The 53,292-nt window shown below is 71.5% G+C and carries 59 protein-coding genes and 1 pseudogene; 34 read left to right on the top strand and 26 right to left on the bottom strand.

The genetic code is table 11. The features are described from left to right. The first annotated feature begins 45 nt into the window (after positions 1 to 45). Positions 46 to 996, top strand: coding sequence for a DMT family transporter (locus ACFYX0_RS21865; RefSeq protein WP_388972424.1), 951 nt, complete (start codon positions 46 to 48; stop codon positions 994 to 996). 56 nt (positions 997 to 1,052) lie between these two features. Here ACFYX0_RS21865 and ACFYX0_RS21860 read toward each other — a convergent pair whose 3' ends face one another. Both ACFYX0_RS21860 and ACFYX0_RS21855 read right to left on the bottom strand, forming a co-directional pair. Further along, positions 1,053 to 1,685, bottom strand: a complete 633-nt coding sequence (locus ACFYX0_RS21860; RefSeq protein ID WP_388972422.1) for an FMN-binding negative transcriptional regulator — start codon at positions 1,683 to 1,685, stop codon at positions 1,053 to 1,055. Continuing rightward, entirely contained in the window at positions 1,685 to 2,368 is a 684-nt protein-coding gene (locus ACFYX0_RS21855) for a pyridoxamine 5'-phosphate oxidase family protein (protein WP_355918448.1), read from the bottom strand. The genes ACFYX0_RS21860 and ACFYX0_RS21855 overlap by 1 nt, the downstream gene beginning before the upstream one ends. Positions 2,369 to 2,404: 36 nt before the next feature. Between ACFYX0_RS21855 and ACFYX0_RS21850 the strand changes: the two genes are divergently transcribed. Next, complete coding sequence (locus ACFYX0_RS21850) at positions 2,405 to 3,736, top strand: aminotransferase class I/II-fold pyridoxal phosphate-dependent enzyme (RefSeq protein WP_388972420.1); 1,332 nt, start codon at positions 2,405 to 2,407, stop codon at positions 3,734 to 3,736. A gap of 169 nt (positions 3,737 to 3,905) precedes the next feature. Here ACFYX0_RS21850 and ACFYX0_RS21845 read toward each other — a convergent pair. Next, a pseudogene (locus ACFYX0_RS21845) lies at positions 3,906 to 4,114 on the bottom strand (LysR family transcriptional regulator); the annotation flags it as partial. Positions 4,115 to 4,239: 125 nt separating this feature from the next. Between ACFYX0_RS21845 and ACFYX0_RS21840 the strand changes: the two are divergent. Beyond that, on the top strand, positions 4,240 to 5,499 hold the full coding sequence (locus ACFYX0_RS21840; protein WP_388972418.1) for an MFS transporter: 1,260 nt from the start codon (positions 4,240 to 4,242) through the stop codon (positions 5,497 to 5,499). Between the two features lie 43 nt (positions 5,500 to 5,542). Here ACFYX0_RS21840 and ACFYX0_RS21835 read toward each other — a convergent pair whose 3' ends face one another. Further along, a complete protein-coding gene (locus ACFYX0_RS21835; RefSeq protein WP_388972415.1) occupies positions 5,543 to 6,496 on the bottom strand; it encodes a DMT family transporter in 954 nt (317 codons plus the stop codon). Between the two features lie 74 nt (positions 6,497 to 6,570). On the opposite strand from ACFYX0_RS21835, the gene ACFYX0_RS21830 reads away from it, so the two are divergent. Beyond that, the gene (locus ACFYX0_RS21830; protein WP_388972413.1) at positions 6,571 to 7,479 is read left to right on the top strand and encodes a LysR family transcriptional regulator; all 909 of its coding nucleotides are present in this window, start codon (positions 6,571 to 6,573) and stop codon (positions 7,477 to 7,479) included. Positions 7,480 to 7,500: 21 nt separating this feature from the next. Here ACFYX0_RS21830 and ACFYX0_RS21825 read toward each other — a convergent pair whose 3' ends face one another. Beyond that, positions 7,501 to 7,962 (bottom strand): pyridoxamine 5'-phosphate oxidase family protein, encoded by a 462-nt coding sequence (locus ACFYX0_RS21825; RefSeq protein ID WP_311699631.1) that lies wholly within the window; start codon positions 7,960 to 7,962, stop codon positions 7,501 to 7,503. Between the two features lie 262 nt (positions 7,963 to 8,224). On the opposite strand from ACFYX0_RS21825, the gene ACFYX0_RS21820 reads away from it, so the two are divergent. Further along, entirely contained in the window at positions 8,225 to 8,875 is a 651-nt protein-coding gene (locus ACFYX0_RS21820) for a cysteine hydrolase (protein ID WP_388972411.1), read from the top strand. A gap of 10 nt (positions 8,876 to 8,885) precedes the next feature. Here ACFYX0_RS21820 and ACFYX0_RS21815 read toward each other — a convergent pair whose 3' ends face one another. From ACFYX0_RS21815 to ACFYX0_RS21805, 3 genes are all read right to left on the bottom strand, one after another. Then, on the bottom strand, positions 8,886 to 9,392 hold the full coding sequence (locus ACFYX0_RS21815) for a Rieske (2Fe-2S) protein (RefSeq protein ID WP_355918423.1): 507 nt from the start codon (positions 9,390 to 9,392) through the stop codon (positions 8,886 to 8,888). Between the two features lie 238 nt (positions 9,393 to 9,630). Next, a complete protein-coding gene (locus ACFYX0_RS21810; RefSeq protein ID WP_355918420.1) occupies positions 9,631 to 10,239 on the bottom strand; it encodes a flavin reductase family protein in 609 nt (202 codons plus the stop codon). 112 nt (positions 10,240 to 10,351) lie between these two features. Further along, positions 10,352 to 10,975 (bottom strand): TetR/AcrR family transcriptional regulator, encoded by a 624-nt coding sequence (locus tag ACFYX0_RS21805; protein ID WP_388972407.1) that lies wholly within the window; start codon positions 10,973 to 10,975, stop codon positions 10,352 to 10,354. A gap of 132 nt (positions 10,976 to 11,107) precedes the next feature. Here ACFYX0_RS21805 and ACFYX0_RS21800 point away from each other — a divergent pair, with 132 nt between their 5' ends. From ACFYX0_RS21800 to ACFYX0_RS21765, 8 genes are all read left to right on the top strand, one after another. Beyond that, positions 11,108 to 12,544, top strand: a complete 1,437-nt coding sequence (locus ACFYX0_RS21800) for a carboxypeptidase regulatory-like domain-containing protein (RefSeq protein WP_388972405.1) — start codon at positions 11,108 to 11,110, stop codon at positions 12,542 to 12,544. Positions 12,545 to 12,845: 301 nt separating this feature from the next. Continuing rightward, on the top strand, positions 12,846 to 13,610 hold the full coding sequence (locus ACFYX0_RS21795) for a HipA family kinase (protein ID WP_355918412.1): 765 nt from the start codon (positions 12,846 to 12,848) through the stop codon (positions 13,608 to 13,610). Continuing rightward, entirely contained in the window at positions 13,607 to 14,020 is a 414-nt protein-coding gene (locus tag ACFYX0_RS21790) for a DUF3037 domain-containing protein (RefSeq protein ID WP_388972403.1), read from the top strand. The genes ACFYX0_RS21795 and ACFYX0_RS21790 overlap by 4 nt, the downstream gene beginning before the upstream one ends. Before the next feature lie 161 nt (positions 14,021 to 14,181). Next, the gene (fabG, locus tag ACFYX0_RS21785) at positions 14,182 to 14,943 is read left to right on the top strand and encodes a 3-oxoacyl-ACP reductase FabG (RefSeq protein WP_388972400.1); all 762 of its coding nucleotides are present in this window, start codon (positions 14,182 to 14,184) and stop codon (positions 14,941 to 14,943) included. A 19-nt stretch (positions 14,944 to 14,962) separates the two neighbouring features. Next, positions 14,963 to 15,721, top strand: a complete 759-nt coding sequence (locus tag ACFYX0_RS21780; RefSeq protein WP_355918405.1) for an SDR family oxidoreductase — start codon at positions 14,963 to 14,965, stop codon at positions 15,719 to 15,721. Between the two features lie 194 nt (positions 15,722 to 15,915). After that, positions 15,916 to 17,496, top strand: a complete 1,581-nt coding sequence (locus tag ACFYX0_RS21775) for an ABC transporter substrate-binding protein (RefSeq protein ID WP_355918402.1) — start codon at positions 15,916 to 15,918, stop codon at positions 17,494 to 17,496. A gap of 91 nt (positions 17,497 to 17,587) precedes the next feature. Continuing rightward, positions 17,588 to 18,271, top strand: coding sequence for a uracil-DNA glycosylase (ung, locus tag ACFYX0_RS21770; protein ID WP_311699642.1), 684 nt, complete (start codon positions 17,588 to 17,590; stop codon positions 18,269 to 18,271). A gap of 159 nt (positions 18,272 to 18,430) precedes the next feature. After that, complete coding sequence (locus ACFYX0_RS21765) at positions 18,431 to 18,985, top strand: hypothetical protein (RefSeq protein WP_388972396.1); 555 nt, start codon at positions 18,431 to 18,433, stop codon at positions 18,983 to 18,985. Between the two features lie 590 nt (positions 18,986 to 19,575). Here the strand turns inward: ACFYX0_RS21765 and ACFYX0_RS21760 are convergent. Next, positions 19,576 to 20,088, bottom strand: a complete 513-nt coding sequence (locus tag ACFYX0_RS21760; protein ID WP_355918393.1) for a DinB family protein — start codon at positions 20,086 to 20,088, stop codon at positions 19,576 to 19,578. Positions 20,089 to 20,221: 133 nt separating this feature from the next. Between ACFYX0_RS21760 and ACFYX0_RS21755 the strand changes: the two genes are divergently transcribed. Next, a complete protein-coding gene (locus ACFYX0_RS21755) occupies positions 20,222 to 21,133 on the top strand; it encodes a Gfo/Idh/MocA family protein (RefSeq protein WP_388972393.1) in 912 nt (303 codons plus the stop codon). Here ACFYX0_RS21755 and lnt read toward each other — a convergent pair. From lnt to ACFYX0_RS21735, 4 genes are all read right to left on the bottom strand, one after another. Further along, a complete protein-coding gene (gene lnt, locus ACFYX0_RS21750; RefSeq protein WP_388972389.1) occupies positions 21,051 to 22,649 on the bottom strand; it encodes an apolipoprotein N-acyltransferase in 1,599 nt (532 codons plus the stop codon). The two genes, ACFYX0_RS21755 and lnt, sit on opposite strands and share 83 nt — an antisense overlap. A gap of 66 nt (positions 22,650 to 22,715) precedes the next feature. After that, positions 22,716 to 23,225 (bottom strand): nuclear transport factor 2 family protein, encoded by a 510-nt coding sequence (locus ACFYX0_RS21745; RefSeq protein WP_388972386.1) that lies wholly within the window; start codon positions 23,223 to 23,225, stop codon positions 22,716 to 22,718. A 102-nt stretch (positions 23,226 to 23,327) separates the two neighbouring features. After that, positions 23,328 to 23,969 (bottom strand): hypothetical protein, encoded by a 642-nt coding sequence (locus tag ACFYX0_RS21740; protein ID WP_388972383.1) that lies wholly within the window; start codon positions 23,967 to 23,969, stop codon positions 23,328 to 23,330. Positions 23,970 to 24,437: 468 nt separating this feature from the next. Then, the gene (locus tag ACFYX0_RS21735; RefSeq protein ID WP_355918381.1) at positions 24,438 to 24,617 is read right to left on the bottom strand and encodes a hypothetical protein; all 180 of its coding nucleotides are present in this window, start codon (positions 24,615 to 24,617) and stop codon (positions 24,438 to 24,440) included. A gap of 233 nt (positions 24,618 to 24,850) precedes the next feature. On the opposite strand from ACFYX0_RS21735, the gene ACFYX0_RS21730 reads away from it, so the two are divergent. Next, on the top strand, positions 24,851 to 25,648 hold the full coding sequence (locus ACFYX0_RS21730; protein WP_388972380.1) for an SAM-dependent methyltransferase: 798 nt from the start codon (positions 24,851 to 24,853) through the stop codon (positions 25,646 to 25,648). A 104-nt stretch (positions 25,649 to 25,752) separates the two neighbouring features. Here the strand turns inward: ACFYX0_RS21730 and ACFYX0_RS21725 are convergent, their stop codons facing one another. Continuing rightward, entirely contained in the window at positions 25,753 to 26,628 is an 876-nt protein-coding gene (locus tag ACFYX0_RS21725) for an undecaprenyl-diphosphate phosphatase (RefSeq protein ID WP_388972377.1), read from the bottom strand. A gap of 329 nt (positions 26,629 to 26,957) precedes the next feature. On the opposite strand from ACFYX0_RS21725, the gene ACFYX0_RS21720 reads away from it, so the two are divergent. The 3 genes from ACFYX0_RS21720 to ACFYX0_RS21710 are packed head-to-tail and all read left to right on the top strand — an operon-like array spanning position 26,958 to position 29,940. Next, entirely contained in the window at positions 26,958 to 28,298 is a 1,341-nt protein-coding gene (locus ACFYX0_RS21720) for a Gfo/Idh/MocA family protein (RefSeq protein WP_388972374.1), read from the top strand. Further along, positions 28,295 to 29,224: a PmoA family protein gene (locus ACFYX0_RS21715; protein WP_388972371.1), complete on the top strand. Its 930-nt coding sequence runs from the start codon at positions 28,295 to 28,297 to the stop codon at positions 29,222 to 29,224. Before ACFYX0_RS21720 ends, ACFYX0_RS21715 begins: the two co-directional genes overlap by 4 nt. After that, positions 29,176 to 29,940, top strand: a complete 765-nt coding sequence (locus tag ACFYX0_RS21710; protein ID WP_388972368.1) for a cupin domain-containing protein — start codon at positions 29,176 to 29,178, stop codon at positions 29,938 to 29,940. The genes ACFYX0_RS21715 and ACFYX0_RS21710 overlap by 49 nt, the downstream gene beginning before the upstream one ends. A gap of 7 nt (positions 29,941 to 29,947) precedes the next feature. On the opposite strand, the gene ACFYX0_RS21705 is transcribed toward ACFYX0_RS21710, so the two are convergent. Then, positions 29,948 to 30,418, bottom strand: a complete 471-nt coding sequence (locus tag ACFYX0_RS21705; RefSeq protein WP_355922485.1) for a helix-turn-helix domain-containing protein — start codon at positions 30,416 to 30,418, stop codon at positions 29,948 to 29,950. Positions 30,419 to 30,531: 113 nt separating this feature from the next. Here ACFYX0_RS21705 and ACFYX0_RS21700 point away from each other — a divergent pair, with 113 nt between their 5' ends. After that, on the top strand, positions 30,532 to 31,701 hold the full coding sequence (locus tag ACFYX0_RS21700) for a thiolase family protein (RefSeq protein ID WP_388972365.1): 1,170 nt from the start codon (positions 30,532 to 30,534) through the stop codon (positions 31,699 to 31,701). Here ACFYX0_RS21700 and ACFYX0_RS21695 read toward each other — a convergent pair. After that, positions 31,698 to 32,534, bottom strand: coding sequence for a TVP38/TMEM64 family protein (locus tag ACFYX0_RS21695; RefSeq protein WP_388972363.1), 837 nt, complete (start codon positions 32,532 to 32,534; stop codon positions 31,698 to 31,700). The genes ACFYX0_RS21700 and ACFYX0_RS21695 overlap by 4 nt on opposite strands. A 49-nt stretch (positions 32,535 to 32,583) precedes the next feature. Between ACFYX0_RS21695 and ACFYX0_RS21690 the strand changes: the two genes are divergently transcribed. The 4 genes from ACFYX0_RS21690 to ACFYX0_RS21675 all read left to right on the top strand — a co-directional run bounded on the left by ACFYX0_RS21690 (position 32,584) and on the right by ACFYX0_RS21675 (position 36,287). Beyond that, positions 32,584 to 33,312, top strand: coding sequence for a DNA alkylation repair protein (locus ACFYX0_RS21690; protein WP_388972360.1), 729 nt, complete (start codon positions 32,584 to 32,586; stop codon positions 33,310 to 33,312). A 324-nt stretch (positions 33,313 to 33,636) separates the two neighbouring features. Next, the gene (gene tuf / locus ACFYX0_RS21685) at positions 33,637 to 34,806 is read left to right on the top strand and encodes an elongation factor Tu (RefSeq protein WP_355922473.1); all 1,170 of its coding nucleotides are present in this window, start codon (positions 33,637 to 33,639) and stop codon (positions 34,804 to 34,806) included. A gap of 129 nt (positions 34,807 to 34,935) precedes the next feature. Beyond that, the gene (locus ACFYX0_RS21680) at positions 34,936 to 35,781 is read left to right on the top strand and encodes a spermidine synthase (RefSeq protein WP_388972358.1); all 846 of its coding nucleotides are present in this window, start codon (positions 34,936 to 34,938) and stop codon (positions 35,779 to 35,781) included. 68 nt (positions 35,782 to 35,849) lie between these two features. Beyond that, a complete protein-coding gene (locus ACFYX0_RS21675; RefSeq protein WP_355922488.1) occupies positions 35,850 to 36,287 on the top strand; it encodes a DUF4442 domain-containing protein in 438 nt (145 codons plus the stop codon). A 74-nt stretch (positions 36,288 to 36,361) separates the two neighbouring features. Here the strand turns inward: ACFYX0_RS21675 and ACFYX0_RS21670 are convergent, their stop codons facing one another. Further along, positions 36,362 to 37,969 carry a cation acetate symporter gene (locus tag ACFYX0_RS21670; RefSeq protein WP_388972357.1) on the bottom strand — a complete coding sequence of 536 codons (1,608 nt, stop codon included), beginning with the start codon at positions 37,967 to 37,969 and terminating at the stop codon, positions 36,362 to 36,364. Further along, entirely contained in the window at positions 37,963 to 38,373 is a 411-nt protein-coding gene (locus ACFYX0_RS21665) for a DUF485 domain-containing protein (RefSeq protein WP_388972355.1), read from the bottom strand. The genes ACFYX0_RS21670 and ACFYX0_RS21665 overlap by 7 nt, the downstream gene beginning before the upstream one ends. Before the next feature lie 605 nt (positions 38,374 to 38,978). On the opposite strand from ACFYX0_RS21665, the gene ACFYX0_RS21660 reads away from it, so the two are divergent. Beyond that, entirely contained in the window at positions 38,979 to 39,635 is a 657-nt protein-coding gene (locus ACFYX0_RS21660) for a DedA family protein (protein ID WP_355922462.1), read from the top strand. Between the two features lie 20 nt (positions 39,636 to 39,655). Here the strand turns inward: ACFYX0_RS21660 and ACFYX0_RS21655 are convergent, their stop codons facing one another. Next, positions 39,656 to 40,189 (bottom strand): gamma carbonic anhydrase family protein, encoded by a 534-nt coding sequence (locus ACFYX0_RS21655; RefSeq protein WP_355922459.1) that lies wholly within the window; start codon positions 40,187 to 40,189, stop codon positions 39,656 to 39,658. Positions 40,190 to 40,295: 106 nt separating this feature from the next. On the opposite strand from ACFYX0_RS21655, the gene ACFYX0_RS21650 reads away from it, so the two are divergent. Next, positions 40,296 to 41,060: an acyltransferase gene (locus ACFYX0_RS21650; protein WP_388972353.1), complete on the top strand. Its 765-nt coding sequence runs from the start codon at positions 40,296 to 40,298 to the stop codon at positions 41,058 to 41,060. Between the two features lie 13 nt (positions 41,061 to 41,073). On the opposite strand, the gene ACFYX0_RS21645 is transcribed toward ACFYX0_RS21650, so the two are convergent. Further along, positions 41,074 to 41,931 (bottom strand): DMT family transporter, encoded by an 858-nt coding sequence (locus tag ACFYX0_RS21645; RefSeq protein WP_388972350.1) that lies wholly within the window; start codon positions 41,929 to 41,931, stop codon positions 41,074 to 41,076. 93 nt (positions 41,932 to 42,024) lie between these two features. On the opposite strand from ACFYX0_RS21645, the gene ACFYX0_RS21640 reads away from it, so the two are divergent. Next, positions 42,025 to 42,597, top strand: a complete 573-nt coding sequence (locus tag ACFYX0_RS21640; protein ID WP_311691251.1) for an XRE family transcriptional regulator — start codon at positions 42,025 to 42,027, stop codon at positions 42,595 to 42,597. Positions 42,598 to 42,640: 43 nt separating this feature from the next. Further along, the gene (locus ACFYX0_RS21635; RefSeq protein ID WP_388972346.1) at positions 42,641 to 43,195 is read left to right on the top strand and encodes a YbaK/EbsC family protein; all 555 of its coding nucleotides are present in this window, start codon (positions 42,641 to 42,643) and stop codon (positions 43,193 to 43,195) included. Between the two features lie 81 nt (positions 43,196 to 43,276). On the opposite strand, the gene ACFYX0_RS21630 is transcribed toward ACFYX0_RS21635, so the two are convergent. After that, the gene (locus ACFYX0_RS21630; protein ID WP_388972342.1) at positions 43,277 to 44,452 is read right to left on the bottom strand and encodes a cation diffusion facilitator family transporter; all 1,176 of its coding nucleotides are present in this window, start codon (positions 44,450 to 44,452) and stop codon (positions 43,277 to 43,279) included. A 61-nt stretch (positions 44,453 to 44,513) separates the two neighbouring features. Between ACFYX0_RS21630 and ACFYX0_RS21625 the strand changes: the two genes are divergently transcribed. Next, positions 44,514 to 44,903, top strand: coding sequence for a metalloregulator ArsR/SmtB family transcription factor (locus ACFYX0_RS21625; protein WP_355922441.1), 390 nt, complete (start codon positions 44,514 to 44,516; stop codon positions 44,901 to 44,903). A gap of 128 nt (positions 44,904 to 45,031) precedes the next feature. Here the strand turns inward: ACFYX0_RS21625 and ppk2 are convergent, their stop codons facing one another. The 4 genes from ppk2 to ACFYX0_RS21605 all read right to left on the bottom strand — a co-directional run bounded on the left by ppk2 (position 45,032) and on the right by ACFYX0_RS21605 (position 48,157). Continuing rightward, positions 45,032 to 45,919: a polyphosphate kinase 2 gene (gene ppk2, locus ACFYX0_RS21620; RefSeq protein ID WP_388972339.1), complete on the bottom strand. Its 888-nt coding sequence runs from the start codon at positions 45,917 to 45,919 to the stop codon at positions 45,032 to 45,034. Between the two features lie 21 nt (positions 45,920 to 45,940). Further along, on the bottom strand, positions 45,941 to 46,174 hold the full coding sequence (locus tag ACFYX0_RS21615) for a hypothetical protein (RefSeq protein ID WP_388972334.1): 234 nt from the start codon (positions 46,172 to 46,174) through the stop codon (positions 45,941 to 45,943). Between the two features lie 19 nt (positions 46,175 to 46,193). Further along, entirely contained in the window at positions 46,194 to 47,348 is a 1,155-nt protein-coding gene (locus ACFYX0_RS21610) for an anion permease (protein WP_388972331.1), read from the bottom strand. Between the two features lie 254 nt (positions 47,349 to 47,602). Beyond that, entirely contained in the window at positions 47,603 to 48,157 is a 555-nt protein-coding gene (locus ACFYX0_RS21605) for an NAD(P)H-dependent oxidoreductase (RefSeq protein WP_388972327.1), read from the bottom strand. A gap of 152 nt (positions 48,158 to 48,309) precedes the next feature. Between ACFYX0_RS21605 and ACFYX0_RS21600 the strand changes: the two genes are divergently transcribed. The 6 genes from ACFYX0_RS21600 to ACFYX0_RS21575 all read left to right on the top strand — a co-directional run bounded on the left by ACFYX0_RS21600 (position 48,310) and on the right by ACFYX0_RS21575 (position 53,047). Next, positions 48,310 to 48,984 carry a TetR/AcrR family transcriptional regulator gene (locus ACFYX0_RS21600; RefSeq protein WP_388972325.1) on the top strand — a complete coding sequence of 225 codons (675 nt, stop codon included), beginning with the start codon at positions 48,310 to 48,312 and terminating at the stop codon, positions 48,982 to 48,984. A gap of 20 nt (positions 48,985 to 49,004) precedes the next feature. Beyond that, positions 49,005 to 49,556 carry a DinB family protein gene (locus ACFYX0_RS21595; RefSeq protein ID WP_355922426.1) on the top strand — a complete coding sequence of 184 codons (552 nt, stop codon included), beginning with the start codon at positions 49,005 to 49,007 and terminating at the stop codon, positions 49,554 to 49,556. Between the two features lie 230 nt (positions 49,557 to 49,786). Further along, on the top strand, positions 49,787 to 50,797 hold the full coding sequence (locus ACFYX0_RS21590) for a cation diffusion facilitator family transporter (RefSeq protein WP_388972322.1): 1,011 nt from the start codon (positions 49,787 to 49,789) through the stop codon (positions 50,795 to 50,797). A 123-nt stretch (positions 50,798 to 50,920) separates the two neighbouring features. Next, positions 50,921 to 51,376 carry a MarR family winged helix-turn-helix transcriptional regulator gene (locus ACFYX0_RS21585; RefSeq protein ID WP_388972319.1) on the top strand — a complete coding sequence of 152 codons (456 nt, stop codon included), beginning with the start codon at positions 50,921 to 50,923 and terminating at the stop codon, positions 51,374 to 51,376. Beyond that, a complete protein-coding gene (locus tag ACFYX0_RS21580) occupies positions 51,373 to 52,227 on the top strand; it encodes an ABC transporter ATP-binding protein (protein ID WP_388972315.1) in 855 nt (284 codons plus the stop codon). Before ACFYX0_RS21585 ends, ACFYX0_RS21580 begins: the two co-directional genes overlap by 4 nt. Next, positions 52,187 to 53,047: an ABC transporter permease gene (locus tag ACFYX0_RS21575; RefSeq protein ID WP_388972313.1), complete on the top strand. Its 861-nt coding sequence runs from the start codon at positions 52,187 to 52,189 to the stop codon at positions 53,045 to 53,047. Before ACFYX0_RS21580 ends, ACFYX0_RS21575 begins: the two co-directional genes overlap by 41 nt. Before the next feature lie 57 nt (positions 53,048 to 53,104). Here ACFYX0_RS21575 and ACFYX0_RS21570 read toward each other — a convergent pair whose 3' ends face one another. Continuing rightward, the gene (locus ACFYX0_RS21570) at positions 53,105 to 53,287 is read right to left on the bottom strand and encodes a hypothetical protein (RefSeq protein WP_311691280.1); all 183 of its coding nucleotides are present in this window, start codon (positions 53,285 to 53,287) and stop codon (positions 53,105 to 53,107) included. Positions 53,288 to 53,292: the final 5 nt, after the last annotated feature.

The raw sequence follows: 53,292 nt of genomic DNA, 5'->3' as shown, positions 1-53,292 counted from the left end.
TCGCGGGCCCTTTCCGAACTTCTGCGTATCTGCGGAGACCACAACATGCCGAATGCTGTCGCCGGCCTGCCCGTCGGGCGAGGCCTGCTCTATCTGATCGTCGCCGGTGTCGCCTGGGGCACCGCGGGCGCGGCCGCCTCCCTGGTCTACCGGACCAGTGACATGGGGCCCGTCGCCCTCTCCTTCTGGCGCTGCGCGGCCGGGCTCGTCCTGCTGCTCGCCGCCCGTATGCTGCGCCCGCGCGCCCGCACCACCGTGCGGGAACCACTGGGGTGCAGGGCGCTGCGGGCGGGGGCGACCGGCCTCGGTCTCGCCGTGTTCCAGACCGCCTACTTCGCGGCGGTCTCGGCCACCGGACTCGCCGTGGCGACCGTCGTCACCCTCGGCGCCGGCCCCGTGCTCATCGCGCTCGGCGCCCGCCTCACGCTGGGGGAGCACCTCAGCCGGGGCGGGGCGACCGCCGTCGTCGGAGCACTCGCCGGGCTCGGGGTGCTCGTCCTCGGCAACGGGGGCGCGACCGTGCGCCCGTGGGGCGTGCTGCTCGCCGTGGTGTCGGCGGCCGGGTACTCGGTCATGACCCTGCTCACCCGCAGGTGGGGTCGCGACGGCGCGGGCGACGGATCCGGCACCACTGTGCCGACGTTCGCGGTCACCACCCTGATCCTGCTGCCGTTCGCCCTGGCCGAGGGGCTGTTGCCGCACACCGCCGAACCGCTGCGCCTCGGGTGGACGGTGGCGTACATCGCCGCGGTGCCCACGGCCCTGGCCTATGCCCTCTACTTCGCGGGCGCGGCCGTCGTGCGGTCCGCCACCGTGTCCGTCGTGATGCTGATCGAACCGGTCAGCGCGGCGGTGCTCGCCGTCGCCCTGCTGGGCGAGCGGCTCACGGCGGCGAGCGTCGTCGGCACCGCGCTGATGCTCGGCTCGGTCGCGGGCCTCGCCGTGACCGAGGCACGTGGGGCGCGGGTGCCGAGGGAGGAGCCGGTCCTCGTGTGACGGAACCGGTCGGCGTGCGGGTGCGGGTGCCGGTGACGGCCCCGTACCCGGGCCCCTCACGCCCGCCGTCTGCGCAGCAGGTGCTGGCGGGCCGCCGCGTCCCCGGGGCCGCCCCGCTCCGCCAGTCGGGCCTCGATCCGGTCCCGCACCTGGTCCGCCTTGTTCCCGGCGTACTTGAACTTGGCCCGGACGTCGGTCACTTCGAGCAGCAGGCCGCGGATGCCGGGCAGCATTCGGCCGTACGGGGCCTCGCCCGCCGCCGGGCGCGCCGAACCGCCCTCCGGCTGGAAGTGGCCGAGCTGACGGTGCAGCAGCTCGGCCTTCTCGGCCGGGTCGTCGATGATGTGGGCCGTGCAGCGGAGCTGGACCGCCGCGTAGAAGCTGGTGGGCACGCCGTGTTCGGACGGCGCCCCGGGGGCCGCCTGCCAGGGGCCCGGAACGTACACATAGTCGTCGACCACGCTGAGCAGCACGTCGGGGTTCGCCTCCAGGGCCGCCCAGAGCCGGTTCGGCCGCGCCAGGTGGCCCACGGCCTCGCCGCGCTCGGCGTCGTAGGCGAAGTGGAGCGGCTGGACGTACGGCGGCTCGCCCGGCAGTCCGTTGACGGCGAGCTGCCCGAAGTCGTGCTCGGCCAGCCAGTGGTGCCACTCGGCGTCGTCATGGGGCGCGTCCCAGGGATGGATCAGCATCACAGGCTCCCGAGGTAGTCCGGCAGCGCGATGCCGGGCGCCAGGTCGGCGTCGGCCTGCGGGGCGCCGTACTCCTTGCGGACCGGGATCACGCCTGCCCAGTGGGGGAGGGCGAGGTCCTCGGGCTCGTCGCTCACCCCGCCGGTGCGCACCTTGGCGGAGACCTCGTCCAGGTCGAGGCGGATCACGGCCGTGGCGGCCAGCTCCTTCTTGTCGGCGGGACGGGAGTCGCGCGAGCGGCCCGGCACCACCTGGTCGACCAGTGCGTCCAGGGCGGTCTGCCGCTCCGCCGGGTCGGTGACCTGGTGGGCGATGCCGTGCACCACCACGGACCGGTAGTTGATCGAGTGGTGGAAGGCCGAGCGCGCCAGGACCAGACCGTCCACGTGCGTCACCGTGAGACAGACCGCGAGCCCGGGGTCGGACGCGTCGGACATCCGCATAGGACGTGAACCCGTCGAGCCATGGACGTAGAGCCGCTCACCGATCCGGCCGTACAGCGTGGGCAGGACGACCGGCGCGCCGTCGCGGACGAAGCCGAGATGGCAGACATAGCCCTCGTCGAGTATCGCGTGCACCAGGTCCTTGTCGTACGACGCCCGTTGCGGGGAGCGCGTGGGCACGGTGCGGTCGGTCGGCGTGTAGGCGGCGGGTGGCGACGTCGGCTGCTGGGTCCCTCGCATTTGTGCTCCCGATTGAACTAGTTCATAATCTGCTTTGTGCTAGGAGAGTATCGGATCGAAGGGCGAGGCGCAGCAGAGATTGCGGCGAGCGTCGAGCGTGCGGTGGGTTCCGGAGACCTGGAGCCGGGGCAACTGCTGCCCCCGCTCAGGGAGTTGGCGGTCGAGCTGGGGGTGAACCCCAACACCGTCGCCGCCGCGTATCGCGTGCTGCGGGAACGCGGGGTCATCGAGACGGCCGGGCGGCGGGGCAGCCGGGTGCGCTCGGCGCCGGCCACGACGGGCCGGGACCACATCCGTGTGGACGTGCCCGAGGGGGTGCGCGACGTGTCGAGCGGCAATCCGGACCCCGCGCTGCTGCCCCCGCTGGCGCAGGCGTTCGCGGCCGCGGCGGCCGAGAGCGACCGCGCCCCGGTGCTGTACGGCGATGTCGCGGTGGAACCGGAACTGGCCGGCCTCGCCCGGGCCGCCCTGGACGCCGACGGGGTGCCGGACGGGCCGCTCGCCGTGGTCTCCGGATCGCTGGACGCCGTCGAACGGGTCCTCGCGGCCCATCTGAGGCCGGGGGACACGGTCGCGGTCGAGGATCCGGGCTGGGGCAGGACCCTCGACCTCGTTCCGGCGCTCGGGCTGCGCACGGCCCCGGTCCCCGTCGACGACGAAGGGCCCCTCCCGGACGGCCTGCGCGAGGCCCTGGCCGCCGGGGCGCGGGCACTGATCGTCACGGACCGGGCGCAGAACCCGACCGGTGCCGCGATCAGCGCCGCACGCGCGCGTGCCCTGCGATCGGTACTGCGCGACCACCCGGGCACCCTGCTGATCGAGGACGACCACGGTCACGGGATCGTCGACGTGCCCCTGCATCCGCTGGCCGGGGTCACCCGGCACTGGGCCTTCGTGCGCTCGGCCGCCAAGGCGTACGGCCCCGATCTGCGGCTCGCCGTGCTCACCGGCGACAGCGTCACCGTGGACCGGGTCCGGGGGCGGCAGCGGCTGGGGCCCGGATGGGTGAGCCGGATCCTGCAGCGGGCCCTGGTGCGGCTGTGGGCCGACGGCGCGGTGGACGCGCGGGCGGTGGCGGCCGCGTACGGAAGGCGTCGCGACGGACTCGTCGACGCGCTGGCGGCACGCGGTGTCGCGGCCCACGGGGTCAGCGGGATGAACGTGTGGGTTCCGGTGCCGGACGAGACCGGTGCGGTCGCGCGGCTGCTGCACGCGGGCTGGGCCGTCGCGCCCGGCGCCCGCTTCCGGATGAGCGCGCCGCCCGGCATCCGGATCAGTGTCTCGGCGCTGGCCGAGGACGAGACCGGACCGCTGGCGGACGCGGTCGCCGCCGCCCTCGGCCCGGGGCCCGTCCGCAGTTACGTCTAGTCAGGGAGCGCCGCATCACCCTGGATGCCGTCGGCCGTCGTGGTGGTCCCGATCACTGGACCCAGGTCGGTGTCCAGGTCTCGGCGGCGGAGTGCGCGAACCGCCCGGGGCCCAGATGGTCGCGGAGCGCGGTGAGGGCCGGGTGCGGGTTGTCCCGGTGCCACAGCAGCGAGTGCGGGTGGACCGGTTCCGGGTCACGCAGCGCGATCCGGCGGAGGTCGTGGTCGAACAGCCGCACACCGAGGGCCTTCTCCAGGCCGGCGACGCGTTTGGAGACGGCCTGCTGCGTGATCGACAACTCGGCTGCGGCGTCCTGGAACGGCCCGCGTCGGCGGCGGCCACGAAGGTGCGCACAGCGTCGAGATCCGCGCCGAGCATGGCAACGACACAACTGATGGTTGTGATGTCCCGGCCCATCGGTTGTTTGATCCGGCCGTCCGTCACTCGCTTTGATACCGGTGGTCAGGGTGCGGTCGTCGGGGTCGGTTGCGGGGTGCGTGGGTATGACGGGCGGGCGGGCGCTGGGCCGGCGGTTCGGCTGGCTGTGGGCGGCGTACGCGGTCAGCGCGTACGGCACCGGGCTCGGATTCGGAGCGTTTCCCCTGATCGCGGTCCTCGTGCTGCACTGCGGGCCGACCCAGGTGGCGGCGCTGGCCGCCGCGGGGCGGGCCGTGGGAGCCGTACTCGCGGTGCCGCTGGGTCCGTGGGCGGAGTTCCGCCGCAAGCGGCCGGTCATGATGACGATGGACCTCGCCCGGTTCGCGGCGCTGGCCAGCGTCCCCGTCGCGTATGCGCTCGGCGGGCTCGGCTTCGCACAACTCCTCGTCGTCTCCGTCCTCGTCGCCTCGGCGGACATCGCCTTCAAGGCGGCCAGCGGCGCGTACCTGAAGACGCTCGTACCGCCGGAGCACCTGCTCGTCGCGAACAGCCGGTTCGAGTCCACGACATGGACCGCGACGGTGCTCGGACCACCCCTCGGCGGCGCCGCGATCGGGATGTTCGGCCCGGTGGTCACCGTGCTGGCCGACGCGGTCAGCTATCTGCTCTCGGCCCTGGGCATCCGTGCGGTCGGCGGCAGCGAGCCGCGCCCCGCGCGCACCGGTGCGGCGCGCATGCGGGCGGCCGACCTGCTGGAGGGATGGCGCCACATTCTCACCCACCCCGGGCTGCGCCCGCTGTTCTTCAACACGATCGTGGTCAACGGCCTGATCATGGCCTCCGAGCCGTTGCTCGCCGTCCTGCTGCTGGGCCGCCTCGGGTTCGCGCCCTGGCAGTACACCCTCGCGTTCGCGGCCCCCTGTGTCGGCGGCCTCGTCGGCTCACGCCTCGCGCGGCCCCTCGCGGCGCGGTTCGGGCGGCATCAGCTGCTGTTCGCCAGCGGAGTGCTGCGTGCCTGCTGGTCGCTCGGACTGGCCTTCGTCCGGCCCGGTGTCCCCGGGATCGTGCTCGTCATCGTCGTCCAACTGGGCCTGGTGACCTGCTGCGGCGTGTACAACCCCCTGCTGGCCACCTACCGGCTCGACCACACCGCCCCTGACCGGGTCGCCCGCACCCTGTCCGCGTGGTCGGTCAGCAGCAGCACCTCCATCGCGGCCCTGACCGCCCTGTGGGGCCTGCTCGCCGCCCTCACCAGCCCCCGTACCGCGCTCGCGGCCGCCGGCGTCCTCCTCCTGGCCACCCCGCTGCTGCTCCCGCGCCGCGAGAACGCGCCCCGGGGCGAGCCCGCGGACGCCGGAGTCCGGGAAGCCGTCGATCGGGCTTGAGACCGAGGCCCCGGTCGCTACCTCCGGTCGCTACCTCCGGTCGCTACCTCCGGTCGCGGGCGCCGGGCCTGGTCCGGGACTGGGTCAGTGCCGCGCCCGCCAGCACGATCACCGCTCCGACCGGGGTGGACCAGGTCAGCGACTCGCCCAGGATCGCCACTCCCGCGGCGGTGGCGATGACGGGGATGAAGTACGTGACCATCTGGGCCGTGGTGGGTCCGACCTCCGCGACCAGACCGTACTGGAGCAGCACGGCGAGTCCGGTGCCCAGCGCGCCGAGGGACGCGACCGCGAGCAGCGGGAGCAGCGGGAAGCGGCTCGGCAGGGTCGTGAACAGCGGCGTGACCACGGCCAGTTGGACGGTGGCGAGGAACAGCTGGGCGCCGGTCAGGGACAGATGGGAGTGGCTGGTGCCGGCCAGGGTGCGGCGCACATAGATCCAGCCGATGGGGTAGCTGAGCGAGGCGAGCAGGGCCATGGCCATGCCCGTCATGTCCAGGCCGTGGAAGCCCTGCCAGGCGCCGAGGACTGTGAGCACACCCAGGAAGCCGAGGCCGAGCCCCGCGACCCGGCGCCGCGTCGGCCGGTCCTCCGAGAGCGCGACCAGCGACAGGACCATGCCCCACAAAGGTGACGTGGCGTTGCAGATCCCGGCGAGCGTGGACGGGACCGTCAGCTCCGAGTACGCGAAGAGCGAGAACGGCAGCGCGTTGAGCAGGAACGCCGCGACGGTGAGATGGCCCCAGGTGCGGAGGCCGCGCGGCAGGCGTTCGCGCTTGACGGCCATCGCGGCGGCGAGCACCGCCGTCCCGAACACCAGACGGCCGAGGGTGACCTGGAACGGCGCGTACGCGTGTGTGCCGACCTTGATGAAGAGGAAGCTGAAGCCCCAGATCAGCGACAGGACGCCGAAACGGAGCCGCCAGTCCAGGGCGGTCCGGCGGCGGGGGGCGACGGTGGTGTCGGCGGTGGCTCGTTGGGCGGCGACTGTGCTCATGACCTTAACCATGGCGCAGTCAACCTCTTAGCACAATCGAGATTTCAAACGGGATATCTCGTAGGATCACTTACATGTTGAACCTCGAGCGCCTTCGTACCTTCGACGCCCTCGCCCGGCACGGCTCGGTCAGCGGCGCGGCCGAGGGACTGCATGTGACGACTTCGGCCGTCTCCCAGCAGATGGCCAAGCTGGAGCGCGAGGTGGGCCAGCAGCTCCTGGCCAAGAACGGCCGGGGCGTGCGGCTCACGGACGCGGGCCGGCTCCTCGCCGACCACGCGGCGCGCATCCTGTCACAGGTGGAGCTGGCCCAGGCCGATCTGGAGGCACAGCGCGGGCAGGTGGCCGGCGAGCTGCGCCTGTCGGCCTTCCCCACCGCGGCGCGCGGGCTCTTCCCGACGGCGCTCGCCGCACTCCGGTCGGACCACCCCGCTCTGCGTCTGCGCTCGTGCGAGCTGGAGCCGGAGGCCGGGGTCGCCGGTGTGGTGCGCGGCGATCTCGACCTCGCGGTCGTCCTCGACTGGTACAACAAGCCGATGCCCCTGCCCGACGGGCTCGTCAAGGCGGCGATCCTGGACGATCCGGCCGATGTGGCGGTGCCCGTGGGACACCGGCTCGCCGACCGGCCGGATGCCGATCTCGGGGAGTTCGCCGACGACGAGTGGATCACCTGGGGCGAGGGCGAGTTCTGCCATGAGTGGCTCGTCTTCACCCTGCGGTCCAAGGGCGTCGAACCCCGCATCGGCCACCGGGCCGCCGAGACCCACACCCAGCTGGGCCTGGTGGCCGCCGGGCTCGGCGTGTGCATCGCCCCCCTGCTGGGGCGCGATCCGATGCCGGCCGGAGTGGCGACCGTGCCGCTGCGGCAGCAGGTGCGTCGGCACGTCTACGTGGTCTGGCGCGCCGACGCCGACCGCCGCCCGTCGATCCGGGCGGCGGTGGAGGCGCTCCGGGCGGCGGGGCAGGCCGTGGCGGCCGGCTGACGGGCCGCCGACGGACCGTATCTAGCCCAGCTTGCGGAAGTCCCAGGAGACGATCTTCGTCGGGGTCAGTCGCAGCCAGGCGTGGCGGCCGTCGTACGGCATCTCGTCCAGGCCGAAGTTCTTGCGCGCGAACAACGTCTCCGGCAGGTCGAGTTCGGCGCACAGCTCCCCGGTGCGGGGACTCTCGCCCACGAACTCGATTGTGCCGGACAGCTCTGCGCCGCGCAGTTGCTCGTACTCCTCGCCCGTGTCCACGACGATGGCGACCCGCGGATCGCGGCGCAGATCGGCCCAGCGCTTGCTGCGCACCACGGAGTACAGCCACAGCGAGGTGCCGTCCCAGGCGAACCACAGGGCGCTCACATGCGGGGAGCCGTCGGCCGAGACGGTCGCGACCCGGCAGGTGCGCTGGGTGGCGAGGAACGCGTCCAGCTCGACGGGCGACATCATGATCTTCCGGCCTCGGCGCTGAGTCTCCGCCATCCGGTTCCCCCTCTTCTTCTCCCACGTCGTGTCAGAGAGATCCTCTGACATCACGTCAGAAAAGAATGGAGCGTTCTGCGCCCGCCCGCAACGGTCGTCCTGCGCCGTCCGCCGTTGTGGTACGGCTGCCCGTGTCCGTCGTATGTCCGCCCTCGCCCGTCGTACGTCCGCGCCTCTCCGTCGTACGTCTGCCCGTCAGCCTTCCACCCGTCCGCGGCAGTCGCTACGCTCGCCCGTCCGGCCATCGACGACAAGGGGAGCCATGCCGTCGCACGAACAGCTCAGCGAACTCCTCGAGCCGCGCACCACCGTGCTGATGACCGTCGAGTGCCAGCAGGGTGTGGTGGGCCCGGACAGCGCGCTGCCCGAACTCGCCCGGCAGGCACGCTCCTCGGGCGCGCTCGGCAACGTGGCCCGGCTGGTGGCGGCCGCTCACCAGGGCGGGGTCCAGGTGATCCACGCGATCGCCGAGCGCCGTCCCGACGGCCGGGGCGCCAACCGCAACGCGCGCCTCTTCCACGCGGCCGAGCGGCTTCCGGTGCAGCAGTTGTCCGGCTCCACGGCGGTCCGCGTCGCGGCACCCATCGAGGTGACGGAGGAGGACTTCGTCGTACGGCGGCTGCACGGCCTGTCGCCCCTCGCGGGCACCGAGGTCGACGCGCTGCTGCGCAACCTGGGCTGCCGCACCCTGATCGTCACCGGAGTCTCCGCCAACGTGGCGATCCCCAACACCGTCTTCGACGCCGTCAATCACGGCTACACCGCGGTCGTGCCCGCGGACGCCATCGCGGGAGTGCCCCCCGACTACACTCCCGCGATGATCCGCAACACCCTCGCGTTGGTCGCCACGGTCGCGACCACGGACGAGGTACTGGCCTGTCTTGCGCCACGGCACCGGGCCCCACGGCCCTGAGCGGGTACGTTCAGGCGAGCGTGATCTCGTCCCCGGACACCGAGATCTTCGCGGCGGGCAGCGGCTCGGTCGCCGGACCCTTCTTGACGCTGCCGTCGGTCGCGGAGAACTGGCTGTTGTGACAGGGGCAGGTGATCACGCCGTTGGCGATGTCCTTCACCGCGCAGCCCTGGTGGGTGCACTTGGACGAGAACGCCTTGAACGTGCCCGCGGACGGCTGGGTGACCACCACACCCTGGTCGGCGAAGACCTTGCCGCCGCCCTCGGGGATGTCGGCGGTCTTGGCGAGCACCTTCCCGCCGGAGCCGCTCACGGCGCCACCGCCGCCCGTGCTGCCGCCGCCCGCCGTGCTGGTGCTGCCGGCCGTGCTGTCGTTCTGCGAGCCGGTGGAGCTGGAGGAGTTGTCGTTGGAGCCCCCGCACGCGGTCAGCGCGACGGCGAGTCCCGTCGCGCCGACCGCCGCAACGACCGTGCGGCGGGCCGGTGCCGAGACGGGCTGGAGCGATTCGCTGGTCATGCTGACGTTCCCTTCCACGGATGTTCCCTTGTTCGTCGGGTGGTACGGCCTGGGGTCAGTCGCTGTTCAGATGGTGCCGAGATCTTGACCGCTCCGAGATCAGGCGGGCGTAAGACACGGCTGTCGTTCCGCTGTCAGAGGGACGCGACGTGCGAGAGACCGCCCTCACCCGGGGCGCTGTGCGGCGGGTCCGGTCGTGGGGTGGGTCGGCTTTCGGTGCGGGTCCGGAGGCGCCCGATCAGTGGGCGCCGGGCTCCTCGTAGGGGATGCGGTTCAGGTGCAGGACCTCGCCCAGGGTGCCCCACTCGTCGCCGCCGAGCTTGGTGAGCGGCCGCAGCCGCTCACTGTTGGGCCGGCCGTCGACGATGCAGTCCTCGTCCACCACGGCATGGAGCACTCGCCCGAAGACCAGGGTGGAGTTGCCCATGCGCAGTGTGGTGTGCGAACGGCACTCCAGAGCCACATGAGAGTTGGCCACTCTTGGCGGCCGCACACATCTGCTGGCCTCACGCTGGATGCCCGCGGTGTCGAATTCGCTGACCGACCGGGGAAAGTCGATGGCGGTGGCGTTGATCAGGTGCAGAAGCGGTTCGGACGAGAAGTTGACGACGAACTCCCCGGTGTCCTCGACGTTTCGGAGGGAGTCCTTGCGGCCGATCGAGGTGAACTGGACGATCGGGGGAGCGGTGCTGGCGATGCTGAAGAAGGAGTGCGGGGCCAGATTCTCGGTACTTCCGTCCGGTGTGACGGTCGAGACCCAGGCGATCGGCCGTGGAATGACGACCGACGTCAAAATCCTGTAGAAGTCCGCGCTGCTCATCGCCTCAGGGTCGTATTCGACGCGCATGCGCTCAGTATCGAATCCGGTACGGCCGAGCCTGGCGCAGGACCGGGAGCGCGTGTCGCGCCGAGGCCGAGGTCGGGACGTTCGGCCACCGCGCCGAGAGCAGCTCGGCCGGTCAGCTGTTCCGTGGAGGAGTCGGCAGCCCTCGGCTCAGCATCTCCACGGCCTCGGTCACCAGGGTGACCACCTCCGGCCCGGAGTCCGGCTGCCAGCAGCTGATGGCGGCCTGCAGGGCCGCGAAGACCGTCGCCCCGGTGGTCCGCACATAGAGGTGGTGCTCCGGCAGGCCGGTGCGTGTCGCCACCGCCCTGGTCACCGCGTCCTCCACAGTGCGGTTGGTCAGGAGGATCCGTGGCAGCAGCTCCGGACGCTCGCGCAGCAGAAGCATGCGGTCCAGCCAGATCTTGCCGGTGGCGAGCTCGCTCAGCCGCGCCACGAAGACGGCCCGGACCGCCTCCAACGGGGTCTCCTCCGCGGGGCGGGCGGTGATCCGTTCCTCGATCAGCTCGGGCGTTCCCTCCTCCAGCATGAAGGCGGCCTCGTCCTTCGAGGCGAAGTAGTTGAAAAAGGTACGAGGGGAGACTCCGGCGGCGGCGCAGATGCTCTCCACCGTGACCGCTTCCGGGCCGTGGCGACGGAAGAGGTCCACCGCGGAACTCTGCAGCGCTCGGCGCGTCGCTCGCTTCTTGCGGTCGCGCAGCCCGTCGGGGCGGCTGCCCTCCATGTGCCTGTCTCCCATGATCCAGTGGTCCGATGATCGCTACAGTACTGCAAAAATGCAGTACTGCAAGTATCCATTACGATGGCTGCTCTGCGTCATGGACCGGATCGCACCTGCTCCGGTCGTCCGCGGTGGAAATAAGGAGTTCCCGTGGCGGAACGGATAGAACGAACCAAGGGCCAGTCCGTGGCCGTGACCCTGGCCGAAGCCCTCTGGTTCCCGGTGTGCCTCTTCCTGGGCATGCTGTTCTTCTTCGCACCCGCGCTGCACGCACCGCAGCCGCATCACGTGAAGGTGGCGGTCGCCGACCGCCTGGTGGCCGAGCGGGTCGACAGCGCGCTGAGCGCCAGGCAGCCCGGCGGGTTCGACGTCACCGCGGTCGGCGACGACCAGGCGGCACGGCAGTCGGTGCTGGACCGGGACACGGTGGCGGGATTCGCGGGAGACCGGCGCCACCCGGTGCTGTACGTGGCCAAGGCCAACGGTGCCTCGCTCGAGCAGACCCTGACCAAGGTGTTCACCCAGGTCGCCGCCGGGAGCCACCGGCATCTCACCGTCACCGACGTCGCTCCCACCGAGGCCAAGGACGAGCTGGGCACCACCCTGCTGTACTTCGCGCTGGCCTGGAGCATTCCGGCCTACGTGCTGGCGACCACGCTGCTGCGCGCGGTGACCTTCAACCGGCGCAAGAAGCTCCTCACCATCGCCGGCGTGGCCGCCGTGTACAGCGTCATCGGCTACTACGCCGGCGTGGGGCTCGGCTACATACCCGACAAGCCCGTGGCGATGGCAGTCTCCTTCACGCTCACCATGGCGGTGGCGACGGCCGCCTCCGGGCTTGCCCCGTTCGTCCGGCAGTTCTTCCCGGCCGTGGCCATGGGCCTGTTCATCGTGATGAGCATCCCGACCAGTGGCGGCGCCGTCGCCGTGTCGATGCTGCCGACGTTCTTCCAGCACGTCTCCCAGGTGATGCCGCTGGCCAACGCGATCGACGCGCTGCGGGGGGTCTTCTACTTCGACGGGGCCGGGGTGCTCAAGCCGGTCCTGGTGCTGTGTGCCTGGTTCGTGGCCGGCGTCGTCCTGCTGGGCCTCGACTACTGGCTGCGCAAGCGCAAGGCCATGGCGCTGGCCGTCGAGGACGACGAGACGGACGAGACCGACGGGTTCGACGAGTTCGACGAGGAAACGGAGATCGTGGAGGAGCCTCCGGTCGAGGACCCGACGCTCGAAGCGCCCGTACCGGCAGCACTCCCGGTGCACGCGCATCACTTCGGCCGGCCGGTGCCGGTCCTCAGCGGCCGGGTCCAGGACCCCGAGGGACATCCCGTCCGTGGCGCCGCGGTGACCGTCGTCGACGCACGGGGACGCCAACTGGTGCGCAGTGTGACCAACGAGGCCGGCGAGTACGCCGCGACCGGCCTCCCCGAGGGGTACCTCAGCATCGTGGTCTCGGCGTACGGCCGGCACCCGATGGTGCACCAGACGCTGCTGCAGACCGGGGTGACGGCCCGGGCGGACTTCGTCCTCCACGGCAGGCCGCAGGGGCGCCACGCCAGGCCGGAGCACGCGGCCGGCACGCTGTCGTGACCATGCGCGCGCCGCGGTGGCCGTAGCGGATGTCGGCGCGGGCCTCCGGGCGCGGCGCCGACGTGGAACGGCCACAGCTGTCCGTATCAGAACCCGGCCGGCCGTGCGGGGCCCTTGGGCAGCCGAGAACGGGTTCCCTCCTCGGCAGCGCGCGCTGGGAGCACCTGGCCGGCACCTCGCCGACTGTCACGCTCGGTTACTATGCTCACTTCATGCCGGAGGCCGGACGTAAGGGGCGCGCTTGTGTCCCTTGGGAGTTGACCGTGGAACGTAAGACGAACGAGCTGCAGGGCCCCGGAAGATGCTGAGGGGGGTCACCGCAACTCGCTACATCACGCCCCTGCGTGAGGGCGGCTCGCTGCCGGGGCTCGTCGAGGGCGACGACCGCGGGATCTACGTCATGAAGTTCAGCGGCGCGGGCCAGGGCCGTAAGACCCTGGTCGCCGAGGTCGTCTGCGGCGAACTCGCCCGCCGGCTGGGCTTCCGGGTGCCCCCGCTGGTGACGGTCGATCTCGATCCCGTCCTGGGGCTCGGCGAGCCCGACCAGCAAGTGCAGGAACTCCTCAAGGCGAGTGGCGGACTCAACCTCGGGATGGACTTCCTCAGCGGCGCGATCGGCTACGACCCGCTCGCGTTCGGGATCGGTCCCGAGGAGGCCGGGCGGATCGTCTGGTTCGATGCGCTGGTGGGCAATGTCGACCGCTCCTGGCGCAACCCCAACCTGCTGATGTGGCACGGCGACCTGTGGCTCATCGACCACGGTGCCACCATGATCTGGCACCACAACTGGCCTGGCGCCGAGACCTCCGCCGCGCGGCCCTACGACGCCTCCGACCACGCCCTGCTCCCCTTCGCACCCGACGTCGCGGGCGCGGCCGCCGCCCTCGCGCCCCTGGTCACCGAAGAGCTGCTGGCCGAGGTGACCGCCGAGATCCCGGACGCGTGGCTGACCGGCGAGCCCGGCTTCGACACCCCGGACGCGCTGCGCCGCGCGTACGCCCGGCCGCTGCTCGCCCGCGCCGCCGTCGTCCACGAACGCATCAACGGAATCGAGGAGGCGCGGTGACCGAGCGCCACATCGTCAGCAGCCGGGTGAGCGACCGGGAGGTCTTCGAGTACGCCCTGCTCCGGGTCGTGCCGCGGGTGGAGCGCGGGGAGTGCATCAACGCGGGCGTGCTCGTCTACTGCCGCGCCAAGGCCTACGTCGGCGCCCGCACCCACCTCGACGAGGCCCGGCTGCTGGCCCTCGACCCCGAGGCGAACGTGGCGGGCGTGCGGGCCGCGCTGAGCGCCGTCGAGAACGTGTGCGCGGGGGGCGCGTCGGCCGGGCAGGCGGCGGGCGACGACGCCGGACGGCGCTTCCGCTGGCTGATCGCGCCCCGCTCGACGGTCGTCCAGCCCGGACCGGTGCACACCGGACTGACCACCGACCCGGCGGCCGAGACCGAGCGGTTGCTCGACCTCCTGGTGAGGTAATGGATCACATGCACCCGGTGTGCCGTTGACACCGGGTGCCAGGGCTTCTAGCGTCACGTCTGCTGAAGGTACTAAGCGGTCGCTCACCCATCGGGCGTACCGCGGGAGCCGCAGACGTTCCGAAGGTGTTTAGGGCTTTCCAAGGGCGAGGAGAACCAGCAATGTCCACCACTGAGCAGCGGGTCGCCGTCGTGACCGGCGGCGCGCGCGGCATCGGCGCGGCCACCGCCGTACGGCTGGCGGCCGAGGGCCGTGCGGTCGCGGTGATCGACCTCGACGAGGCCGCGTGCAAGGACACCGTCGAGAAGATCACCGCCACGGACGGCAAGGCCATCGCCGTCGGCTGCGACGTCTCGGACGAGGCGCAGGTCGAGGCGGCCGTGGCCCGCATCGCCGAGGAGCTGGGCGCGCCGACGATCCTCGTCAACAACGCGGGTGTGCTCCGCGACAACCTGCTGTTCAAGATGAGCGTCTCGGACTGGGACACCGTCATGAACGTGCACCTGCGCGGCGCCTTCCTGATGTCGCGGGCCTGCCAGAAGCACATGGTCGACGCGAACTTCGGCCGGATCGTGAACCTCTCCTCGTCCTCCGCGCTCGGCAACCGCGGACAGGTGAACTACTCCGCCGCCAAGGCCGGTCTGCAGGGCTTCACCAAGACCCTGGCCAAGGAGCTGGGCAAGTTCGGCATCACCGCCAACGCCGTCGCCCCCGGCTTCATCGCCACCGAGATGACCAAGGCCACCGCCGACCGGGTCGGCATGGGCTTCGACGACTTCAAGGCCGTGGCCGCCACCCAGATCCCCGTGCAGCGCGTCGGCGAGCCCGACGACATCGCCAACGCGATCGCCTTCTTCACGGGCGAGGCGGCCGGATTCGTCTCCGGCCAGGTGCTGTACGTGGCCGGCGGGCCGCTCGACTAGGGCCGAGGAGAACACGAAAATGACGGAACTGCCCGAACTCTCCGGCAAGGTCGCCCTCGTCACGGGCGCCAGCCGCGGCATCGGCTACGGCGTCGCCGAGGCGCTGGTCGCCCGCGGCGACCGGGTCTGCATCACCGGCCGCAACGAGGACGCCCTCAAGGAGGCCGTCGAGAAGCTCGGCGCCGACCGCGTCATCGGTGTCGCCGGCAAGGCCCACGACGAAGGCCACCAGGCCGCGGCCGTGGACCGCACCATGGAGGCCTTCGGCCGGGTCGACTTCCTGGTCAACAACGCCGGGACGAACCCGGTCTTCGGCCCGATCGCCGACCTGGACCTCAACGTGGCGCGCAAGGTGTTCGAGACCAACGTCGTCTCGGCGCTCGGCTTCGCCCAGCGGACCTGGCACGCCTGGCAGAAGGAGAACGGCGGCGCGATCGTCAACATCGCCTCGGTGGCCGGCCTTTCCGCCTCGCCGTTCATAGGCGCCTATGGCATCAGCAAGGCCGCCATGATCAACCTGACCATGCAGCTCGCGCACGAGTACGCGCCCCTGGTGCGGGTCAACGCCATCGCCCCGGCCGTGGTGAAGACGAAGTTCGCGCAGGCCCTGTACGAGGGCCGGGAGGAGGAGGCCGCCGCGGCCTATCCGCTCCGCCGGCTCGGTGTGCCCTCGGACATCGGTGGCACCGCCGCGTTCCTGACGTCGGACCAGTCCGACTGGATCACCGGTCAGACGCTCGTCGTCGACGGCGGCATGTTCCTGAACGCCGGAGTCTGATGAGGTGAGTCGCCGACACGGGCGCCCGTGGACAGAAAGGGCGCCCGTGTCGACGTGTACGAGACACACAGACGGATGACAACGTCGTCATATACGCGCTGATCACAACCACTTCGCGAACTCGGTCCGGGCGGCCGGAGGCTGCGGTAGGGTCTGCCGCCAACCCCTGGAACGGCTGATCGAGGAGTGTGCGCGTGTTCAACCCGAACCGTTGTCTGCGTCCGCTGGCGGCGATCGCGTCCATATCCCTGGTGGCCGGCTGCGGCGCGCTCTCCTCGGGTTCCTCCGACGACAAGGCGCCGATCGTCGTCGGCACCACCAGCGCCCCCAGCACACTCGACCCCGCCGCGTCCTGGGACGGCTCCTGGGAACTGTTCCGCAACATCTACCAGACCCTGCTGAGCTACCCGACCGGTGCGTCGGTGCCCCAGCCCGACGCAGCGGACTTCTGCGCCTTCACCGACGCCACGAACCGCGTCTACCACTGTGTGCTGCACAAGGGCATGACCTTCTCCGACGGAAGAGCGCTGGACGCGCGCGCCGTGAAGTACTCCATCGACCGGATCCGCACGATCAACGTGGCGGGCGGCCCCGCGGGCCTGCTGGGCAGCCTCGACAACATCACCACGCGCGGCGACCGGGAGATCGTCTTCCACCTCAACAAGCCCGACGCCACGTTCCCCTTCGTGCTGGCCACCCCCGCCATGTCGATCGTCGATCCCGACGCCTACCCGGCCGGCTCGCTGCGCAAGGACGGCAAGGTCCTCGGCTCCGGCCCCTACAGCCTCAAGGCGTACCAGGAGGGCAAGCAGGCCGAGCTCGTCCGCAACACCCACTACAAGGGGTACGCCGAGCTCCACAACGACGCGGTCACCATCCGCTACTTCCAGGACTCGGGCGCGATGGTCTCCGCGCTGCGCAAGAAGCAGATCGACGTCACCTACCGGGGGCTCGCCGCCCCCGACATCGTCGCCCTGCAGAACCAGGCCTCCAAGGAGTCGCTCCAGCTCATCGAGGGCGCGGGCACCGAGATCAGCTACCTCGTGTTCAACCCCAAGGACCCCTGGGCGGGGAAACTCGCCGTGCGCCGCGCCGTCGCCCAGATCGTCGACCGCCCGGCGATCGCCCACAAGGTGTACAAGGACACCGTCGACCCGCTGTACTCGATGGTCCCCAAGGGGCTCACCGGGCACACCGCGGGCTTCTTCGACGACTACGGGGACCCCAGTGTCCCCAAGGCGCGCAAGATCCTGTCGGACGCGCACATCACCGGCAAGGTCCCGCTCACCCTCTGGTACACCACCGACCGCTACGGCTCCGAGACCGGCCCGGAGTTCCAGGAGCTCAAGAGCCAGCTCGAAGGCTCCGGTCTGTTCACCGTCACCCTCGAGAGCCGCCCCTGGAAGACCTACGAGGAGGGCTACCGCAAGGGCGAGTACCCGGTGTTCGGGCGCGGCTGGTTCCCCGACTTCCCCGACGCCGAGAACTTCATCGCCCCCTTCGTGGGCCAGCAGAACGCGCTCGGTACGCCCTACCCGGCGCCGAAGATCACCGGGGTGCTGCTGCCCGAGTCCCGGCGCGAGAGCGACCGTGCGAAGGTGGTCGAGGAGTTCCAGCAGGCCCAGCAGATCCTCGTCGACGACGCCCGGCTGCTGCCGCTGTGGCAGGGCAAGCAGTTCGTCGCGGCCAACGAGGACATCTCCGGCGGGGAGCAGGCCCTGGACCCGTCGACGATCATGCTGATGTGGGAGCTGTCCCGCAAGACCAGCTGGTAGACCGGGCCCCGGGCGGGGTTCGGGCACCGGTTGTCAGTGGTCGCCTGTAGGTTCTTGACCTGGAAGTGACCGCACATCGGAGGAAGTTGACGTGACCGACATCGCCATGCTGCCGGAGTCCTGGCGGGGCGTTCTGGGCGACGAACTGCAGCAGCCCTACTTCAAGGAGCTGACGGAGTTCGTCGAGGAGGAGCGCGCCAAGGGTCCCGTCTACCCTCCTCGCGAAGAGGTCTTCGCCGCGCTCGACGCCACGCCCTACGACAAGGTGAAGGTGCTCGTCCTCGGTCAGGACCCGTACCACGGCGAGGGCCAGGGACACGGCCTCTGCTTCTCCGTGCGTCCCGGGGTGAAGACCCCGCCCTCGCTGCGGAACATCTACAAGGAGATGCAGCAGGAACTGGGCACGCCGATCCCGGACAACGGCTATCTGATGCCGTGGGCCGAGCAGGGCGTGCTGCTGCTGAACGCGGTGCTCACGGTGCGTGCCGGTGAGGCGAACTCGCACAAGGGCCGAGGCTGGGAGAAGTTCACGGACGCGGTGATCCGCGCCGTGGCCGGCCGACCCGATCCGGCGGTGTTCGTGCTGTGGGGCAACTACGCGCAGAAGAAGCTTCCCCTCATCGACGAGACCCGGCATGTCGTCGTCAAGGGTGCGCACCCCTCGCCGCTGTCGGCGAAGAAGTTCTTCGGATCGCGCCCCTTCACGCAGATCGACGAGGCGGTGGCCCGGCAGGGACACGAGCCGATCGACTGGACGATCCCCAACCTGAAGTGAGCGGCGCGGGGCGGCCCGGATCCCGGTCCGGACCCGCCCGGCCACCGGTCGTCCCGTGTCGTCACCGGCTTGGCCCAGCGTCCTGCGGAGCCGCCTGAGCGTGATTGTCGGCGGGGGCGGCTAGCGTCGTGGTGACGGGCGACGAGCGTGGAGGACGCGGTGGCGGAGCGACAGGGGCAGGCGGCGCGGGACGCCGTGATGGGCCGGATCGGTCAGGTCGTCATGCTGCACCACGGCGGCGACCGCGAGGAGGCCCGGGACCGCTTCCTGGGCCTGTGGGCCGAGATCGGCGAGGACGGCGACCCGCTGCACCGCTGCACGGTGGCGCACTACATGGCGGACACCCAGGACGACCCGACGGACGAGCTGGCCTGGGACCTCAGAGCGCTGTCGGCCGCCGAGGAACTCAGCGACGAGCGCCTCGCCGGAGACGACGGGGCGCTCGCCGTCCGCGCGTTCTTCCCCTCCCTGCATCTGAACCTGGCCGCGGACTATGTGAAGCTGGGCCGCTCCGAGGCCGCGCGCTCCCATCTCAGCCGGGCGCGCGGCACGGCCGACTCGCTCGGCGACGACGGCTACGGCGACGGCATCAGAACGGCGATCGCCCGCCTGGAGCGGCGGCTCGCGGAGACCCCGATGAACAGCCCACCCGAGCCGGGCCCCCCGGAGGGCCCCGGTGGAGAGACCCTGGGGCCCCCGAGACGCCGGTCGTGAACGCGGGTCGTCACGGACCCGGGGTGGCGGCCTGACGGCGGTGCGGTGCCGCGCCCGCTCACCGGCCGTAGGTGCTTCTGCAGATGTCCGCCTCCGGGCTGCCCGGTCGCCACCCTCCGTAGCTGCGGCCGAGCGCGCACACGTCCGCGTTCCCGGGGAAGGGAGCGGGAGCCGCCGCTGGTGCCTCCGCGCGATGCCCGGGATGCTCACGCCTCGGATGCGCGGACACGGACCTCTGGTGCGGGGCGTCCGTCCACGCGGTGGTGGGGGCAGTTCCAGCCGTGTGCCCCGTGTCGGCGCCGGCCGACGGAGAGCGGGAGGCCCCGACCCGCTCCAGCGCCTCCCGCGCCGGGGCCTGCACCACGTGGGGTGCCACGCTGCCCTCCGCCCGAGGCGCCGAGGACTGCGAGGGTGCCCGGGGCGGGAGCGGAGCGGACGGCCGCTGGACGGTCACACAGCCGGAGAGGGCCGAGACGGCCATGGTGACCAGGAGCGTCGCACTCGTCGTCGTTCGCTGCACCCGCGCAACTCTGCTGGTTTCGGCGGGCTTTGGGGCGCCGACGGGCGGAGGATGCCCCGCACGGGTGACCTCACTCCCCGGTGGCCCCGTCGATCCGTTCGCGGATCAGATCGGCGTGCCCGTTGTGACGGGCGTACTCCTCGATCATGTGGGTGTATATCCAGCGCAGGTTGAAGGGCTCGTCGGTGAACCGGCTACGGCCCTGGGAGAGATCGTCCAGCCCGAGTCCGGCGGCGTGCCGCCGGGCGATCTCGATCTCCCCCTGCCAGGTGGCGTACGCCGTCTCCCAGGTGTCCTCCTCGGTGAGGTGGAACTCCCCGTCCATGTCCTCGTCGCTGAAGTAGATGGGCCCGGGGTCGTCACCGACGAGCACCTTGCGGAACCAGCCGCGTTCCACTTCCGCCATGTGCCGCACGAGCCCCATCAAGGACAGCTCGGACGGTTCCACCGCGGCGGTCCTGAGCTGGGCGTCGGTGAGACCCTCGCACTTCCAGGCGAGCGTGTGTCGGTGATAGTCGAGCCAGCCTTCCAGCATGGCTCGTTCGTCGGCGTTCGGGGCGGGTGAGGGGCGCTGGGCAGTCATGTCGGCATCCTGGCCCACCCTCACCCGTCCCCGCCACGCATTTCTGCGGGGGCACACGGCCGCCGGTGTCCCTGTGGCGCCGCGGTCGTATGCTTCCGACGAGGTAACCGTCGGCAACCCCAGGAGACGCCCCGTGAAGGTCGGCTGCATCGGACTCGGTGACATCGCGCAGAAGGCGTACCTGCCGGTGCTCGGGCTGCAGCCGGATGTCGAACTGCATCTTCAGACCCGGACCCCCGCGACCCTGCGCCGCGTCGCCGACAGCCTTCATCTGCCCGAGGGGCAACGGCACACCGGTCTGGACGCGCTCCTCGACCAGGACCTCGACGCCGCGTTCGTCCACGCGCCCACCGAGGCCCACCCCGAGATCCTCGCCCGGCTCCTGGAAGCGGGCGTTCCCACGTATGTCGACAAGCCCCTCGCTTACGAACTCGCCGAGTCCGAGCGGCTGGTGCGGCTCGCGGAGGAGCGGAACGTCAGCCTGGCGGTGGGCTTCAACCGGCGTCACGCACCCGGGTACGTACAGTGCGCCGACCATCCGCGCGAGCTGATCCTGATGCAGAAGAACCGCGTCGGGCTGCCCGAGGAGCCCCGCACCATGATCCTCGACGACTTCATTCACGTGGTGGACACGCTGCGGTTCCTGGTCCCGGGGCCGGTCGACGACGTCACGGTACGGGCCCGTGTCGAGGGCGGCCTGCTGCACCATGTGGTGCTCCAGCTGGCCGGTGAGGGGTTCACCGCGCTCGGTGTGATGAACCGGCTCAGCGGTTCGGCCGAGGAGATCCTGGAGGTCTCCGGGCAGGACACCAAGCGGCAGGTGCTCAACCTGGCCGAGGTCATCGACCACAAGGGCCAGCCGACGCTGCGGCGGCGCGGGGACTGGGTGCCGGTGGCCCGGCAGCGCGGTATCGAGCAGGCCGTGCTCGCCTTCCTCGACGCCGTCCGCGCCGGCAAGGTGCTCAGCGCCCGTGACGCACTGGCGACCCATGAGCTGTGCGAGCGGGTGGTAGCTGCGGTGCAGGAGCGTTCCGGCGCGCTCTGAGTGCCCGGACACCCTCCGTCGCGCCCAGCGCGGCGATCACCAGCAGGGCACCGTGCACCGGCCAGTCGCCGTAGCGGTCGTAGGGCGTCATGCCGTGGGCGAGCGGGACATCGTAGACCATCGACGCGCTCCGGCCGGTGCCGAGCCAGGACCCGACGCGCTCACCGCTCGGGCCGTAGACGGCGGAGACGCCGGTCAGGGTGGCGTGGACCATCGGGCGCCCCGTCTCTGCGGCGCGCAGTGCGGCCAGCGAGGCGTGCTGTTCCGGCGCCCAGCTGTGCTGGAACGTCGACGTCGAGGACTGGGCGAGCAGCAGCCCGGCGCCGTCCTCGGCGAGATGGCGGCTCATGTCGGGGAACGCGGACTCGAAGCAGACCATGGGGCCCACACGCAGGCCATGACCGACGTTCATGACCACCTGTTCGGTGCCGCGCCTGCGGTCCTCCCGCGCCGCCTTGCCCACGGAGGTGGCCCAGCCGAGCACGGACCGTGCCGGTATGTACTCGCCGAACGGGACCAGCCGCATCTTGTCGTAGCGGTCGCCCGTCGGACCCTGCGGGCCGATGAGCACGGAACTCTTGTAGATACCGGGACGGTCGGAGCGTCGGGCGTCGACGTTGACGAGGATGTCGGCCTTCACCAGCCGGGACAACGCCGCGACCCGGTCCGCGAGGTCGGGCCGCTGCGAGAGATCGAAACCGACGCTGCTCTCGGCCCACACGACCAGGTCCACGTCCTGCCCGGCGAGGCCACGGGTCAGCTGCTCCTCGCGCTCGAACCGTCTGGTGCCGCTGTCCGTGCCGTCTATGACGCCCGGCTGCACGACGGCGACGCGCACCCGCCCGTCGATGTCCGGGCGCGGCGACCAGACCCAGGCCGCCGATGCCGCCGCGGCCGTCGCGACGAGCCCGGCCACGGCCGGAACGCGTGACGCCCGCACCGCCACGAGCATCGCGACCGCGATGTTGACGCCGACCACCAGGAAGCTCAGCAGCCAGACCCCGCCGACCGAGGCGAGCCGCAGCGCGGGTTGCACCTGCCACTGGCTCGAACCGAGCAGCCCCCAGGGTCCGCCCAGCCCCTGCCAGGAGCGGACCAGCTCGACCAGTAGCCAGCCGGACGGCAGGACGAGCAGGGCTGCGCCCAGTCGTCGTGCTGAGGGCACCCCGCCCAGGAACCGCCGCACCAGCACGCCCCAGGGCGCCCACAGCGCCCCGAGCAGGGCCGCGATGACGAAGGTGAAGACGTTCAGGCTCGGTATCAGCCAGTGGTGCACGGCGGTCATGAACCCGAAGCCGCCGAGCCAGCCGTCGTACGCGGCCCGCCGCGCGGTCGGCGCGGACCGCACGAGCAGGACCCACGGGACCAGGGCCACGTACGCGAACCACCACCAGGACGGCGCGGGGAACGCGAACACCGGCAGCGCACCCGCGAGCACGGCGGCGATCCCGCGCCACCAGCGGGATGCGAGCCAGTCGTCGGGCATCCTGATGCGGCGCGTTCCTCCCCGGTGCATGCCTCCAGTGTGCGCGCCGGGGAAGATCTACGACAGAGGGCGTGGGGCGCGCGGCCGGGGGCACGCTCAGGTGACCGGGTCCTGGCGGGGCTGCCCGGGGAGGCTGCGCCATTTCTCCTGGACGACGACCTGGTGCAGCCGCCACCCGTCCTCCGTCCGCAGGAACGAGAACGCGTACCGGCCGCCGCACACGAAGTCCGGCGGGGAGGGGCCGTCGTCCGTGCCCGTTCCGGCTGGCGGCTCCGTCGCGGCGAGGCGCATCGGGTTGACGTAGTCGGCCCGGACCCGGGCGGTGTCGCCGAGGTCGTGCGCCAGGGAGTCGAAGCGCAGGTGCCGGTTCACGATGAGGTGCTGGCGCACGGGGAACAGCCGCATGGTCCGCTCCAGCCAGTCGGCGACCTGACCGGCGCCCCCCTCGATGCCGCCGGCCGAGCGGTAGTCGGCCCGTCCGTCCGGGGTGAACAGTTCTCGGTACGCCTCCCAGTCCCCGTCGTCCACGGCCGCCGCGTACTCGGTGACGAGTCCGTCGACGGCCAGGCGGTCCATCACGGTCGCGAGCTCCACGCGCTGGGTCATCGGCTCAGTGTTGGGGACGCGGCAGGCGCAGCCAAGAGGCGTGCGCGGGGTTTCGGGCAGGCGCCCTGTCTCGGACGGCCGCGGTGAGGTGGGGGCGCCGGATCACCACATGTCTTCGCGGTGGACCACCCGGAAGCTGCCCGCGACGTTGTCCTGGGCGAACATGGCCGCGCGGAGGAACTCGTCCTCGTGGGAGTAGTCGCCCCCCTCGGAGGTACTGGGCACGACGCCGAAGGTGCTGCCGTGGGGGCCGACCGTGGCGACCGGCGAGCCGTTGTCACAGGTGAAACCGCGGTAGACCTCGACGAACTTGTCGCTGTCGTTGTCGATGCTGAAGCTGTTGGAGCCCAGCCCGCTGGCCGCGGTGACACAGCCCTCCACGGCGGCGGAGTACGTCCGTTCGTTGAAGTGGATCCACCCCGGTCCCCGGTGGCCGCGGTCGCGGTCGCGGTCCTGGTCGTGGTCACGGCCCCGGTCCGAGTCGCCCTCGTCCCTCTTGCCGTGCGAGTCGCCACCACCGTTCGCAGTCGCGGCGGCGGGCGCGGCCGGAGCGGAGTGCCGGGGCTGCGCGGGTTTCGTGGCCGGCCGGGCGGCGTGCGCGGCGTGCTTCGCGTGTGGGGTCGCGTGCTTGGCGTGCGGGGCCGCTTCGGTGGAATCGACGGCCGAGGCGTAGGTGAGGCCGGCGGTGGCGAGGACCCCGGTGGCCACCACGGCCGCGGTCACGGCGAAGGTACGTGTGGGCATGTCACTTCTCTCTGTCGCAGTGGCGCCGGCCGGGCAGCCGATCCTGCGATGAACGTACTGACAGCCCCTCATAGCTGTCATATCGGACATATTGTGCGTGTGGTCTTCCAGGGCCGAACGGGCGCATCACCGGCGTGGCGAGTCGACGCGCCGCTGCGGCGGACGCGCGTGACGTGGCGGTCCGACCCGTGTGTGCGTGGGGAGGGGAATCGAGGAGCGGGCCGCCGGAGCGGCTCATGCCCGCAGGTGCGTGTGGCCGGGAGCGAGACCCGGCGGCCGTGCGGACCGGGCTCGAATGCCCGGCCATGCCCCGCTGCACTCCACGTCTCAAGGAGTCCCCGAGCCGGAGGCCGCGGCGGACGGACGGTCGACGGACGTCCGCCGCGCACCACCCGATGTGATCAAATACCAGCGGTTCCGGCGCAGTTGACGACGCAGCCGCCGAACGGCCTCCGCTCAGCGGCGCCTTCAGGCCGCCTCGATGACCTCGCCACGGATCGCCGCGGCCCACTCCACCACCAACAGCTCGTACTCCGCGCGCTCCTGCGCCGACAGGGAGCCACCCGCGCGCAGCCACAGCGCACGGATCTGCTCGTTCAAGTCGTCAGCGGACCGCACGGAACCAAGGCTCTGGGAATCGGGGGACATGCGGGCAAGCCTAGGGGTAAGCCGTGACAGCGCGCCACCGCACGACTGCGCAGACGGTATGTGGTTGGTCACGGTCGATTCCGTGGACCGGATGTGGAGGATCGGCGTGGGACGGTGCGTCGCCCATGGCCGCGACCGGGCACAACTGCGGCTCTGAGCATCGGAGTTGTTGTGGGAAGCTGTGGTCAGTCGTGCGCGGGTGGGGCCGCGGCGGCCGTCGAGAGGAGCGCAGCGTGAAACAGGGCGGCTTCCGCGCCGAGGAGATCGACACCGGCAGACCGCACCCTGCGCGGATCTACGACTATCTGCTGGGCGGCAAGGACAACTACGAGGTGGACCAACGGGCCGGCGACGAACTCGCCGCCGCCGCACCCGAGGTACGGATAGGACTCCAGGCCAACCGTGCCTTTCTGCGGCGCGCCGTCCGTCATGTCGTGGGCAACGGTGTCCGACAGCTCCTCGACGTCGGCACCGGGCTGCCGACCTCGCCGAACGTGCACGAGATCGCCCACGAGGTGGCCCCGGACGTACGTGTCGCGTACGTCGACAACGACCCGATCGTGAAGGCGCATGCCGACGCGCTGCTCAGCCGCTCCGGCGCGACCAGCATCGTGCTCGCCGATCTGCGCGACCCCGGGGCGATCGTGGACCACCCCGACGTCCGCCGGGTCATCGACTTCGACGAGCCGGTCGCCCTGCTTCTCGTCGCCGTCCTCCACTTCCTCACCGACGCGGAGAACCCCGGGCAGGTCGTCGCCACCCTGCGCGACGCGCTGCCGGCCGGCAGCTTCCTCGTGCTCTCGCACGCCACGGACGACTTCGCCGATCGCAGCGAGGCCCAGGCCGTCTACAGCAAGGCCACGGCCACCCTGAACCTCAGGTCCCACGCCGAGGTCGAGCGCTTCTTCGACGGCTTCGAGCTGGTCGAACCCGGCCTGGCCCGGGTCCCGTTCTGGCGCCCGGACGCCCCTCCGCCGGCCAGGTCCGATGAGATCGGCTTCTACGGCGGCGTGGCGCGAAAGTCCGACTGAAAGACCCTCGAGGAGGCGGATCGGGCGGTGGGCCCTGCCGTCGGCACCACACCACCGCCGACGCCGGCCCTCGGTCGACGCGGGCCCGTCGCCCGGCCTTCTCGTCAGCCCGCGGACTCAGCCGCGTGAGGGCTCAGTACGCCCGCTCCGACCAGCGCGACGATGAGCACCCCGAGCGCGATCCGGTACCAGACGAACGGCATGAAGCTCCTGCTCGAGATGAACTTCATGAACCAGGCGATGACGGCGTACCCCGACACGAACGCGATGACCGTCGCGAACAGCGTCGGCCCCCAGCTCACATGCCCCGCCTCCGCGGCGTCCTTGAGCTCGAACGCGCCCGACGCCAGAACCGCCGGAATGGCGAGGAGGAACGAGTAGCGCGCCGCGGCCTCGCGCCGGTAGCCGAGGAACAGGCCGCCGCTGATCGTGGCGCCGGACCGGGAGACGCCGGGGATCAGGGCCATCGCCTGGCAGACGCCGAAGACCAGGCCGTCCTTGACGTTCAGATCGGTCAGCGCCTTGCGCTGCTTCGGCACCCGGTGCCGGCCGCCGGCCTCGTCGCGCGCCGCGAGCCGGTCCGCGACGCCGAGGATGACACCCATCACGATCAGCATGGTCGCCGTGACCCGCAGATCGCGGAAGGGGCCCTCGATCTGGTCCTTCAGGGTCACTCCGAGCACGCCGATGGGTATGGACCCGACGATCACGAGCCACCCCATCTGCGCGTCGTGGTTCTGCCGCATCCGCTTGTCGAAGAGCGAACGGAACCAGGCGGAGAGGATGTTCGCGATGTCCTTGCGGAAGTAGATCAGCACCGCGGCCTCCGTACCGATCTGGGTGATCGCGGTGAAGGCCGCTCCAGGATCCGTCCAGCCCGCGAAGGCCGCGGTCAGCCGCAGATGGGCACTGGAGGAGACGGGGAGGAATTCGGTCAGCCCCTGGACGAGTCCGAGGACGAGGGATTCAAGCCAAGACATGGAGTGATCGGGTCCAAGTGCTGATCGTGGAAGCGGCGACGGGCACACCGAGCCGCGGCATGCCGTGCGGCGGCTCGGTGATCAAGTGCTGGATGGCAGAGTAACGCTCCGGGATGACGATCCCATCACTGGGGCTTTACCAACGCTTGAGGCGGGCGAGTGGCGGTGTGCCGGCCCGCGGGACGGTTCTGTCGGGGGTGTTGACCGGTCCTTCGAACGGCCCGTACGTTGCAGCGGAGGGAAAGCGCTTGCTGTCCCTGAAGGTCTCCGGAGTCCTCACGCGTCGGCCGACGTCCGACGTCACGTCCGATGGAGCGCTGATCACGTTCATGCCCACAGCCCGGAACGCGTCCACCGCCCACGATCCCGAGAACACCGACCCCGACCCGACCATCCCGCCCCCGCACACCGACGATCCCGACCTCACCCCGCGCACCGACCGCCCGGCCGCGCCCTTCGCCGGCCGACGTATCAGGGCCGCCCTCGTCGGCACGGGCGGCATCGCGCGCGGCTCCCATCTGCCCGCGCTCGCCCGGCTCGCCGAGGAGGGCGAGACCGAGGTCGTCGCCGCCGTCGACATCGACGCCGACTCGGTCGAGCGGCTCTGCTCGGACAACGGCATTCCGCACCCGTACACCGATCTCGACCGGATGCTGGAAGAGCAGCGGCCCGACCTGGTGAGCATCTGCACCCCGCCCGTCCTGCACCGCGAGCAGACCGTCGCCGCGCTGCAGGCCGGCGCCTGGGTCTGGTGCGAGAAGCCGCCGGTGCCGACGCTCGCCGACTTCGACGCCGTGGAGGCGGCGGAGATCCCGGACGGCGGCCCGTTCGCGGCGATCGTCTTCCAGCACCGTTTCGGCTCGGGCCCCCGCCACGTAGCACGGCTGCTCGCCGAAGGGGCCCTGGGCCGCCCGCTGGTGGCCCACTGCCAGACCACCTGGTACCGCGACGCCGCCTACTACGCGGTGCCCTGGCGGGGCCGCTGGCGGACCGAGGGCGGCGGACCCGCCATGGGCCACGGCATCCATCAGATGGACCTCCTCCTCGACCTGCTCGGACCGTGGAGCGAGGTGCGTGCCATGGCCGGGCGGCTGGTGCACGACGTGGAGACCGAGGACGTCTCGACGGCGCTCGTACGGTTCAGCGACGGCGCGCTCGCCACGGTCGTCAACAGCGTGCTCAGCCCCGACGAGGTCAGCCGCATCCGCATCGACTGCGAGCGCGCCACCGTGGAACTCACGCATCTGTACGGCCACAGCAACGGCGACTGGCGCATCACACCGGCCCCGGAGGTGCCCGAGGAGGAGGCCGCGGCCTGGCGGGACTTCGGGGCGGACGTGCCCAGTTCGCATCTGGAGCAGTTGCGCGAGCTGGTCGCCGCCATGCGCGCCGGGGTCCGGCCCCGCAGCAGCGGCGCGGACGGGCGCACCAGCCTGGAGCTGATCACCGCGCTGTACAAGTCGGCGTTCACCGGCACGACGGTCCGCGCGGGCGAGATCCGTCCCGGTGACCCCTACTACACGGCCCTGCACGGAGGCGCTCCCGGCTGGGCCCCCGGGACGAGCAGGACGACCGAGGCGACTCAGACGACCGGGACGGACAAGAAGTCCGGGGTGACCGCCGCGACCGAGGTGTCCGCGGCGGTGCCCGGGGAGGAGGCGTCCGCATGACCGCGACCCTGCGTATCGTGCACGCGCACGACGACCGCATCACCGTCACCGAACCGGCCACCGGCGTCGAGCTGTTCGCCTACGTCTACGCTCCCGAGTCGGCCTGGGAGGCACCCAAGCCGTATCTGCACCCCGTGCGGACGCTGGCCGGAGACGTGGTCACCGACTACCGGCCCAACGACCACCGCTGGCACAAGGGCCTGCAGCTGACCGCCTCGCATCTGTCCGGGCAGAACCTGTGGGGCGGCAACACATATGTGCACGGTGAGGGGTATGTCGCCCTGCCGGAGCGCGTCGGTTCGATGGCGCACGTCGCCTTCGACGAGATCGGCGCGGACGGGGACCGTGCGGTCATCGCCGAGCGGCTCACCTGGCATCCTTACACCGGGGAGCTGTGGGCCGGCGAGGAGCGCCGGATCGAGGTGCACGACGTCGAACCAGCCTGCCGGTCCTGGGCGTTGACCTGGACCTCCGCGGTCACCAACCGCCGTGACGAGCCGCTGCTCTTCGGCAGCCCGACCACCGCCGGGCGGGAGATGGCCGGGTACACGGGACTGTTCTGGCGCGGACCGCGCGCCTTCCGCGACGGACGGGTGACCGGGCCCGACGCCGAGGGGCCGGAGCTGATGGGCGGGCAGGCTCCATGGCTCGCCTACTCGGGCGAGCATGACGGCACCGACGGACACGCCACGCTCGTCTTCGCCCACGCCCCGGAGAACGACCACCTGGGGGAGCGCGGCACCCACCCCGCCCACTGGTTCGTACGCAACGACCCCTTCGCGGCCGTAGCCCCGTCCTGGGCGTTCCACGAGGAACTGGAGCTGGCTCCGGGCGACACACTGCGCCGCCGCTACCGGGTCGTGGTGGCGGACGGCGCATGGGGGCGCGAGGAGGTCGCCAAGTACCTTCAGGAACACCCGTGGTGAGCGCCGGGGCGTTCACGGGACTGCCGGGCGCCGTCGCCGTCTCGCGGCTGTGCGTCTACGACTGGCCGGCGGCCGACGGTATGCGCGGGGGCACTCCCCATCTGCATCTGACCTGCTCGGAGGCGTATGTCGTCACGGGTGGGCGGGGAGCCGTGCAGACGCTGACGACATCCGGGTACGAGGTCACGCCCCTCGCACCCGGAACGGTCGCCTGGTTCACGCCCGGGACCATCCACCGGCTGGTCAACGAGGAGGATCTGCGTATCACCGTCCTCATGCAGAACGGCGGACTGCCGGAGGCGGGCGATGCCGTGCTCACCCTGCCTCCGCAGTACCTGACGGACCCCGAGACCTACGCCGCCGTGACCGTCGTCCCGGCCGACGCGCCCGAGGCGGAGCAGGAGCGGATCGCCCGGACCCGCCGCGATCTGGCCCTGGAGGGCTACCAGGCGCTGCGCGACGCGGACGGCCCCGAGCCGCTGGCCGCCTTCCACCGGGCCGCCGCGGCGCTCGTCCGGCCGCGCGTGGCCGTATGGCGTGACCGGTGGCGGCACGCTGCCCGGGCCGCCGCCGAGGCGACGGGGGAGCAGCTCGACCGGCTGGAGCGGGGCGATGCGTCCCACCTCGCCGACGCGGTCGTACGGGCCGAACAGCCCTCGGCGTACGGGAAGTTCGGGATGTGCGGGCGGCTGGACGTGTACCGGGGCGAGCCCTAGGCGGGGCTTAGGCGGCGGCCGGTCCCGCCACCGTCCAGCCCGGTGCCTGCGGGTGCGGCGTCCGGTCCCCGGGGCGGAGTGCGCCGCCGCAGGCGGAGCAGGCGACGACCGCCGTCAGCTCGTGGCCGCAGTCGTGCTCGATCACCATGGGGCGATCGCCCTCCGTGCGGAGGTGGCGATCGCCCCATGCCATGAGGGCCATCAGGACCGGGTCCAGCTCCAGGCCGGCCGCCGTGGCCCGGTACTCGAAGCGCTGCGGGCGCTCGCTGTACTTCCGCTTCGTCAGGATCCCGCCCTCCACCAGGCGCTTCAGCCGTGCCGCGAGGACATCGCGCGGGGCGCCCGTGTTGCGCACGAGCTGGTCGAAGCGCCCGTTTCCGAGGAGGACCTCGCGCAGGACGAGAAGGGAGTACTTCTCGCCGACGAGGGTCAGGGTGTCGGCGATGGAGCAGGGGCGCGGATCTTTGGTGGCGGCCATGCCTCCAGTCTAGATGAGGGTTTGCTTTTCAAACTCACCGAGTTATGGTGGAGCCAGATTCCCTACTCGCCAGTAACGCCGCCTCGGTATCACCGGGCAAGGAGGCCGCTACCATGCGTGACGCCGTGATCGTGGAAGCCGTACGGACCCCGGTGGGCAAGGGCAAGCCCAACGGTGCCCTCGCTCATGTCCACCCCGTGGAACTCCTCGCGCACACCCTGCGCACCCTCGTCGAGCGCTCCGGCATCGACCCAGCGCTCATCGACGACGTGATCGGCGGCACCGTCGACCAGGTCGGCGAGCAGGCCATGAACACCACCCGGTACGCCGTGCTGTCCGCGGGCTTCCCGGACACCGTGCCCGCGACCACCGTGGACCGGCAGTGCGGCTCCTCCCAGCAGGCCGTGCACTTCGCCGCCCAGGGCGTGCTGTCGGGCGCGTACGACATCGTCGTGGCCTGCGGCGTGGAGTCCATGAGCCGTGTGCCCATGTGGTCGAACGTGCCCGCCGGCAAGGACCCCTTCGGGCCCGGCGTCGCCGAGCGCTACCCGGAGGGCCTCGTGCCGCAGGGCGTCAGCGCCGAGCTGATCGCCGCGAAGTGGTCGCTCACCCGCGAGCAGATGGACGCCTTCGCCGTGTCCTCCCACCACAAGGCCGGGGCCGCGTGGGACGCCGGCCTGTTCGACGCCGAGACGGCCCCGCTGGAGGGCCTCACGCGCGACGAGTCCATGCGGCCGTCCAGCACCCCCGAGATCCTCGCCGGGCTCAAGCCCGCCTACTACGACCCCGGCTTCGCGGAGCGGTTCCCGCAGATCGGCTGGAACGTCACCGCCGGAAACGCGAGCCCGATCAACGACGGCGCCTCGGCGGTGCTCATCACCAGCAGCGAGACCGCCGAGCGTCTCGGCCTGCGTCCGCTCGCCCGGCTGCACAGCTTCGCGGTCACGGGCTCGGACCCCGTCCTGATGCTCACCGGAGTCATCCCCGCCACCGAGAAGGTGCTGCGCAAGGCGGGTCTGACGATCGACGACATCGACCTCTTCGAGGTGAACGAGGCCTTCTCCAGCGTCGTCCTGGCCTGGCAGCAGGAGACGGGCGCCGACCTCGCGAAGGTCAATGTGCACGGCGGCGCCATCGCCATCGGCCACCCGCTGGGCGCGAGCGGCACCCGGCTGACGACCACCCTGGTGCACGCACTCCGCGCGCGTGGAGCACGGTACGGCCTGCAGACGATGTGCGAGGCTGGCGGGCTCGCCAACGCGATGATCCTCGAAGCGGTCTAATCGGCGACTGTGGTCTCCGGGGCGGTACGCAGATGGTGGCGCTTGCGCCAGGCCATCACCGCCCCGGCCACCGTCGGCACCGCGATGAGGGCCATCGCGATCAGGAAGGCCGGTGAGGTGGGCCGCGAGGCGCGGGCACCGGCCACCACATAGGCGGCGGTGTTCGGGAGCGAGCCGAGCGCCGTCGCGATCAGGAACGGGGCCCAGCGCATCCGGGAGACGGCGGCACAGTAGTTGGCCGCCCAGAACGGCACCCCGGGGAACAGCCGGGCCGCCATCATCGAACGGAAGCCGTGCCGGCTGAGCTGCCCGTCCGCGGCCTTCAGCCAGCGGCCCCGCAGGAGCGGACGCAGCGCGTCCTGTCCCAGCGCCCGGCCGAGCCCGAAGGCCATCGCGCCGCCCAGCACCGTACCGGCGAGGGCCACACCCGTGCCCAGCACCGAGCCGAACAGGGCACCCGCCGCGAGATTGAGCAACGGGCGCGGCACGAACGGGACCGTGCACAGCCCGTACGCCACCGCGAAGACGACGGCCGCCGTGGCGCCCCCGAGCTGCGGCGGCCAGCCGTGCGTCAGCAACTTCTGCGGCTGATACGCCAGCACGCAGGCCGCGGCCGCCGAGAGCAGCACCACGAGCAGGGACAGACGGGACCAGGGCGACAGCAGCACTCTGGTGCAGCGGGCGGTGAACCCGAGCGGTACGGCGGCGGTGGTGTCCGACGCGGCGGTCAACTCCGCGGTGGCGCAGGGCGGGACGGTGGCGACGAGCTCCGTGGCGGCGGCCCGGGGAGAGGCCGTGGCCGTGCCCCCAGAGCGGGTGGTGGCATCGAGCATTCCGTGACACTAACCGACCCATGTGTGTGATCGCCGTATGGTTCCTCTCATGGAGGTCACAGGTTCCGGAACAACGGACGCATCGCTCACACCGCCGCACAGCGGTCTCGCGGACGTCGTGATGGAGCGGCTCACCGCCACGTACGCCGCCGCGGCGGACCCGGAGCGGGCCGCCTCTATGGGCGCCTACATGAAGGACGTTGCCCCCTTCCTGGGCCTGACCACGCCCGCCCGCCGGACGCTGTCCCGCACCGTCCTGGCGGGCACGACCCGCCCGGACGAGACCGACTGCACGGCGCTCGCGCTGCGCTGCTGGGCGCTGCCGGAGCGCGAGTACCACTACTTCGCCGTCGACTTTCTGCGCCGCCATGTGAGACAACTCTCGTCCGGATTCCTCCCCGTGACGCGTCATCTGGTCTCCACCGTCTCCTGGTGGGACACCGTCGACGCGCTGGCCGCCCATGTGGTGGGCGGCCTCGTCGCCGCCGATCCGGGGCTGTGTGGCGCCATGGACGCGTGGATCGAGGACGACGATCTGTGGATCGCCCGGACCGCCCTGCTCCACCAACTGCGGTACAAGGAGGCGACCGACACCGGGCGTCTCTTCGCGTACTGCCTGCGCCGCTCCTCGGACCCCGACTTCTTCCTCAGGAAGGCGATCGGGTGGGCCCTGCGGGAGTACGCCAAGACGGATCAGGAAGCCGTACGGGAGTTCGTCGCCCGGGAAGGGGCCCGGCTCTCCCCGCTGTCCGTCCGGGAAGCGCTCAAGAACCTCTGATCGGTTTTGGCCCACTCCCGTCGCGGAGCAGCTTGTACACCCCCGCGGAAAACCATTCGACGTGGGCGCCCGCGTCGGCGATGCTCTACGACATGTTCCGGTACGCCTTCCTCCTCGCAGCATCCGCCACCGCGGATGCGCCGAAGGCTGCCGTACCGCACTTCCTGGCCGCCCTCGACGGCGCCCGAAGCTGACCCTTCCCGGATCGTCCGGCGGACCCCGCAGGGGGAGGGTCGGCAAGTCCTCGGGGTCCCCGTCCCGGCCGGATCGTTCCGCTGCCGGGGCCGTCATGCAGCACCACGGAAGAGGCTTCGAGGTACAGCCATGCCCAAGACGGCATACGTGCGCACCAAACCGCATCTGAACATCGGCACGATGGGTCACGTCGACCACGGCAAGACCACCCTGACCGCCGCGATCACCAAGGTCCTGGCCGACCGTGGCACCGGCACCTTCGTCCCGTTCGACCGGATCGACCGGGCTCCGGAGGAGGCGGCGCGCGGCATCACCATCAACATCGCGCATGTCGAGTACGAGACCGACACCCGGCATTACGCGCATGTGGACATGCCGGGCCATGCCGACTACGTCAAGAACATGGTCACCGGGGCCGCCCAGCTCGACGGGGCGATCCTCGTCGTCTCGGCGCTCGACGGGATCATGCCGCAGACCGCCGAACATGTACTGCTGGCCCGGCAGGTGGGTGTCGACCACATCGTCGTGGCCATCAACAAGGCCGACGCGGGCGACGAGGAACTCACCGACCTCGTCGAGCTGGAGGTCCGCGAGCTGCTGAGCGCGCAGGGCTATCCCGGCGACTCCGTGCCGGTGGTCCGTGTCTCCGGGCTCAAGGCCCTGGAGGGCGACCCGCGTTGGACCGCGGCGATCGAGGCGCTGCTCGACGCGGTGGACACCTATGTGCCCATGCCCGAGCGGTACCTGGACGCGCCGTTCCTGCTGCCGGTGGAGAACGTGCTCACCATCACCGGCCGCGGCACGGTCGTCACGGGCGCCGTCGAGCGCGGCACGGTGCGGGTCGGCGACCGGGTCGAGGTGCTCGGCGCCGGCGTGGAGACCGTGGTCACCGGCCTGGAGACCTTCGGCAAGCCCATGGAGGAGGCGCAAGCCGGGGACAACGTGGCGCTGCTGCTGCGCGGGGTGCCGCGCGACGCGGTCCGCCGCGGGCACATCGTCGCGGCGCCCGGCAGCGTCGTGCCGAGCCGCCGCTTCTCGGCGCGGGTGTACGTGCTGTCCGCGCGCGAGGGGGGTCGTACGACTCCGGTGGCGACCGGATACCGGCCGCAGTTCTACATCCGCACCGCGGACGTGGTCGGCGACGTCGACCTCGGCGAGACGGCGGTCGCCCGGCCCGGCGACACGGTCACCATGACCGTGGAACTGGGCCGCGACGTCCCGCTGGAGCCGGGTCTCGGATTCGCGATCCGCGAGGGCGGCCGGACCGTCGGCGCGGGCACGGTGTCGACCGTGGACTGAGCCGAACGCACGGCCGCCGGCCGCCGGCCCGGAAGTGTCCGGTCCGGCGGTCCGGTCCGGGCGGCCCCCGTCCGTCACCTCCACGGAGGCGACGGACGGGGGCCGGCCGAGGCCCGGCACAATGGTGTCGTGACCGAGCCGATACCCGTGACCCGTGCCGTGGATCACGGGACCGCCAAGCTGATGCCCGACGTCGACCATGACCGGGCCTGGCTGCTCACGGTCGACGGCGCACCGCAGTCGTACGTGGATCTCGACGCGCCGACGCATCTGGAGTTCGAGTACACCCGACGGCTCGGCCATGCCCTGGACACGCTGGTGGAGCCGGGCCGTCCCCTGGACGTGCTGCACCTCGGCGGAGGCGCGCTCACCCTGCCGCGCTACGTCGCCACGACCCGGCCGGGCTCACGGCAGGACGTGGTCGAGGCCGACCGGGGCCTGCTGGACCTCGTCGTGGAGTGGCTGCCCCTGCCCGAGGGCGCCGGGGTCACACTGCACCCGGCCGACGCGCGCGCCTGGCTGGAAGCCGCTCCGCCGCACTCCGCGGACATCGTGATCGCGGACGTCTTCGGCGGCTCCCGGGTGCCCGCCCATCTGACGACCGTGGCCTACGCCCGGGCCGCCAAGCGGGTGCTGCGCCCGGACGGCGTCTATCTCGCGAACCTCGCGGACGCCGCACCCTTCGCCTTCCTCCGCTCCCAACTCGCCACCTTCTCCGAGATGTTCGAGGAACTGGCGCTGATCGCCGAGCCGGGCGTGCTGCGCGGCCGCCGCTTCGGGAACGCCGTACTCGTCGCCGCCCACCGGCCCCTGGACACCGCCGAACTCGCCCGCCGCACGGCCGCGGACGCGTTCCCGGCCCGGGTCGAGCAGGGCCCCGCCCTCCGGGACCTCATCGGCACCGCCGAGCCGGTCCACGACGAGAACGCCGTCCCCTCACCCGTACCGCCCGGCGGGACCTTCACCATCGGCTGAGCGAGCCGGGTACCCCCTGGCCGTGACGGCTACCCGTGAGTAACATGACGCGCATGAGCGCAGACCAGATGTCGATCGGCGAGATGCTCGCCGCCACGGTGCCGATGGCCAGGACCCTCAAGCTGGAGTTCCTGGAGACCACACCGGAGAAGGCCGTGGTGGCCCTGCCCGACCAGAGCGACTTCCACAACCATGTCGGGGGGCCGCACGCCGGCGCCATGTTCACGCTGGGCGAGTCGGCGAGCGGCGCCATCGTGCTGGCCGCGTTCGGCGAGCAGCTGTCGCGGGCCGTACCGCTCGCGGTCAGCGCCGAGATCGCGTACAAGAAGCTGGCGATGGGCCCGGTCACCGCGACCGCCACGCTCGGCCGCCCCGCCGCGGAGGTCGTCGCCGAGCTGGACGCGGGGCAGCGCCCCGAGTTCCCCGTCGAGATCGCCATCCAGCGTGAGGACGGCGCCGTGACCGGCGAGATGACCGTGGTCTGGACCCTGCGCCCGAACAGCTGACCAGCACATGTCCCTACCGCTCCCCGGCGTCGTGCCGGGGAGCGGTAGGAGTCGTGAGCAGGAGTGCGGCGCGGTCACGGTTCTCCGTTCCGGCCCGCGCCGATCAGTGTGCGCACCTCGAAGTCCTCGTAGGAACCGTCCTCCTGGCGGCCGCTGAGAACGCTGCCGAGCCAGCCGAGGAGGAAGCCCGCCGGGATGGAGACGATGCCCGGGTTCTGCAGCGGGAACCAGGCGAAGTCGGCGTGGGGGTACACCGAGGTGGGGCTGGACGAGACCACCGGGGAGAACACCACGAGGAGCACCGAGCAGATCAGGCCGCCGTACAGACTGAGCAACGCACCCCACGCGGTGAACCGGCGCCAGAACAGGCCGTAGACGAGCGCGGGCAGCAAGGCCGACGCGGCGATGGCGAAGGCCAGGAACGCCAGGCTCGCCGTGCTGATCTCCCACGGCAGCAGGGCGAGCAGCATGGCGAGGACCCCGATCACGGCGGCGGACATGCGCGCCACACCCAGCTCTGCCGCCTGTGTCGCCCTGCCCCGGCGGATGACCTCGCCGTAGAGGTCGTGGGCGAGTGAGGTGGCCGCCGCGAGGGTGAGTCCGGCCGCGACCGCGAGCAGGGTCACAAAGGCCAGGCAGGAGATCGCCGCGGTCAGCACGCCACCGCCGAGGGACTGGGCGAGCAGCAGGACGGCCGCGTCGCCCTTGGGGTCGATCCGCACGATGGCGTCGCGCCCCAGAACGGCGGTCGCGCCCAGGCCGACGACGCCCGCGGCGAGGCACACGAACCCCACCAGTCCCATGGCCCACACGGCGGAGGTGCGCAGGACGCGGTTGGTGCGCGGGGCCAGGAGCCGCATCACCACGTGGGGCAGTGCGGCGAGACCGAGCACGATGGCGAGTTCCAGGCTGAAGAAGTCGAGCTTGCTGGTGGTGCCACCGCCGTAGCGCAGCCCCGGTTCGAGAAAGCGGTGCCCGAGGCCGCTGTTCCGCTCGGCGGCCGACAGTAGCGCCGCCACGTTCCAGTGGAAGCGGGCCAGCACGATCACCGCCGTGACCGCGACCCCGGCCACCAGCATCACGGCCTTGACGACCTGGATGAAGGTCGCACCGGGCATCCCGCCGAGCGCCGCGTACACCACCACGATGGTGCCGATGACGACCACGCACAGGGTGCGCGTGGCCTGGTTCGGCTCGCCGGTGAACTGGGTCAGCAGAGCCACCCCGCCGATGAGCTGGGCGACGAGATACAGCGTGGTGACGACCAGGGTGCACAGGACGACGGCCAGGCGCACGGGCCGCCGGAGACGCGTCAGCCGCAGCGCCAGGGTGTCGCCGAGAGTGAACCGGCCCGCGTTGTGCAGCGGTTCGGCGATGACGAGCAGCACCGCCATCCACGCGACCGTGGTTCCGGCCAGATAGAGCAGGCCGTCGTAGCCTGTGAGGGCGACGAGGCCGGTACTGCCCAGCAGGGTCGCCGCCGACAGATAGTCGCCGGACATCGCCAGACCGTTGCGCAGCGGCGACAGGGTGCGGTTGCCGAGGTAGAACTCGCCGATCTCGTCCCGCTGGGGAGCGGTCAGCAGCGCGGCGAAGAGGGTGACCACGACGACGCACAGAAAGAGGACGAAGGTCAGTTGCAGGCTGAACCGGCTCGTGACCCTCGTGGCGGCCGTCACCACGCGCGCGGCCACCTCTGCTGTGCGGGGCGCGGCCGGCCGCCGGGTCGGGCGCGGTCCCGTTCGGAGCGCAGCCGGCGCACCACCGGGTCGACGTGATTGCGCATGTGCACGGTGTATCGCCACACAGCGAACGCCATCAGGCCGAACTGGGCGAGGCCGAGTGCCAGGCCGAGCGTGAGACGGCCCGCGAGGGGCTGGTTCAGCAGCCCGGGAGCGAAACCCGACAGCAGGACGTACAGCAGAAATACGCCGATGACGAGGACCGCCGTCGTGACGCCGAAGGCGTGGAAGGCACGGCGCAGGGGCGGGAATTCCGGATGGTCGCGCAGCGACGGGGGGCTCGCGGAATCCGCTGCCGTGGGAGAAGGGGAGCGGTCGGCGTGCTGCCGCGGATATCCGTTCATGACGCACCTTCTTTGCTGCCGTGTGCCGCACATCCGGCGGGCGGTGCCCGGGCCGGTCGGTTTCGGAAGGCTGGCTTCGCAGGGTCGGATTCCGAGCGGGAAAGGACGGCGGGAGAGGGCAGGAGCGAGCCTTCGGCGGTTTTTCCCGGAGGAAAGGCCCGTCGGGAACCTCTGTGTCGAAACCTGTTTTTCGTGCAGCCTTTGTGGGGGGTTCGCGATGTTCCCGCTCCCGGCTTTTCCGGGGGACGGGGGCGGCCCTGTGCGGGGTGTCGACGGGGTCGGAAGCGGAGTATCGCAGTGGGGCCATCGGCCTATCAACCGACTGTACGGAAGGCAGATTGAACAGAATCGTTTCCGCTTTCCGGCCGGCTCCGGCTTCCGCCGACTCCGGTTTACGACCCGCTCCGGATTCCGGACCGCACCGTTCCCGGGCCGATCCGGGCAGGGCGCCGGCGGGAGCGCGGCGCGTGGGAACCCGCTTCGCGCCCGGCAGGGCGGCCGAACGCCGTACCCGCCGGGCGCGGTCGGATGTGTAGGCTTCCTGGAGGTACGTCCGAGCGGGCGAGCCCGCAGGAAGACCGACGCGAATCGGGGAGGATGGGGCGTTGCACGTCCAGGAATGGCTCGACACGGTACCCGCGGTCGCCGTCTACGCAGTGGTGGCCCTCGTCATCGGTGTGGAGAGCCTCGGTATCCCGCTGCCGGGCGAGATCGTCCTGGTCTCGGCGGCACTGCTCTCCTCCCAGCACAGCGGCATCAATCCGGTCGTCCTCGGGGCCTGCGCCACCGCCGGCGCGGTCGTCGGCGACTCCATCGGCTACGCGATCGGCCGCAGGGGCGGACGGCCGCTGCTGGCCTGGCTCGGGAAGAGATTCCCCCGGCACTTCAGCGAGGGCCATGTCGCGACGGCCGAGCGGTCCTTCGAGAAGTGGGGCATGTGGGCCGTCTTCTTCGGCCGCTTCGTCGCCCTGCTGCGGATCTTCGCCGGACCACTGGCCGGTGTGCTGCGCATGCCCTACTGGAAGTTCCTGACGGCCAACTTCCTGGGCGGTGTCGTCTGGGCGGGCGGCACCACCGCGGGCATCTACTACGTCGGCGTCGTCGCCGAGTCGTGGCTGAAGAAGTTCTCGTGGCTGGGGCTGGTGGCCGCGGTCCTCATCGGAGTCGCGTCGATGCTGGTGGTCAGGCGTAAGGCCAAGAAGGCGGCGGAACAGCGGGAGGCGGCCGAGCCGGAGACCGTCCCCGCCGCCGACCGGGCCTAGGCCCGGCCGGGAGGAAAGGCTCAGCTCTGCCGGTGCGCGTCGCGGTGGGCCTTCGCCAGCTCCGCGTACATCGTGCCGTTCAGCGTGATGCCCTCGCGTTCCTCCGCGGTCAGCTCCCGCTTCACCTTGGCGGGCACGCCGGCCACCAGGGAGCCCGGGGGCACCCGCATGCCCTGCGGCACCAGCGCCTGGGCCGCGACCAGGGAGCCCGCACCGATCACCGCGCCGTTGAGGACCGTGGCGCCCATGCCGATCAGGCAGTCGTCCTCGACGGTCGCGCCGTGCACCACGGCGTTGTGCCCGACGGAGACCCGCTCGCCGACGCTGACCGGGAACCCCGGGTCGGCGTGCAGCGTGCAGTTGTCCTGGACGTTGCTGTGCGCGCCGACGGTGATCCGCTCGACGTCGCCGCGCAGCACCGCGCCGTACCAGACGCTCGCGCCCGCGTGCAGCGTGACGCCGCCGATCACCACGGACGTGGGTGACACGAACGCGTCCCCGTCCACCTCGGGGTCCCTGCCGCCTATGCCCGCGATCAGCGCCTTGTGCGTCATTGCCGTCTCCTCGTGGTCGGTCTTCCGGCACCGTACGCCATGGGTGGGGCGAAGATCACAGCGGTGCGGGCCCATGGGCGCACCCGCCGCTGAGTAACGTGAGCGCGTGCCCAGGAGCAAGAACACGTTCTCATCATGGCGTCGTGGCCTCGCGCAGCGCGCCGTCCACGCGGGCTGGGCCTGGGCGCAGCGCGCGGGTTCCGTGAGCGCGGAGCATCCCGGGCGCTTCCGCTTCGGCGCGATGGGAACGGGAACCAGGCTGGCCTTCCCGCTGGGCACGGTGTTCGGTGAGCCGTGGATCCATGTCGGCGCGCACTGCATCGTCGGCGAACAGGTCACCCTGACGGCCGGACTGATGCCCGGCCTCGACCTCGGGCCCGATCCGATCCTGCGCATCGGTGACGGTGTCGTTCTCGGCCGCGGCAGCCATGTCATCGCCGACACCTCGGTCACGATCGGCAGCGACTGCTACTTCGGGCCGTACGTCTATGTGACCTCCACCAACCATTCCTACGACGACCCGCACGAGCCCATCGGCAAGCAGTGGCCGCGGATGGAACCGGTGGAGATCGGGCCGGGCTGCTGGATCGGGACCGGCGCGGTGATCCTGCCGGGCGCGCGGATCGGGCGGAACGTGGTGGTGGCGGCGGGCGCGGTGGTGCGGGGAACCGTACCCGACCACGCCGTGGTGGCCGGGGCGCCGGCCCGCGTCGTACGGCGCTGGACACCCGAGGACGGCTGGCAGCCGCCGCTCAGAACACCGGCCCCGGTGCCGATACCGGACGGGGTCACACCGGATCAGCTGCTGGCCCTGTCCAAGCTGGACGACGAGGACATCGCCCGGCTCGCGGAGCTGGAAACGGAGTCCTGAGTCGCGCCCGACATCAACCGGTGGCCAGCAGCAGCGTGCCGATCAGGGCGAGGCCCGCGCCCGCGGCCTGTGTCGCGCGCAGCCGCTCGCTGAGGAAGCCGCGCGCGGCGAGCGCCGTGACCACCGGGTAGAGCGAGGCGAGGACGGCGGCGACGGTGACCGGGCCGTGCCGGGCCGCGAGCGCGTAGGTGCCGTTGGCGGCGACGTCGGCGAGACCGACGAAGGCGAGCGCGGGCAGGGAACGCCATGGGAAGCCGCCCGCCGGGAGGGCCGGCGCACCGCGTCGCACCGCCGCACCCAGGGCGGTACCGCCCACCACGACATTGGTCACGCGCTGCACGAAGAGCGCCAGGAACAGCCCGGTGACCGTCGTCGACGCCTCCGCGACCAGCGCGAACACGGTGCCGAACCCGAGTGCCGCGACAAGGGTCAGCAGGATCGCCCGCCGTTGCACCGGGGCGCCCCGCAACTGGGGCCCGCCCGCGAGCACCACCCCGGTCACGGCGACGGCGGCCCCGGCGACCTGCAGCAGCCCGGGGCGCTCGCCGAGCACGAGTGCCACCCCGACGGGGACCGCCACGCTCAGGGTGGCGAGCGGGGAGACGACCCCCATGGGGCCCAGGGCGAGCGCCTTGTAGAAGGAGAGCAGGGCGATGGGGCTCGCCAGGCCCGCGGCGAACGCCAACCACAGCCGGGGTCCGGCCTCGCTCCAGGCGCCGGTGGCCAGTACGACCATGCCGAGCACGGACGCCGCTACGCTCTGCGATACGGCCACCACGGTCAGTGCGGGCATCCGCCGGGTCAGCAGCCCTCCGCCGAAGTCGGCCAGCCCCCACAGCAGGCTGGTGGCCAGGGCGAAGAGTGCTGTCACGAGCCGCCTCGCAGTACAGTTCGGTGAACGATCAGGTGCACCACACCATAGTTCAGTGAACTGAACTCTGTCATACGGAATATTGGACTCAAAGTGTCGGACCTCGACCTGCTGACCCAGTCCCTGGCACGCAACGTGAAGCGCTGGCGCGCCGAGCGCGGCTTCACCCTGGACGCCCTCGCCGCCCGCGCCGGAGTCAGCCGCGGCATGCTCATCCAGATCGAGCAGGCCCGCACCAACCCGAGCATCGGCACGATCGTCAAGATCGGCGACGCGCTCGGCATCAGCGTCACCACGCTGCTCGACTACGAGCAGGGCCCCCGGGTCCGGATCGTCCCGGCCGAGCAGGCCGTACGCCTCTGGCACACCGAGGCGGGCAGCTACAACCGCCTTCTCGCGGGCACCGAGGCCCCCGGTCCGCTGGAGATGTGGGACTGGCGGCTGATGCCGGGGGACCGCAGCCCCTCCGACCCGCACCCGGCCGGCACGGTCGAACTCGTCCATGTCACCGCCGGCCGGCTGACGATCACCGTGGACGGCGTGGACCATGACGTCCCCACCGGTGCCAGCGCCTCCTTCGAGGCCGACACCCCGCACACCTACGCCAACGACGGCGATGTGCCGATGGAGATGGTGATGGCGGTCTCGGTGCCGCCCGTCCGCTGAGACGCCCGTCCGGCGGCCGGGGTACGGCTGTTAGCGTGCCGTCATGCGCGCACCCATCGGAGACTTCGACCGGGCGATGCCCGCCCCCGACTGCCTCGACGAGCTGCCCCGACCGGTGGCCGACGCCGTACGCCACTGGAGCGGCGGTGTGCCCGCCGACCGGATCGTCTACGTCGACACCGAGCCGGAGTGGGCCGATACGGCGGTCTTCCTGGAGCACTACGGCAAGGACCTGCTCGACCGGTCCGCCAACTGCGTCGTGGTCGCGGGCAAGCGGGGCGGCGAGACGACGCTGGCCGCGTGTCTGGTCCTGTCCGCCACCCGGGTCGACGTCAACGGCGCGGTCCGCCGCCAACTGGGCGCCCGCAAGGCGTCGTTCGCGCCGATGGAGGTGGCGACGGGGGAGACCGGCATGGAGTACGGCGGCATCACACCGATCGGACTGCCCGCCGACTGGCCGGTACTGATCGACTCGGCGGTGGTCGATCTGCCGTACGTCCTGGTCGGCAGCGGCAGGCGCCGGGGGAAGCTGCTGGTGCCGGGGAAGGCGTTCGCGCAACTGCCCAACGCGGTGGTCCTGGAGGGGCTGGGCGTCTGAGGGTCCCCTGACCACCGCGGAGGATTCTCGCCGGTCGCGACCGCAGCCGTAGGGGCGCCTGGCGGGCCGGGTCCGGCCGGCTCAGGGCCCGGTGCGGGCGTGGTGGGCCAGGGCCCGATGCGGATCCGCCCCGCCGGGTGCCGGGGCCGGGTCGGCGTGGACGAGCGCCGCGGTCAGCCGCGGAACCGCGTGCAACAGGGCGTGTTCGGCCTCGACCGCGATGTCGTGCGCCCGGCGCACGCTCACCTCGCCGTCCACCACGACCGCGACCTCCGCACGCAACCGATGGCCGATCCAGCGCAGCCGGAGCTCGCCGACCCCGAGCACGCCCGGCACCTGGCGCAGTGCCTGCTCGGCCCGGTCCACCAGCCCCGGATCGACGGCGTCCAGCAACCGCCGGAACACCTCCAGGGCCGCGTCCCGCAGGACCAGCACGATCGCGGCCGTGATCGCCAGTCCCACGACCGGGTCGGCCGTCCGCCAGCCCAGCGCCGCACCGCCCGCACCGGCCAGCACCGCGAGTGAGGCGAACCCGTCGGTGCGCGCGTGCAGCCCGTCCGCGACCAGCGCGGCCGAGCCGATCGCGCGGCCCACCCGGATGCGATGGCGGGCGACCCATTCATTGCCCGCGAAACCGATGACCGCCGCACCGGCGACCACGGGGATGTGCTCCATGGGACGGGGGTCCATCAGCCGTACCACGGCGCTCCAGGCGGCGAAGGAGGCCGACGCGGCGATCGTCAGCACGATGACGATCCCGGCGAGATCCTCGGCGCGGCCGTACCCGTAGGTGAACCGGCGCGTGGCCACGCGCCGGCCCAGCACGAAGGCGATGCCGAGCGGTACGGCGGTCAGGGCGTCGGCCGCGTTGTGCACGGTGTCGCCGAGCAGCGCCACCGACCCGGAGATCGCGACCACGACGGCCTGGGCCAGCGCGGTCCCGCCGAGCACGACCAGCGAGAGCCAGAGTGCCCGCATGCCCCGCGCGGAGGACTCCAGCGCGGGGTCGAGCTTGTCGGCGGTCTCGTGGGAGTGGGGGGTGAGGAGGTGGCGGACGCGGGAGAGGGGGCCGTGGGGGTGGTCGTGGTGCCGGGCGTGACCGTCGTCGTGGGTGTGCTCGTGGTGGTGGTCGCGCGCGCTCTCGGGGCGGTGCGGGCCGGTGTGGTCGTGCGCGTCCTCGTGGCGGTGCGGGTGGGTGTGGTCGTGCGGGTGGCCCGGTGCCTCGCTGCGCCCGTGTGCCTCGTACTGCTGTCCCATAGGACGGCCCCTTTCCCGCGCGACAGTGGACGCGATCGCCCCACGGAGCCATTATGTGCGTATGAGCGCACGCATGCACCTATCACCTGCGCACGGTGCGCAGCCGCGCACGGGCGGCGCGGCCGAGGGACACCCCGGCTCGCCCGATGAGGAGCAGTTCGCGCTCGCCGCCGAGTTGCTCGCCCTGCTCGGGGACCGCACCCGTCTCGCCCTGCTGCACGCACTGACCAGGGGCGAGGCCGATGTCTCCACGCTCACCCAGGAGTGCGGCGCGGCCCGGCCCGCGGTCAGCCAGCATCTGGCGCGGCTCCGGCTCGCGGGCCTGGTGGACACCCGCAAGGAGGGCCGCCGGGTGGTCTACGCGCTGCGCGACGGCCATCTGCGCCGGGTCGTGGACGAGGCCCTGAGTCTCGCCGACCACCGGCTGGCCAACCGCCCGGCACACGACTGACACCGCTTCGGCGCGGCGCCCGCGGGATGCGTGTGATGCCGTAGCCGAACCGCTCGGCGAAGGAGGCGTGGTCCAGGCGCGCGGAGGCCGTGGCCGCCACGCGCCTGATCGCCCGGCGCCGGGGTCGTTCAGGCGGTGCTGTCGTCCTCGCCCGCCTCCAGGAGGTTGGCCGCCGCGCCCACGATGCTGGGATCGGGGGTGCCGACGACCTCCAGGTCCTTGTCGGTGTAGTCGAAGCGGGCCAGGACGCTGCGCATCGCCTCGACGCGCGCCCGCTTCTTGTCGTTGCTCTTCACCACGGTCCACGGCGCGTAGTCGGTGTCCGTGGCGCGGAACATGGCGACCTTGGCCGCGGTGTAGTCGTCCCAGAGGTCCAGGGAGGCCAGGTCCATCGGGCTGAGCTTCCACTGCCGTACGGGGTCCACCTGACGGATGGTGAAGCGGGTGCGCTGCTCGCTCTGCGAGACCGAGAACCAGAACTTCACCAGGTCGACGCCGTCGTCCACGAGCATCCGTTCGAACAGCGGCGCCTGGCGCACGAAGCGGCGGTACTCGTCGTCCGAGCAGAAGCCCATGACCCGCTCCACGCCCGCCCTGTTGTACCAGGACCGGTCGAACATCACGATCTCGCCCGCGGTGGGCAGATGCTCGACGTAGCGCTGGAAGTACCACTGACCGCGCTCGCGCTCGGTCGGCTTCTCCAGGGCCACCACCCGGGCGCCGCGCGGATTGAGGTGCTCGGTGAAGCGCTTGATCGTGCCGCCCTTGCCGGCCGCGTCGCGCCCCTCGAAGACTATGACGAGACGGCGGCCCGACGCCTTTATCCAGCTCTGCAGCTTCAGCAGCTCGATCTGCTGGAGCCGCTTGTGCCACTCGTACTCCTTGCGCTCCATCCGCAGGTCGTAGGGGTAGTTCTCCCGCCAGGTGTCCACCGGGCTGCCGTCGGACCTGAGCAGCACCGGGTCGTCGTGGTCGGTGTAGTCGACCCGCAGGCCATCGGTCACCAGAGGTGTCATCGTCATCCTTCTCCGCACGCCTCAGTGGAACTGCGGCACGATCAGATAAATCCCGTACGCGACCACGGCCGCGCAGGCCAGGAAGCAGAGCCCGGCCTGGGCGAGGCCCAGGGTGTGGGTGCCGCCGTCCCGCTCGCGGGCGGCCTCGGCCTGGGCCAGGCCGAGCACGCCGAGTGCGAAGACGACGACCACGGCGACAGTGACCCCGATGCTGACAGCGGTGACCTGGCCGAGGGCGGTCCAGTCAAGATGCATGGCTCGAACTCTCCCTGGTTCAGGCGGCGCTGCCGACGCGTGTGGGTTCGGTGGCGCGGATGGTGACCTCATGCGTCTCGTTCACGTTGTCGGCGTGGACCGGGTTGCGGCGCGAGGCGAGCACGATGAACGCGGCCACCGCGGCTGCGACCAGGGCGATCACCACGGTACCGGCGTTCCCGCCGTGCTTCACGACGCCGGCCGAGACGCCGCCGACCAGCGCCGCCGCGGGGAGGGTGATCAGCCAGGCGACGACCATGCGGCCCGCGGTGCCCCAGCGCACCTCGGCGAGCCGCCGGCCGAGGCCCGCACCGAGGATGCCGCCCGAGCAGACCTGCGTGGTGGAGAGCGCGAAGCCGAGGTGGGCGGAGGTCAGGATGACGGTGGTGGACGCGGCCTCGGCGGCGAAGCCCTGCGGCGACTGAATGTCCGTCAGGCCCTTGCCCATCGTGCGGATGATGCGCCAGCCGCCCAGATAGGTGCCGAGACCGATGGCGAGACCGGCCGAGCCGATCACCCAGACAGGTGGGCCCGCGTCATGGCCGAGCGCGCCCGCCGAGATCAGTGTGAGTGTGATCACGCCCATCGTCTTCTGGGCGTCGTTGGTGCCGTGGGCGAGGGAGACGAGCGAGGCCGAGGCGATCTGGCCGAGCCGGAACCCCCTGGTCACCGACTCCTTGCGGGCCCGCGCGGTGATGCGGTAGGCGAGGTAGGTGGCCATCAGCGCCGCGACGCCGGCCACGACGGGCGAGGCGAGCGCCGGGATCAGAATCTTCTCGACAACCTTGTCAAAGCGCACGCCATGGCTGCCGGCACCGACCCAGACGGCGCCGACCAGACCGCCGAACAGTGCGTGGGAGGAGCTCGACGGCAGTCCGACGAGCCAGGTCAGCAGATTCCACAGGATCGCGCCCACCAGCCCGGCGAAGATCATTCCTGGGGTCACCAGAGTGTCGTCCACGATGCCGCCCGAGATGGTCTTGGCGACCTCGGTGGACAGGAAGGCGCCCACGATGTTGAGCACGCCGCTGATCAGGACTGCGGTACGCGGCTTGAGGGCGCCGGTGGCGATGGAGGTGGCCATCGCGTTGGCGGTGTCATGGAATCCGTTCGTGAAGTCGAAGGCCAGCGCCGTGACGATGACGACGGCCACGAGGAACGTGATGTGGTCCATCCCCAGATGAAAGCAACCGAAGGCGTACTTCCGGAGAAGGGCAGGCAACGGCGGGGCGTGCGTCACATGGGCGAACGAGCCTCGAACTCCCGTGTGCCGACGGCCTGATGGAGAGACCGGCGGGCGTCGCCCGGCATGCACCGCACCCGGTCGGTCCACACCCGGGCGAAAAAATGACCGTGGGTCAGGACTACTGGATCCTGACCCACGGTCTGGTCGCGCTCGGGGCCGGCGTCGACGCCGGGGCCCGGAGGTCAGGCGGCGGGCGCGGCCTGGGAGAGCTGGTCGATGACCTTGGTCAGGCCCTCGACGACCTCGGCGTCGTCCGCCGGGTGGGTCTCGGCGAAGCGCGTCACGGAACCCGGGATGGAGAGCTTCGCCTCCTCGACGACCGTCGCACCGGCGATGCCCACGGCCTTGCGGGTCTCGTCCTGCGCCCACACGCCGCCGTACTGGCCGAACGCGGTGCCGACCACGGCGACCGGCTTGCCGGTCAGGGCGCCGGCGCCGTACGGGCGGGACAGCCAGTCGATGGCGTTCTTGAGGACGGCCGGGATGGTGCCGTTGTACTCGGGGGAGAAGAGCAGCAGCGCGTCGGCCTGGCCGGCGGCGGCGCGCAGCGCGGCGGCGGCCTCCGGGACGCTGCCCTCGACGTCGATGTCCTCGTTGTAGAAGGGCACCTGGCCCAGACCCTCGTGCAGCACGACCTCCACGCCCTCGGGGGCGTGCTTGACGGCCGCCTCGGCGAGCTGACGGTTGTGGGAACCGGCGCGAAGGCTGCCGACCAGAGCAAGGATGCGTACGGACATGGCGAAACTCCCATAATCAAGCGATCGGTAACAATCGGGACCGTCCGGGTCCGTTGAAATTTGTACCACTTAAACCGGACCGCGGTCCATTTCGTGTATCACGGTAAACGGACCGGGGTCCGATTGTCTTCCCGGGACGCTAATCTGAAGTCATGACCGAGCCGTTCGCGCCTTTTTCCGTGCCTCAGAGCCGGGACGTCCTGGAGGGCTTCGCGGACCTCGCCCTGCTGCCGACGGGCGAGACGCCCCAACTGCGCGCGGATGCCGCGCGCAACCGCACCCGGCTGCTGGAGGTCGCCGTCCGGCTGGCCGCCGAGCGCGGCATCGCCAACGTGACCATGGACGACATCGCCCTCGGGGCCGGAGTCGGCAAGGGCACCGTCTTCCGGCGCTTCGGGGACCGCACGGGCCTGCTCGTGGAGCTGCTCAGCCACCACGAGAAGCAGCTCCAGGCAGCCTTCCTCTCCGGGCCGCCGCCGCTCGGCCCGGGCGCGTCCCCGGTGGAGCGGCTGTACGCCTTCGGCTCGGCCGTCATCCTCCATGAGCACGCCCACCGGGACTTCTACCTGGAGGCCCACATAGAGCCGGGCCGCCGTCGCACCAGCCCGGCGTACCACCTCCGGCTCGCCCATGTCCGCCTGCTGCTGCGCGAGGCACGCGCGGACGGCGACAACGAACTCACCGCCCATCTGCTGCTCGGCTGTCTGGAGACGGTGCTCGTCGATCATCTGCTCTCCGTCCTCGGGATGTCCCTGGAGCGGGTGGAGGCAGGATGGCGTGATCTCGTCGATCGCTACACGGGTGAAAGGGGCCGATGTACGGGCTGAAGCCGCCCGATGATGGGTCCATGACTCCTTCGGGCAGAAGAGCCGAGATGTTCGTCCCCGCCGAGCGCGACCCGCGTGGCCTCGGTCCCGCCACCGGCGACGAACGCACTTTGCTGGTCGCCTTCCTCACCGCCCAGCGCACCACGCTGGAACTCAAGTGCGCGGGCCTCGGTGCACGACTGGCGCAGCGGTCCGCCGCGCCGTCCACCCTCTCGCTCCTCGGACTGCTGCGGCACCTCGCCGATGTGGAGCGCCGCTGGTTCCGCCGGGTGCTGGCCGTGCAGGACGTCCCGCCGCTGTTCTCCTCGCCGTCCGACCCCGACGGCGACTTCACCGGTGCCGTACCCGACCCGGCGGTCGTGACCCGGGCCTGGAGCGCCTGGCGCGCGGAGACCGCCTTCGCCGACGCGTTCGTCGCGGACGCCCCGCACCTCGACATCGAAGGCCATGACTCCTGGCGCGGCACCGTGTCGCTGCGCTGGGTGCTCCTTCACATGATCGAGGAGTACGCCCGCCACAACGGACACGCCGACCTGCTGCGGGAGCGGGTCGACGGGGCCATCGGTCTGTGAGGTCACGGGCCGGCCGCCGGGGGTGACTCTCCGGGCGTGTCCCGGCCACCGGCCGAGCGTGCCCGGGGAAGGCCCCGGCCGCCGCGACGTCCTCCGGCGCTTCGCCGTTTGTGCAGGTCAGCGGCGTACTATCGGACATGACAACGGTCACCGGTGCAGCCTTTGCCCCGAGGCGCCGCCATGCGTTTCACTGCGGTGAGGCACCCGATGTGTGGGGGAAGGCGGAGCAGATGAGCGACCACGGTCATGCGCACGGCCCGGGGGGTCACGCGGGGCACTCCCACGGCGTGTCGGCGGACGCCGACCGCCGCTGGCTCGCCGCCGCGCTCTCCCTGATCACCGTGTTCATGGCGGCCGAGGTGGTCGTCGGTATCCTCGCGGGCTCCCTGGCCCTGCTCTCGGACGCGGCCCACATGCTCACGGACGCCGCGTCCATCGTGCTCGCCCTCGTCGCGATGCGGCTCGCCGCCCGCCCGGCCCGCGGTGGATTCACCTACGGCCTCAAACGCGCGGAGATCCTCTCCGCCCAGGTCAACGGCCTCACGCTGCTGCTTCTCGGGGCCTGGCTGGCGTACGAGGCCGTACGCCGGCTCATCGCCCCGCCGGACGTGGCGGGCGGACCGATGCTGGCCACCGCGCTCACCGGCATCGTCGTGAACGTGGCCGCCGCCTGGTGCATCTCGAAGGCCAACCGCACCTCCCTCAATGTGGAGGGCGCCTACCAGCACGTCCTGAACGACCTGTTCGCCTTCATCGGCACCGCGGTCGCCGCGCTCGTGGTCCTGCTGACCGGCTTCGAGCGCGCGGACCCCATCGCCACCCTCGTGGTGGTCGCGCTGATGGCGAAGGCGGGGTACGGGCTGCTGCGCGACTCGGGCCGTATCTTCCTGGAGGCCGCGCCCGCCGATGTCGATCCGGACGCACTCGGCGACCGGCTGGTCGCCCGGCCGGACGTCGTCGAGGTGCACGATCTGCACGTCTGGCAGATCACCTCCGGCCAGGCCGCGCTGTCCGCGCACATCCTGGTGGAGCACGGCGGCGACTGCCACGCGGTCCGCCGCGCCCTGGAGGACGTGCTGCACCACGACTACGGCATCACCCACACCACCCTCCAGGTCGACCACGCCTCCGAGCGGGTCCTCCAGGTGGCGCCGCCCGGCGACCCGGACACGGCGGGCGACCCCGCGCACTGCGAGGCCCCGCACGGCCCGGTGCACCGGGGGGAGCCGCATCCCCACTGACGGAACCGCCGGAAGACGCGCACGCGGTCGTCGGGCGGCACCGCACCCCGGATGGCGTAACCCTTCATCCCTCTTGACCGTCCCTTTCCCCAATACCTCTGACACAGAGCTAATCTCGGAGGAGTGGAATCCGAGAACTTCGCCGACGACCTGAGCACTGCCCTCGTGGCGGTGCAGCGGCTGATCCAGCGGCGGCTGCGCATCGGGGTCGGCGCACCGCGCCTGCGCGGCGCGGAGGTCGAGCTGCTGCGCCTGGTGGCGGCGCGTCCAGGCATCGGTGTGTCGGACGCGGCGAGAGAGCTGTACCTCGCGGGGAACTCGGTCTCCACACTGGTCAATCAGCTCGCACGGGACGGCTATCTGGTCCGGGAGACGGATCCGGCCGACCGTCGGGCCGCGCGACTCATGCCCACCGAGGCGGCCGAGGCACGGCTGCGTGACTGGCGCGAGCGGCGCACCGCGCTCGTACGCCGCCAGGTCGCCCGCCTCGACGACGAGGACCGCAAGGCGCTGGAGGCTGCTCTTCCGGCCCTGCGCAAGCTGGCGGAGAACCTGCACGAGGAGGCCGAGGAGACATGACGAGCAACGCGACGGCCGGTGAGGCGCCCGCGGTGGACGCCGTCACCTGTGGTGGACTTCGCTACTCCTTCGGGGAGACGACGGCGGTCGACGGTCTGGACCTCCAGGTCCGGGACGGCGAGGTGTTCGGACTGCTCGGCCCGAACGGCGCGGGCAAGACCACCGCGATCCGCTGCATCACCACGCTGCTGCCGGTCCCGGCGGGCATGGTCCGTGTCTTCGGCCATGACACGGCCCGCGAGCGGATGGCCGTGCGGCGGCTGCTGGGCTATGTGCCGCAGCAGCTCTCCGCCGACTCCGGACTCACCGGGCGGGAGAACGTCGCCCTGTTCGCCCGTGTCTTCGACGTCTCCCGGCGCGAGCGGGCCCAGCGGGTCGAGCAGGCCCTCGCGGCCGTCGACCTGACCGCCGCGGCCGACCGGCTGGCGAAGACGTACTCCGGCGGGATGGTCCGCCGGCTGGAACTCGCCCAGGCGCTGGTCAGCGCGCCCCGGCTGCTGATCCTCGACGAGCCGACCATCGGCCTCGACCCGATCGCCCGGACCAATGTGTGGGAGCACATCAACGCCGTCCGCGCCGCCACCGGCATGACCGTCCTCGTCACCACCCACTACATGGACGAGGCCGACCAGTACTGCGACCGAGTCGCCCTGATGCACCGCGGCCGGGTCCGTGCCCTCGGCACCCCCGCCGAGCTGCGGAGCGGACTTGGGGAACGGCGCGGCACCGAAGGCCCGCTGCCGACGCTGGAGGACGTCTTCCGAGACGTGGCCGGCAGTGGACTCGACGACCAGTCAGGAGGCTTCCGCGATGTCCGAAGCACCCGCCGCACCGCGTCCCGCGTCGGCTGACCGCGCACCGCAGCCGGACCTCGGCCTGCTGGTGACCCCACCCCGGGCCCGCACCGGCTGGCGGGTGCTGCCGGCCCGGGTGGCCGCGATGTGCACGGTCGAGCTGCAGAAGCTGCGCCATGACCGCACCGAGCTGTACACCCGCGCGATCCAGCCGGCGCTGTGGCTGCTGATCTTCGGCGAGACGTTCACCCGGATCAAGGCCATACCGACCGGCGACATCCCGTACCTCGACTATCTGGCGCCCGGCATCATCGCCCAGTCCGCGATGTTCATCGCCATCTTCTACGGCATCATGATCATTTGGGAGCGGGACGCCGGAATCCTCACGAAGCTGCTGGTCACGCCGACCCCACGGGCGGCCCTGATCACCGGCAAGGCGTTCGCGGCCGGGGTGAAGGCGCTGATCCAGGCTCTGGTGGTCGTCGTGATCGCGGCGCTGCTCGGCGTTGCGATGACCTGGAACCCGCTGCGGCTGCTGGGCGTGGCGGTGGCCGTCGTCCTGGGCTCGGCCTTCTTCTCCTGTCTGTCCATGACGATCGCGGGCATCGTCCTGACCCGCGACCGGCTGATGGGCATCGGCCAGGCGATCACGATGCCGCTCTTCTTCGGCTCCAACGCCCTCTACCCGGTGGCCGTCATGCCCGGCTGGCTCCAGGCGATCAGCAAGATCAACCCGTTGAGTTACCAGGTCGACGCGCTGCGCGGCCTGCTGCTCGGCACGCCGTCGCAGCTGCCGCTCGACTTCGGCGTGCTGACGGTGGCCGCGGCCCTCGGCGTCACCTCGGCCTCGTCGCTGCTGCCACGGCTGGCCCGCTGACAGCACCGCGGCCGGACCCGGCCGTCGCCGAGAAGTACGGCATCGGCGGCGGCCGCTTCACCGCTTCTTCCAGAACGCCATCAGATCGGCCAGGGCCCTGATGATCTCGGGACGTTCCGACGCCTCCGCCTGGCGCAGACTGATGACGAGCGCCAGGAGGATCATGACGACGAAGAGGGCGACGGCGTAGAGGAAAAGCTGCGGAGCAACTCCGGCGACTTGCTCGAGTACGGCCCACATACTGC

The organism is Streptomyces sp. NPDC002573, from assembly GCF_042889625.1.
GTDB lineage: Bacteria > Actinomycetota > Actinomycetes > Streptomycetales > Streptomycetaceae > Streptomyces > Streptomyces gibsoniae.
The sequence above is the reverse complement of the archived record's forward strand: the minus strand, read 5'-3'. Positions and strand labels throughout refer to the sequence as shown.

What these genes read in the sequence shown, in the direction of transcription:
- ACFYX0_RS21865 (WP_388972424.1), top strand. Translation starts at nt 46, where the DNA reads ATGCCGAATGCTGTCGCCGGCCTGCCCGTCGGGCGAGGCCTGCTCTAT.
- ACFYX0_RS21860 (WP_388972422.1), bottom strand. Translation starts at nt 1,685, where the DNA reads ATGCTGATCCATCCCTGGGACGCGCCCCATGACGACGCCGAGTGGCAC.
- ACFYX0_RS21855 (WP_355918448.1), bottom strand. Translation starts at nt 2,368, where the DNA reads ATGCGAGGGACCCAGCAGCCGACGTCGCCACCCGCCGCCTACACGCCG.
- ACFYX0_RS21840 (WP_388972418.1), top strand. Translation starts at nt 4,240, where the DNA reads ATGACGGGCGGGCGGGCGCTGGGCCGGCGGTTCGGCTGGCTGTGGGCG.
- ACFYX0_RS21835 (WP_388972415.1), bottom strand. Translation starts at nt 6,496, where the DNA reads ATGAGCACAGTCGCCGCCCAACGAGCCACCGCCGACACCACCGTCGCC.
- ACFYX0_RS21830 (WP_388972413.1), top strand. Translation starts at nt 6,571, where the DNA reads ATGTTGAACCTCGAGCGCCTTCGTACCTTCGACGCCCTCGCCCGGCAC.
- ACFYX0_RS21825 (WP_311699631.1), bottom strand. Translation starts at nt 7,962, where the DNA reads ATGGCGGAGACTCAGCGCCGAGGCCGGAAGATCATGATGTCGCCCGTC.
- ACFYX0_RS21820 (WP_388972411.1), top strand. Translation starts at nt 8,225, where the DNA reads ATGCCGTCGCACGAACAGCTCAGCGAACTCCTCGAGCCGCGCACCACC.
- ACFYX0_RS21815 (WP_355918423.1), bottom strand. Translation starts at nt 9,392, where the DNA reads ATGACCAGCGAATCGCTCCAGCCCGTCTCGGCACCGGCCCGCCGCACG.
- ACFYX0_RS21810 (WP_355918420.1), bottom strand. Translation starts at nt 10,239, where the DNA reads ATGCGCGTCGAATACGACCCTGAGGCGATGAGCAGCGCGGACTTCTAC.
- ACFYX0_RS21805 (WP_388972407.1), bottom strand. Translation starts at nt 10,975, where the DNA reads ATGGGAGACAGGCACATGGAGGGCAGCCGCCCCGACGGGCTGCGCGAC.
- ACFYX0_RS21795 (WP_355918412.1), top strand. Translation starts at nt 12,846, where the DNA reads ATGCTGAGGGGGGTCACCGCAACTCGCTACATCACGCCCCTGCGTGAG.
- fabG (WP_388972400.1), top strand. Translation starts at nt 14,182, where the DNA reads ATGTCCACCACTGAGCAGCGGGTCGCCGTCGTGACCGGCGGCGCGCGC.
- ACFYX0_RS21780 (WP_355918405.1), top strand. Translation starts at nt 14,963, where the DNA reads ATGACGGAACTGCCCGAACTCTCCGGCAAGGTCGCCCTCGTCACGGGC.
- ACFYX0_RS21760 (WP_355918393.1), bottom strand. Translation starts at nt 20,088, where the DNA reads ATGACTGCCCAGCGCCCCTCACCCGCCCCGAACGCCGACGAACGAGCC.
- lnt (WP_388972389.1), bottom strand. Translation starts at nt 22,649, where the DNA reads ATGCACCGGGGAGGAACGCGCCGCATCAGGATGCCCGACGACTGGCTC.
- ACFYX0_RS21745 (WP_388972386.1), bottom strand. Translation starts at nt 23,225, where the DNA reads ATGACCCAGCGCGTGGAGCTCGCGACCGTGATGGACCGCCTGGCCGTC.
- ACFYX0_RS21740 (WP_388972383.1), bottom strand. Translation starts at nt 23,969, where the DNA reads ATGCCCACACGTACCTTCGCCGTGACCGCGGCCGTGGTGGCCACCGGG.
- ACFYX0_RS21735 (WP_355918381.1), bottom strand. Translation starts at nt 24,617, where the DNA reads ATGTCCCCCGATTCCCAGAGCCTTGGTTCCGTGCGGTCCGCTGACGAC.
- ACFYX0_RS21725 (WP_388972377.1), bottom strand. Translation starts at nt 26,628, where the DNA reads ATGTCTTGGCTTGAATCCCTCGTCCTCGGACTCGTCCAGGGGCTGACC.
- ACFYX0_RS21720 (WP_388972374.1), top strand. Translation starts at nt 26,958, where the DNA reads ATGCCCACAGCCCGGAACGCGTCCACCGCCCACGATCCCGAGAACACC.
- ACFYX0_RS21715 (WP_388972371.1), top strand. Translation starts at nt 28,295, where the DNA reads ATGACCGCGACCCTGCGTATCGTGCACGCGCACGACGACCGCATCACC.
- ACFYX0_RS21710 (WP_388972368.1), top strand. Translation starts at nt 29,176, where the DNA reads ATGGGGGCGCGAGGAGGTCGCCAAGTACCTTCAGGAACACCCGTGGTG.
- ACFYX0_RS21705 (WP_355922485.1), bottom strand. Translation starts at nt 30,418, where the DNA reads ATGGCCGCCACCAAAGATCCGCGCCCCTGCTCCATCGCCGACACCCTG.
- ACFYX0_RS21700 (WP_388972365.1), top strand. Translation starts at nt 30,532, where the DNA reads ATGCGTGACGCCGTGATCGTGGAAGCCGTACGGACCCCGGTGGGCAAG.
- ACFYX0_RS21695 (WP_388972363.1), bottom strand. Translation starts at nt 32,534, where the DNA reads ATGCTCGATGCCACCACCCGCTCTGGGGGCACGGCCACGGCCTCTCCC.
- ACFYX0_RS21690 (WP_388972360.1), top strand. Translation starts at nt 32,584, where the DNA reads ATGGAGGTCACAGGTTCCGGAACAACGGACGCATCGCTCACACCGCCG.
- tuf (WP_355922473.1), top strand. Translation starts at nt 33,637, where the DNA reads ATGCCCAAGACGGCATACGTGCGCACCAAACCGCATCTGAACATCGGC.
- ACFYX0_RS21675 (WP_355922488.1), top strand. Translation starts at nt 35,850, where the DNA reads ATGTCGATCGGCGAGATGCTCGCCGCCACGGTGCCGATGGCCAGGACC.
- ACFYX0_RS21665 (WP_388972355.1), bottom strand. Translation starts at nt 38,373, where the DNA reads ATGAACGGATATCCGCGGCAGCACGCCGACCGCTCCCCTTCTCCCACG.
- ACFYX0_RS21655 (WP_355922459.1), bottom strand. Translation starts at nt 40,189, where the DNA reads ATGACGCACAAGGCGCTGATCGCGGGCATAGGCGGCAGGGACCCCGAG.
- ACFYX0_RS21635 (WP_388972346.1), top strand. Translation starts at nt 42,641, where the DNA reads ATGCGCGCACCCATCGGAGACTTCGACCGGGCGATGCCCGCCCCCGAC.
- ACFYX0_RS21630 (WP_388972342.1), bottom strand. Translation starts at nt 44,452, where the DNA reads ATGGGACAGCAGTACGAGGCACACGGGCGCAGCGAGGCACCGGGCCAC.
- ACFYX0_RS21625 (WP_355922441.1), top strand. Translation starts at nt 44,514, where the DNA reads ATGAGCGCACGCATGCACCTATCACCTGCGCACGGTGCGCAGCCGCGC.
- ppk2 (WP_388972339.1), bottom strand. Translation starts at nt 45,919, where the DNA reads ATGACACCTCTGGTGACCGATGGCCTGCGGGTCGACTACACCGACCAC.
- ACFYX0_RS21615 (WP_388972334.1), bottom strand. Translation starts at nt 46,174, where the DNA reads ATGCATCTTGACTGGACCGCCCTCGGCCAGGTCACCGCTGTCAGCATC.
- ACFYX0_RS21610 (WP_388972331.1), bottom strand. Translation starts at nt 47,348, where the DNA reads ATGGACCACATCACGTTCCTCGTGGCCGTCGTCATCGTCACGGCGCTG.
- ACFYX0_RS21605 (WP_388972327.1), bottom strand. Translation starts at nt 48,157, where the DNA reads ATGTCCGTACGCATCCTTGCTCTGGTCGGCAGCCTTCGCGCCGGTTCC.
- ACFYX0_RS21600 (WP_388972325.1), top strand. Translation starts at nt 48,310, where the DNA reads ATGACCGAGCCGTTCGCGCCTTTTTCCGTGCCTCAGAGCCGGGACGTC.
- ACFYX0_RS21595 (WP_355922426.1), top strand. Translation starts at nt 49,005, where the DNA reads ATGACTCCTTCGGGCAGAAGAGCCGAGATGTTCGTCCCCGCCGAGCGC.
- ACFYX0_RS21590 (WP_388972322.1), top strand. Translation starts at nt 49,787, where the DNA reads ATGAGCGACCACGGTCATGCGCACGGCCCGGGGGGTCACGCGGGGCAC.
- ACFYX0_RS21580 (WP_388972315.1), top strand. Translation starts at nt 51,373, where the DNA reads ATGACGAGCAACGCGACGGCCGGTGAGGCGCCCGCGGTGGACGCCGTC.
- ACFYX0_RS21575 (WP_388972313.1), top strand. Translation starts at nt 52,187, where the DNA reads ATGTCCGAAGCACCCGCCGCACCGCGTCCCGCGTCGGCTGACCGCGCA.
- ACFYX0_RS21570 (WP_311691280.1), bottom strand. Translation starts at nt 53,287, where the DNA reads ATGTGGGCCGTACTCGAGCAAGTCGCCGGAGTTGCTCCGCAGCTTTTC.